Here is a 45,374-nt window from a genome sequence, read left to right as displayed (position 1 = left end):
TTTGCTTATACCGGAAGCCCGCCACCTGCAAAACAGGTTATAATACTCGTCGTTGCTTATCTTTTTCATGATGCAACTATACGATGTTTGCACCAGCTATGAAATATGGGGTTTATCGGACGGATACTTTTGATTTTCTCTTGTGTCTCTGTCCAAATTTCATTCATTATCTGCACAGGTCTATAAAACCAAACAATAGGAATAAACCAAGTCCAAACCGCCATCGATTCTTTGTGTTTTATATAAGTAATTCCAGCTCTATGTAAGTTTCCATACGCTCTTCTGAACCAGTTCAAAAAGACAACAACCGAACCTATATAAAGTCCGAATTGAACAAGTCCAATTATTCCTTGTAATAAATCACTTATATTTGCTTCTTCTTCGGAAACGTATTCCCCAATTTGAGCATTTTTTAGTATTTGCAGTTCATTATAGCCTGACAATAGACCAATTAATGTTAGTCCAGTCAGAACCCAAAATACAGTCAATAGAGTTTTTGCTCTTTTGGAATTGTCTTTAATTTCAATTTTCTTTTCTTCTTGTTGATTGATTTCGGTTTCGTTCATTTGTTTCAAATTTGGTGGTAACACTTGTATATACCCAACTCCCCTTTTACGCTATTGCGTCTATATCTTCTTTGTCCACAGGGGTATCGGGGGGTTCAGGTACCAAATTAAGGATTTCGTCGATCGAATCCAGTGGACTCTCGATATTTTTGTTCGATATGGAAAGAACATGCGTATAGATTTCCGTGGTCTTACTGCTTTCATGACCCAACAGTGTCTGCACATACCGCAGGTTTGTCCCCTGCTGTAGTAAATGCGTCGCAAACGAGTGCCTAAGTGTATGTACCGTTGCCCAGGGGTTGGAATTGCTCTTTTCCACCGCCCTCCGGAATACGGCCTGTATGCTGGTGGCCGAATATTGGCCACCGTCCTGTCTTTCAAACAGCCAGTAGCTGGGCAGCGATAAACCGTGCCGGAAATATGATTCTATTAAAAACAGCATTCATAATTTCCACCATGACTCCGCACCCGCAAGTCCCGATAACCAGACTGCTGACTACAACGAACCGGATAATCATTAACACATCAGACGGGATCCGGGAGCAGGAAATGCATGGCCTGTTTTCCCGCTTATGAAAATCCCGTCAAATAAATGACCCAAGCAATTCAAACGCTGCTCAAGCATGGCCACAAACCCTTTATCCAAAAACAGTCTACAACCGGCCTCTCAAAATCCCCAAGCCCCACCTTATACCCACTAAAACTAAAAAACATTTTTCAATTTAAAAATCCCCTGTTCACGGTATTTTTTCTGCATAAGGCATTAAAAATCATTATTATATATTTAAATAACCATACAAAAAAGATAAACCTACCGGTACCGCCCATCTAAAAATCCCCTGCTGCCTATTTTTTTTGCCATTGATCAAGGGTGAAATTTTTGATAAACATGGGCGCCAAAGAAACCCTTTGATGACCACTTAAAGCAAGAGACTAAAATTTCCTATTTCGCAGTGACGAATTTTCCCGTCATCGCATGAAGCGGAAACCTATCGGTATAATTGACAAAGACGTTGTCCGTGCTGACGGGGCAGGTAGGTTACTTTTTGACCTGCAGCAAAAAGTAACAAACGAAATGGGGAGGAGCCAAGCAGCACTAAAAACCGGCATTGCAAATGCCTGGGATAGGTGGATGACCGATACAATCTTCAACCAGTAGGGGTAATTAAAAATCTTTGGGTAAATCGGGATCCTTGGCTACTGAATCCACAATGTCGGAAGCAGTGTCGAAACGTTTTTTCTGGAAACTATAAATAAGATAAAATAATGCCGGAAGAATCAAAATACTGCCCGCCAATAAAGCGATGCCAAGCGCAGTTAGCGTGGAATCCCCTGCTGTATGGGCGTCCAAAGAAAAGGTTTGGCCTTTCATGATGACAAATGCAGGAAAATACGCATAAAATAAGGCAAAAAGAATCATGGTCACCTGAAACCCCGCCACCACCCGGGCAAAGACATCATGCTTTTTCCGGATCATAAACCATAATACCGGCAACGAGATCGTGGCCAAAACCAGAGAAAGGATACTTAAGGGATGTTGAAGAAAAGTTTCCAATAACCTCATCCCTTCCCATTCAGAAGCTACAAAAACCAAAGCTCCTGCCAATACGGTAGAGAAATTGAAGTATATGGCGGTTTGCCGGAAGTATTTCCTGTCCAGCTCATTCTCTGCTTCTCCGATCAGGTAGACACAGGCTAAAAACCCTGCAATACCCACTGTAAACAACCCGACACTCAATGGAAAATACGATAACCACGGCCGGATATAGCCGTCCAGAAACCCTTCTGCTTCAGGGTCTATGTTTCCTGAAATCACCGTCCCCGCAATGATTCCCAAAAATAGGGGAGTCAAAAAAGAGGAATAGATATAAATGGCATTATAAAGCCTTTGCAGATTGTCGGATTCAGGGTCGTAATGTCTGAATATAAAAGCAGTTCCCCGGGCGATAATCCCCAGGAGCATGAGAGAAAGTGGGATGTGGAGATAGATCGACAGTGTGGAATAAATTTCAGGAAAACCTACAAAAAGGATGACAATGGCAATAATCAGCCACATATGGTTGGCTTCCCAGATGGGACCAATAGCCCTATAAGTTAAAAGCCGGCTTTTTTCTTTAAAGCTTTTAGGGCTGAAGAGTTCAATTATTCCCGCACCGAAATCCGCCCCTCCAAAGAGGATGTAAAACAACAGGGAAACATATAAAAAGGCGATAACTACATAAGTCATGGGATCAGGGATAAGTGGGCAAATTGTGCTCTTTTTTATCCAATTGACGGACCTGCCGGATCAACAAAACCGTGACAATAGCACATAGAGACAAATAAACAAAAGCATAAACCCAAAAAGAATAAACGATGCCACGCATAGGTGTTAACCCGTCCCTGGTCTTCATAACTTCATAAATGATCCAGGGCTGCCTCCCAACCTCCGTGACCACCCAGCCTGCTTCTACGGCAACAAATCCTAAAGGGGTCATCATCACCAGAAGGGTCAAAAACCACTTGCTTTGAAGATAGGCTTTCTTTTTCCACAAACCGAAAATCCCAATAATCCCTACCACCAATAAAAGCATGCCTATTCCCACCATTAACTGAAATGCAATATGTGTAATCAAGACAGGAGGACGGTTCTCCTCGGGGAATTGATCCAGACCGGTCACTTCAGCATTTGTGTCCCCATGAGCCAGAAAGCTTAGTCCACCAGGAATCCTGATGGCATAAGAGACGGTTTGTTTTTTTTCGTTCGGCCATCCGCCGATGACCAATGGTGCAGCTTTCTCCGTGTGGAAATGAGCTTCCATGGCAGCCAATTTTGCCGGTTGCCGGGTAGCCACATCCTTGGCTGAAATGTCTCCGCTTACAGGCTGAAGAATGGCAGCGATTGCACCAAATGCCAATGCTATTTTTACCGCTGTCCAATGCAGTTCCTGGTTTTTGCCTTTTAACAGCAATAAAGCATGGATTCCAGCCACAGCAAATCCCGTAGCCACAAATGCTGCCAGCGTCATGTGCAAGGATTGTGTAAACCAGGCATCATTGAACATAGCGGCTATAGGGTCAACATTTAAAAATTCCCCATCTATGTAATCAAACCCAGAGGGAGAATTCATCCACCCATTTGCAGCCACGACCAATATACCAGATAATAACCCGCTGACGCCCACTACTACCCCTGTCCACCAATGGAACCAGGGATTGAATTTTCCCCATCCATATAGGAAAAAGCCAATAGCAATCGCTTCAATGAAAAAAGCCGTGCCCTCCAAAGAAAAAGGCATTCCGAAAATAGGCCCAGCATGGAGCATGAATTGAGGCCAAAGTAGTCCCAGTTCAAAAGAAAGCATGGTTCCGGACACAGCTCCTGTGACGAAGAAGATCGCCACTCCTTTGCTCCAGGCAACCGTGAGTTTTCGATAATGTTCCTTTTGGCTTTTCAGGTATTTGTAGTGGGAAAAGGCCATGAAAAAAGGCATAATCATGCCAATACAGGCAAAAATAATATGAAATCCCAGGGAAAGGGCCATCTGTGATCTGGCTGCAAAAAAATCATCCATAGTCTGAGGCATTAAACGGATATTTCTGTTATTAAAATTAATGAATTTTTATTGCGGATCATGTTCCCGCAGAAAAAATATTCCAAGGCCGCTATTCCCTCCCTACCGGAGGCAACATGCCTGCGGTAAAAATACCCGGATGCTCCTACCACTTATACAAAGCCGATAACCGATAATGCAGCCTGATGGAGATTTCGAAGCAATCCCCTGTGGACCGTGTAGAGGAAGAGACTGCTTCCCCGGCTGGATAACCTCCTCATCGTGACAAATTTTTTCGTCATCGCGAGAAGCGGCAACTTTTCTGTGTAATTGACGAAGACGTTACCCGCACCGAAGCGATCCCCTGACATGAGCGTATACCTAAGGGATTGCTTCTCCGCCACGGGCGGATCGCAATGACGGGCAGTCATCATCGTAAGAAGCAATACCATATCGCCCGGTTTACCAAGGTTGGCCGGGATTTTCTTCTCCCAGTACCGAAGACGGCTTTCCCCGGCTCGGAAAAACGCCCTTCCCGCCTTGCAGATTTAGCGCGTTAAGAAATTTAAGCAGCGGGGGCAAGGGCACAGGCATCCCCGATAGTTATCGGGAGACGAGGTTTTTTGGCAGCAGGCACAGCAAATTTGGTTGTGATCTCATCCAAAAAAACCGAGGAGTTTGCCTGTGTGCGGGTGGCCTTAAATTTTAGCGCAAAAGATGCACACGTGTGCGCCGCGGCGTAGCGGCGGGGTTTTCCCCGTCCTGGCGGGGCAGGTCGGTTACTTTTTTGACCTGCAGCAAAAAAGTAACAAACGGAATATGGAGGAACTAAACATTCCATTTTTTAACAAACGTGTACAAGAAGGGACTGCTTCCCCGGTTGGCCGGGATAACCTCCCCGAAATGACGAACCTTTCCGTTATAGTGGGAAGCGACAACCCGTCCCCGGCACTTCCGTGTCCCGTAGACCTCCCGGTGATGTCCCCATGATGTCCCGTACATTCGTTAGTCTTTCGCTAAAATCCAAGAAACCCTTGTACTTTTCCGGGAACCATCCATGGCAGCCGGGAGAAGCCGGCAGGAGAAGGCGAAAAAATCCGCTTTATGCCCTGACCATGATGCGGTCCCGGCCCTTATCTAAGGGGCCTGCCGGGCACGCCTTCAAAAGTCATTTGTACGGGAAGTATCTTACCCTCTTCATCAAACTCCATTTTATCTATACAGGTCACCCTATGGTTATGGTGGGTTTCCTCCAATGGCCTTCTGTGGTAGACGATATAATATGCCTCTTCTCCAGGGATCTTCAATACGGAATGGTGCCCGGCTCCCCTGCCTATTTGATCGTCCTGCTCCAAAATAACACCCTCCCGCTCAAAGGGGCCGAAGGGGCTGTCCGAAACCGCATACGCCACCCGGTAATCCGGCCCGGTCCATCCTCCTTCTGACCACATAAAATAATACTGGTCATCTTTGATAAACATAAAAGGTCCCTCCACATAATCCCGGGGCGTGACCTCCTTGTAGATTTCCCCATCATCAAAAGGTACAAGTTCTTTAAAATCGTCGCTCAACTTCACCACGTTACAGTGACCCCAGCCGCCGTAGTACATATAAAAGGTGCCGTCTTTGTCCTTAAAAATGTACTGGTCTATGGGCTGTGCCCCGTTCACGATCTCATTGATCAGGGGTTTGCCCAACAGATCCTTGAAAGGCCCTTCCGGGCGGTCCGCCACGGCGACGCCGATGCCCCCAACTTCGCCCTCATGCACATCATTGGCGGCAAAGAACAGATAATATTGGCCTGATTTTGAGATGACACCCGGGGCCCACATGGCCGTTTTTGCCCATTTTACCTCGGCGGTATCGATTATCCTTTCATGCTTGGTCCAGTTGACAAGATCCGGTGAGGAAAAAGCATCCATAAACACCTGCTTTTCGAAAGCATCCGAGTAAGTCGGATAAATCCAATAAGTATCCTCATATACGATGGCCTCAGGATCAGCATACCAGCCCTCAAAAACCGGATTTCCTGAAAATCCGGTTTCCTTTTTTTTACCGTCTTTTCCTGTATGGCTTGTACAAGAAGCAATCATTGTGAAAGCGCAAAAGTAAAGTAACTTCATTTTTAATATAATGTGTCAATTCAATGTCCGGGGCAATATAAACCCTTTTGGTTTTATAAAAAACCATTGAAATCATAAAAAGACTTTACATCAGGGTAAAGGATTTTAAGCCGGAATGGATTTGAAAAAAAACAACAATGCATCCCAACCTCTTCTGCCAAAACCTTGGCCTGGTACAGGTCTTTTCCGGATCTTTCGGTATAAACATGGTCAATTGCCATTTGTTCACCTTTTCCCATTCAATGCTCCCCGAATACCGCGTGAATGAAAAAAAGGGAGCGGGGGCTTTGAGTGCTCCCGTCCCCTTCACCTTTTTCTTACGACCATGCCCGTCTTTGGCCTCCACTAAAACAGCATTCTGTCACTAGGCTCCCTTGATCATTGTAAAACCAATACGAGAAGTCAGTAGATCTTCGTCTATGATTCAGTTAAGGAGACAAACTATTAAATGGAAAAAACGTTTTCAAGCTAATACTGCTTTATTCAATTAACATTTTTTACTATTTTTGCTATATACAAAAAACATATATGGAGCATTTATTTGAGAAATCATATCAAAAGTTTTCACGGGTACCCACGCAATTTAGAAGATACCTGATTAGGCAAATAGACTGGAACAGTCGCCTGATCGGTATAAAGGGTGCCCGCGGTGCAGGAAAAACAACGCTATTGCTTCAATATGCAAAGGAGCATTTGCCCGTGGGCAAACAAACCCTCTACGTAAGCCTGGACGACCTGTACTTTACAGCCAATAATCTGGTGGATTTGGCAGACACTTTTGTAAAGCAAGGAGGAAAATTTCTATTGTTGGACGAGGTACACCGTTATTCCAACTGGTCACAGGAAATCAAAAACATATATGACGACCAACCCGACCTGAAGGTTGTTTTTACCGGATCTTCGATGATGCACCTTGACCAAGCTACGGGTGATTTGAGCCGCAGGGCGGTTATGTACGAACTCATGGGACTTTCTTTTAGAGAATATCTTAGTTTTACAAGGAAAGACGAGTTCAACGCCATATCTTTTGGAGACCTGTTAGCTTCGCACACCACTATAGCAATGGAAATAACGGGGCGATTACATCCTTTGGAGCATTTTACCGATTACCTGCGTTATGGCTATTATCCTTATTTTGTGGATTCTCCGAAGCTATACTGGCAAAAACTTTCAGAAACCATATCTCTTGCCTTGAGCATAGACCTGCCTTCCTCTCAGGATATCAGTTATGCCAGTGTGGAAAAAATCCGTTTGTTATTACACATTATAGCTGAATCGGTGCCCTTTAAACCGAACATCAGCAAACTCAGTGAACGCATTGGTATAAGCCGCAACAGTCTTGTTCATTTCCTAAGGCATCTGGAAGCACTCCGCATCATAAAAAGTCTATATGCCGATACAAAAGGTATAGGTAGCTTACAAAAACCTGAAAAGGTCTATTTGCACCATCCAAACCTTCAATATGCCCTGGCCAGGGAAAATAGCAACATTGGAAATGTCAGAGAAAGTTTTTTTATCAATCAGGTCGGGACTGTTTCACCGTTGCATTACACCAAAGAAGGCGATTTTTTCATAGACGGTTATACGTTTGAAATCGGAGGCAGCAAAAAGACTCAAAAACAAATCAAGCACCTCGAAAATGCCTTTGTCGCGGCAGATGGAATTGAAATAGGACATGCCCACAAGATTCCCCTGTGGCTTTTTGGCTTTTTGTATTAGCAAAGCTGTTCAAGGGTATCTCATTTCAGGGATACACAAATTGTGAACAACAAATCCCTGCTCCTTATTCACCACTACCCTCTTCACCGGATAATAAATCAAGCAGCAGCTTGTCAATTACCTCTCCAGCTCCGCATACACCGGCAGGTGATCTGAGGCGTAGGTTTCCTCTATGGTGTGATGGGTTTTTACCTGAAAATAATCCTGGGGAGAAAACATAATAAAATCGATGGTCCTGCGCGGATTCACTACCGGGATGGTGGGAGGACAATCTGCACGGCAGGTACGGGTGAAATGCTGATCAAGGTGGTTGATCGTCTCACTGCCGGGTGTGGTATTAAAGTCTCCTGCCATGATCACCGGCAGCCGCTCGTCTTCAAAAATTTCCGTGATCTTACGGGCCTGCATCAAAGCATTCGAATCACTGCTGAAGTCCAGATGCGTACTCGCAAACTTGATCCTTTCCCCACCCGGCAGGCTTACCGTCACCACAATCACGGCGCGGGGTTCCGTACCCTCTTCATAGGGCAAAGGATAGCCCTGGCTTTCTTCTATGGGGTATTTGGACAATATGGCGTTTCCATACTCGCCGCCCTGATGGTCTATGGATTTGAAAAAATAATAATGCATGCCGGTCTCCTCCGCCAAAGCCTTAGCCTGGTGCAGGTCTTTTCCGGATCTTTCGGTATGAACATCCACCTCCTGTAACGCCACCAGCTCCGCGCCGCTTTCAGTGATCACCCTTGCAATAGCAGGAATATCTATGAATCCGGGACGGGAAGGTGGATTGGCATGATGGATATTGTAGGCCAAAACTTTCAAGGTATGTTTTTCTCCTTCTGTCTCTTCATGGGATTGAACAGGTCTTTCCGAGGCCGCTCCACAAGCCCACAAGCCGAAAAGTGTGCCAAAGAAGATAGAAATCCCCAAAAATATTTTCGCGGTATATGTTATCATGTCTGTTTGTTGGATGAGATTCCTAAACTACTGATTTTAATTTTTTTTTGTATATCAAAAAGACAAACTTTATTAAAAGACGTTCGTCCTATCCGGAAACAGGCAGCCGGAAATCTGCCGGCTGCCTATGGATTCCCTACCAACCCTGATTTTGGGTAAGATTCGGATTTCTGTCACGCTGCTGCAACGGAATCGGCCACAGATAATGCTTCGGATCCTCAAAGGTTCTTCCCGACTGGAAGATGATATAACCCTCCTCATCGGTCCTCACACTCTCCACATCCTGCTGACGGATGATAAAGTCCTTTTTCACCCCTTTGATATCCTGCGCCAGGATTTCTCCTTCCTTTCTTCTTAAAATATCAAAATACCGCTGTCCCTCCAATACGAGCTCTATTCTCCGCTCTCTTTTTACCTCTTCTTCCAGATCCAACCCCCACGCTTGGATCTCTTGGATATCCATCGGGTGCATGCCTACCCGTTCACGGATTTTATTGATGGTGATATCTAGATCTCCCTGCGTCAACGTTCCTTGAGCCAGTTTGGCTTCCGCGTAATTGAGCAATATTTCGGCATATCGCAACAGGATAATATCGTTTTGGTCCCTGTTATAGGTCGGAACAGCGCTTAGCGCACAATATTTTTTAAAGTAATAACCGGTGACCGTTACCGATCCCTGTCTGTCGTTGTTGAATTTGGGTGCAGTGAAGATGTCATTGTTGGTATTGTCGGGGTTACCGTCTTCCCTGCCGCCCCACTCGTCTCCCGGCAACAAAATGGTCATCGCCATTCTGGGGTCCCGGTTTTCAAAGATAGCTTCATAGCTGGTATCATCATATAACGGCGATTGTTCTATGGGTCTGCCATCCACGCACAGATAAGCATCAATTAAGGATTTTGTCGGATTCCACCTGGATGGTTGGTCAGGCACATGTATTTCCCTGCTCAGGTTATGCATGCTGATGTCGGTTGTATAAATCCTCGTAAGCATGGTTTCCTTGTTGCTTGGGTTTTGCGAAGCCTGGCCTTCTGGCTGGAACAGCTCAAAATAATCCGGATACAATTCATAAACCCCCAAATCCATCACCGCCTTAGCGGACTCCTCTGCCACGTCATACCTATTGTAAAACAAGGCGACATTGGATTTCCATCCCAAAGCCGCTCCCTTGGTAATCCTTCCGTATTCCGCACTGGAATAGGAGGTGGGCAGATCGGCAGCCGCAGCCTCCAATTCGTCCAGGATCCAATTCACGATTTCCATCCGGGAATGCCGCTCACCATACAATTCCTCATCGCCCACATTCAGCGCATTGGTAATGAACTGGACATCACCATAAAAATAAGTCAGATAGCTGTAGAGGTAAGCCCGCATAAACCTCACCTCGGCGGCATACCTTCTTTTTAATTCCTCATTGGTCATACTGGCTCTTTCGTAGTTTTCCAGAAAGTGATTGCACCTTCTGATCCCCGCATAGGCATCAGACCACTCGGTATTCAAGGTAGATAAATCATTGTTATAGTTACCGGATCCGATCAATTGATACTGGGTGAGCGTAGGCCATACGGTATTGTCCGCAAGGTTTTCCAAATCCACCATATTTTTGCCTTTCAGGTAAGCATAGGTGGCGTTGACCGCCAACTCAAGTTGCTGCTGGTTTTGCCAAAAACCCACATCCGTGATCGCATCCAAAGGTTCACGGTCCAAAAAATCATCATTACAAGCCCAGCCACAAACACACAGGAGCATCAAAATTACTTTATCTATATATTTTATTTTCATGACAATTCAGGTTAACGTTTACTTAAGATTGATATTCACGCCCATTACATAGGTTTTGACCTGTGGATAAAAGCCACCCCGGGTAAGAGGGGATTCCGGATCGTAACCATAGAAAAAATTGGTCCTGGTGAGAAGATTGTCTCCGGAAAAATACACCCGGAGCCTGTTGATCCGGTATTTCTGAAGCAGACTTGGAGGAAGGGTGTAACCTATTTGAAGATTTTTTAACCTAAGGTAGGACGCATCTTCGAGCCAGTAGGAAGACACCCGCATATTGTAGGTTTCACCGTAATTGAACCTGGGATAGCTTGCTCCGGGATTATCCGGGGTGTACCTGTCCAAATGTATCTCCTGGGGATACATGGAGTTGTTCATAAATGCATGTCTGGCATTTTCATACACATATCCCACAGCTTTGCCCACTCCTTGAAAGAAAATGGCCAGGTCAAAACCTTTCCAGGTAAAGTCTCCCCTGAAGGAATAAGTATACCTGGGAAAGGGATTACCGAGGACTTGCCTGTCGTCTTCCATCGTGACACGGCCATCACCGTTAAGGTCTTCATAGACCAGGTCGCCGGGGGCATACCGGTTTCTCTCACTGTCAAAGACAGGAATTGTGGGATTTCCGGCCTCATCAAAATCCGAAGGCTGTGCCAGTCTGTTGGCCACCAGCCCATAAAATGAGCCGATCGGGTAGCCCACTATATTTACCTGCGTGCCAAAAGCCGGTGGCGTGTCTCCCATACTCAGTACTTTGTTTTTCACATCGGAAACCTGCGCATTTAGCCGGTAAGTAAAATCCCTTATCTGGTCACTCCAATTGACGTTCAGCTCCCAACCCTTATTTTCAACTGCCCCGGCATTGATGTCACTTTCTGTGATTCCCAGTACGGAAGGCTGGGGGACTCTCAGAATGATGTCTTTCGTTTGCTTGTTGAACCAATCGGCCGTTACGGACAATTTTCCTTCCAGAAAATAAAGGTCCAAACCCAGGTTCAACATCTGGACGGTTTCCCAGGAAAGGTTGGGGCTGGAGGACACGGTCTGCGCAAACCCCGCTGTGCGGTCGTTCCCGATGGGCATGGTGCCGACGCTGTTGAGTACCGGTACATAGGCGTAGTACTGAGAATAAGCGGGCATGGAGCTTCTCAGAAATTGATTCCCCAATCCCCCGTAAGAGGCTCTGAATTTACCGTCGTAGATCACCTGTTGTATGCCTTGTAAAAAATCCTCGTCGGTAAACCTCCAACCCGCGGATGCAGAAGGAAAAAATCCGAACCTGTTGTCTTTTGCAAACCGGGAAGAGCCATCATACCGGCTATTGATTTCCAGAAGGTATTTTCCTTTATAATCATAGTTAATCCTTGCTATACCGGACCTCAGAGCCCAGTGGTAGGCATCCCCGCCGCTTGTCTGAAGGGGGTTGGTACCCAGGTTGAGGGCGGGAATATCGATGTTGATGAAATCCCTTCTGCCACCGATATGGGTTTCATATTCCTGCCATTCCTGCTGAAAAGCCAACAAGCCCCGGAGGCTATGGTCTCCCCATTGGTTGGAATAGTCCATTTGGGCCAACACATTCTGGTACCGTGTCACATGGTCTCTCATGCTCATGGAATTTTCCTCCACGTTCGCCCATAAGAAGGCATCTGTATCCGGATGCCGGTGTTCCACCCTTTTTACGAATATGCTTCGCTTGGAATTGGTCATCACCATGCCGTATTGCCCCTTCACATTGAGGTTTTTGTGCAGCTTGATGTTACCGGTAAAATTTCCGGTGAATTCCTGTGACGTCAGGATGTTGCTGCCCCCGTCGGTAGCTATGGCCACAGGGTTATTGGCGCCCCCTCCATAGCCCCATTCTCCGTTGGTGTACCTCACGGGTACCAAAGGACTGATTTGCAAAGCCCCTTGTATTACCCCGCCTGTGGCAGAGGTGCTCCATTGGGGTTCTACCGTGTTCCTATCAATGTAGCCTATATTCGCAACCACATCCACCACATCCAAAAACGTGGTATTTAACTTAAGCCGGATGTTGTTCCGTTTGGCACTGAAGGCATCACCTACTACCAGCCCTTCCTGATCCAGGTAACCGTAAGAAAGGAGATAGCCAAGGTTATCCCCCCCTCCGGTTATCGAAACCATGTGGCTTTGTTGTGGGGCATAATCCTTGAATATGGCATCTATCCAATTGGTATTGGCAGAAAAATTAGGATCGGTGCCATCAATTACCCGCTGAATGTCCTCCTCTGTATAAGTATCAGACCGTCCGCTGTTGCGCATGGCCTCATTCTGGAGATGCATGTAATCCACCGACCCGAGGAACCGGGGCATGGCTGTGGGCTGTTGGACGCCATAATAGGAATTAATGCTGATACTGGGAGATTCGGCCCTTTTACCTGATTTGGTGGTGATAAGGATGACCCCATTGGCGCCTCTGGAGCCGTATATTGAAGCCGATGCCGCGTCTTTCAATACCGAAATGCTCTCAATATCATCGGGATTGAGGATGTTCATGTCTCCTTCTATCCCATCGATGATCACCAGAGGGTTTTGATTGTTGATGGTACTTAGCCCCCGGATCCTTACCGACCCCGGTGTTTGTCCCGGCATGCCGGAATGGCTTTGGACGGTGACCCCGGGCATCATGCCCTGCATCAGGTTGGCTATGGAAGTCACCGGCCGGTTTTCCAGGTCCTCGGAAGTCACCATTTCCACCGCTCCCGTGAGGTTAACCTTCTTTTGCTCACCAAACCCGACGACCACAAATTCATCCAATTCCCTTGCATCAGTCAACAAATAAATGGAAAGCGCAGTGGTATTTCCCAAAACCACTTCCTGCTCAGCAAAACCTATCGAACTGAATACCAGTGTCTGCCCAGGCTCGGCTTCCAGTGAAAAATTCCCGTTCTCATCGGTAATGGTTCCCGAGGAGGTGCCTTTGACCAAAACCGTCACGCCGGGCAGCGATTCGTTGGTCTCTCTATCATATACCACCCCGCCATATCTCTCCAGAAGGTTTTCATCCAAAACCGGTTTTTGGTTTTTCATCCTGACGGCGATCATATTGTTGATTTGAAGAAATTTAAGCGAACTGCCTTTGGAAATCATTTCCAATACTTCCTCCAGGTCATTATCCGGGGCATCGATATTCAACCTGATTTTTCCTGGCCTGATGTCGTTTTTATAAGTAAACATGAACCCCGTTTGATCCTCGAGTTCTTTGATAACGGTCTTCAGACTACTGTTTTTCACCTGAAGAGAGACCCTTGCTTCTTTCATGTTTTGGCCGGTGGCCGGTTCGGCCATCATCATGCCTGAAGCAAAACATAAGAGCATTACACTGTAGCATAGTCTCATAAGCCAATGACTTACTTTTTTTAGTAAACTAGTTTGCATACTTTTGTAGAAGTTGTTTAAGAATAATTAGACAATAGAAAGCCCGGCCGATTGAAAAACCGGTGATGCAAGGGGTTTCGTGAATCCATGCAGAAGTGCCGCCACACTTCTGCATTTTTTCAACAATGGCCGGAGATCATAATGATGTTTTCCTTATAGCGATAGTTTAGGTTTATGGAATATTTTAGTATTTCAAGAATGTTCTTTAAAGACTCTCCTTTTTGCTTTAGGGTAATTTGACAGCCGTCAAAATCTTCCGGACGCCACTCAAAGCTTACGCCGAACCATTTTTCCAGCTCCACAAGCAACTCATTGAATGCGACATCTTCAAAAAAGAGATAACCTTCTGTCCAAAAGGCAATGGTTTCAGGATCAACATTTGCTAAATGCCAAGCTTCATTTACACGGTCCCAACTGACCTGCTGCCCTGCCACCAGACTAACCGGCGACTCATTCTCTTCAACCAATTCCACAGCAACCTCCCCTGACTTTACACTGACTACCTGCTGGTTTTCATCCGGTCGGTATTTGATATTAAAAGAAGTCCCTACCACAGAGGTTTTGATAGTTCCACTGATCACTTGAAAGGGGCGTCCATGATCCGGGATGACGTCGAAGAATGCTTCACCGGTAATTTCCACCCGCCGGGTCTTTTCGTCAAAATATTCCGGATAAACAATCGTGCTTCCCGAATTGAGCCTCACTGTGGTTTCGTCCGGTAGGACAATGGTGGATTTCTGTCCAAAAGCGGTGGTCTTGGTGATCATGGAAACTGGATGATCGGTCATCTTAGAATAAAAAGTGTTTTTAAGTAAGATGGCAGCCACCGTGACCAACAAAAAAGTGGCTGCGATCCTGAAGAAACCTATCAACGGCCTTTTTGAGCCGGATTCCATCGCCAATCCCTGATGAACCTGCCCCTTTATTTTTTCCCAGGATTGCTCCTTATCAAAAGACGGATAAGCCTGGCTTGGATACAATTCCCTTTTATAGCTTTCAAACGCTTTTCTGAATTCAGGGTCCTCTTCCAGTCTCAGACGGAACCGGGTGATTTCTTCATCCTTTAGCTCATCAAGGAGATATTTGTTGAAATAAGCTACAAAATCCTGATCCATTTTTATGTGTTTACCTGTTGATGACACATAAAATCCCTCCCGGTACTATCCGCAATTAAAAAAAATCAAATTTTCAGTTTATCTTTTAAACCCTTGATGGCAGCGCCTAGTTGGTTTTTTACGGTATTGGGGGAGATGTTGAGGGCATCGGCGATTTGCTGATTGGAAAAACCTGCATGAAGTCTTAACTCCAATATGATTTTTCTCCTCTCGGGCAGCCCATGGGTATACTCGTCCATACGCTCCTGAAATTCCCTAAACTCCATCTGCTCCTGTGGGCTCAGCTCAGTACTGATTAAAATTTCTTTGTAATCCTCCATGTCTGCTTTCAGGTTTTTATGATCGCGGATATAATTCAGGGTGGCATTTCGGATACTTCGATAAAAATACGCCTTAACGGAAATTTGAATCAAAAGACTATGTCTTTTCTTCCACAACTTGACAAAAAAATCCGACACAATTTCCTCCGCGGCCTGACGGGACGGATAGTGTAAGAACACAAACCGGCAAAGGGGATCATAATATTTTTGAAAGAGGAACTCCAAGCCTTTTTCCTTATCCTTCTTTAATAACTCCAATGCCTTTTTGTCCTCCATATTGTTTATTTTCACCAAAGGTAACCTGACATCTTTGGCATCCTTTTGCTTTCCGGTTAAGAAATCATTAAAATTCCGCAAACAATGATTTAAATCAAAACGAGGTTAAAAATATATAAACAATACGATTTATGGAAAAAATAAAATTTTTTTCTACGTAGAACTATAATTGCCAATGAATCAAACCCACCATCTTTTCACTATGATCAATTATAATAACAGGAAATTCAGAATAGTCCACAATTCTGTAAATGGCCAACTCGACCATGATTTCACCTTTCACTATTACCAAAAGGACAATATCGTCTATTCGGATTACAGCGGGGGAAACATAAAAAAGGGACATTTGTTGGGTACGGTAGAGGCCAACGGCAGGATCAATATGAGTTATCATCAGATTGATGTTAATGACCATATCAAAACAGGAAGATGTACCTCTGTTCCCGAAATACAGGATAACGGCAAAATAAAGCTCACTGAAAACTGGCAGTGGACTTCCGGGGAGGGGACGGCAGGGACTTCAATCCTGGAGGAACTTTAGGCACGTGGAAAGCATTAATGGGAAAAAAACAAGGAGGCTGACCTTTTCAAGCCAGCCTCCTTCGAGTTAAGTCTTATTTCTCTGGAACGGTCCACAGATAAATGGTAGCACCATCCACCCGCCGGGTTTCCTCGGGTTCCCAATCCCCCATATCAAAGGCATGTGAAACCACCCTGGTACCTGGTTTAAGTTGCTCTAACAAAATAGGCCTCAATTTTAGATTAAGGGAATTTAAAAGATAAAGCGTCACCACTGAAGCTTCGCTGATATCAGATGAAAACAGGTTGGCTTCGATAAACTTCACCTTGTCCGTGACACCTGCCTGCTCTGCATTCTTATTGGCTTCACGGATGCGCTCGGGGTCAATGTCGATCCCCCTGCCGGTAGCTCCGTATTTCTTGGCGGCGGTGACGACAATTCTGCCATCCCCACAGCCCAGGTCATAGACCACATCATCCCCGTTCACTTTAGCCATTTCCAGCATGGCTTCCACTACGGATTGTTTGGTGGGAACATAATGGACATCTTGGGCCATGGACCCAAAGGAGACACCAAAGACTATCAGCAGCGTCCCACATAAAATTTTAATGGTTTTCATTGATTGTTAAGGTTAATTGGTTAGCATATAAAATTTAAAATTCATTCACTTTTAATCCGGTATTTTCCACAAATATAGGACATGTTTTCTACCGTCCGGTCCCATAATTTCTTTGGTGAGGTCCGGCTCCCAGTCACCCATGTCGTAATTATGAGAGACAATCTTTGTTCCCGGTGCCATCTTTTGTATACGCGGGCGGAGCTTGAGATTTACCTCCGGAAACAGGTACAGGGTGAGCACACTCGCCTCGCTGAAATCCACTTCAAATACATCCCCCTCATAAAAGCTTACTTTGTCTGTGACCTCGGCTTCTTTGGCATTCTTAATGGCTTCTCTCACCCTTTCCGGATTCAGATCAATTCCTATTCCTCTGGCACCTACCGTTATGGCCGCTCTGATAGGGATACGCCCATCTCCGGACCCCAAGTCATATAGCACATCCTTTGCGCTGACACCGGCCATGTCCAGCATCTCATCCACGATGTTTTCCGGAGTGGCCACATAAGGCACATCCAATACAAAAGAGGGCCTGTCTTCCTGGGCCTTGAGCGGTGTACAAAATACCAGAAATATCCAGAGCGATAAATATGTATACTTTTCGTTATTCACGGTCAATCCCTTTTTTATTGAAATAAAGTATCATCACACCGACCAAAAGGACCCCTATACCTACCATGGCCCCCCATCCGGTATAAACTATACTGGAATATAACAAATAAAGACAGGTTAAACAGAACAACACGGGCAAAAAAGGATACAAAGGTACGCGAAAAGGCCGCTCTGCCGCCGGTGCTATTTTACGCAGCCTGAAAAGGGCCAGACCCACCAAAAGAAAAAAGAACCAAAAAACCGGAGCTGTATATTCCACCATGGTCTCAAAACCATCTCTGGAAAACAAACCCAAACTCACCAAGAGCAGGGCGATCAAACCCTGTGCAAGCAGGCTGTTGACAGGACCCAAAGAGGGGGACTTCCATTTTCCCAAAATGGAGAAAATAGCAAAATCCCTTCCCAGCGCATAATTGGAACGTGCTCCCGTAAAGATGGTCGCATTGGCCGAAGTGAGTGCGGCGATAGCCACCAATATGGAAATCAGCACCATCCCCCCTTCCCCAAAACTCAATCTCATCAGGTCACCGGCAATGGCATCAGATGAAGCCATCCCCTGCATGCCCAACCCTCTTAGATAGGCCAAATTAATGATCAAATAAATTACCGTGATAATCACAATACTGATAATGAGGGACGAGGCTATGAGTTTTCTCCCTGAACGCAGTTCCGCTGAAACATAGGCAGCTTCATTCCAACCGCCAAAAGTCAACAATACGAATACCATGGCAAGCCCCGTGGATCCGCCTCCGCCCGGCGCGGCATCCGCCACCTCAATAGATGACGAGGGAGCAAAGAAGAAACCGGCCAACACCACCACCAATATGCCCAAAACTTCCAGAGAAGTCAGTATTTTTTGGGTGTAGGCCCCCGCTTTGACCCCGAGAATATTGATACCTGTCAGTACCAGGACAGTAAAAGCCGCGTAGATAACGGAACTGTAATCACCCAGCGAAAATACCTGACTGGCATAGTCGCCAAAAATAAAAGCCAGTAACGCTACGGATCCGGTCTGGATAATGCTGATTCTTGCCCATGCAAATAAAAAAGCCAACCGCCGTCCGAAAGCCCTCAGGATAAAATAATAATCACCCCCTGTGTTGGGAAAAGTGGTGGCCAATTCCGCATAGCACAATGCGCCGATAAGAGAAACCGCTCCTCCCATTATCCAGTAAAGGATAAAATGAAAACCACTGGCTGAATTGGCCGCTACCAGCGAAGGGATCCTGAAAATACCGGCACCGATTACAATGCCCACTATCAGCGCTATCACGTCTATGGCTTGAAGATTGGGCTTGGGCGTATGGGTTCTCTCCGCTACATTTTTTTTGACAGTGGTCATGGGCTAATTGGGAGTTGGCTAGGTCAGAAGCATAAATTTAAATCATTCTTTCTAAAAATCAGGCTCTCCTCACGACTCAACACATGCTTTTAGTAAACGTGCTGATCAATAATTAGTTATAAAAAATCAGGTTTTTATTAAAAATTCTTTTTTATACGGAGAATATTTTTTACAAAGAGCAGGATATTGGGAAAGGCCATCTTCATCATGAACCTAAGCACACCGCTGACAATTAGGCCGGTAGTAAATCAAAAAAAATTACCTGCTTTGATGCTAAACAAAAGTTTATTGTCTTTCTTTAAATGTTAAGAAAGCCGAAAAATGTCTTTCAAATTTATTTTTTTGTTTTTTTGATACAAACCCGATATCTGCGGCGGAAAAATAGCGGAAATTAAGTATTTCTAAATAGGATATTCCTCAATTTTTAGCTAAAATCAACCTCTCAAAATCAATGACCTTGTTTACCAAAATGAGCAAAATTTTCCGGCCTGAAAATGAACCCAAAAGACTAAAAGCACTTAAGGAAAGTCTCCTTTTGGATTCCATGCGGGACTTGTCTTTTGATAATTTAACGGAACTGGCATCCGCCATCTGCGAAGTTCCTATTGCCACGGTATCGCTTGTTGATGAAAACAGGCAATGGTTCAAATCAAAGTTGGGAATAGATTTTTGCGAAACCACCCGGGATGATTCTTTTTGCCAATATACCATTTTACAGGACGGAGTTATGGAAGTAACGGATGCCAGCAAGGATCCCCGTTTTGAAAAAAGCCTGTTGGTAACCCAAGCTCCAAAAATCCGGTTCTATGCGGGCAAGACAATTTATGATCCGCAGGGCTATGCCTTGGGTTCATTATGCGTAATGGACACCCAACCAAAAAAACTCAACAATAAGCAGAAAAAAGCACTGGAGGTACTTGCCCACTCAGTCAACAACCTCATCGCATTACAGGTTAAAAAAAACAAGCTGGAAAACCTCAACCGTGAATTACACACTGCCAACAAAAACCTAGAAAATACCGCTAAAGAGCTCAAAGAGGAGCGTACCTTACTCGAGACCATCATTGACAACATTCCCATCAATGTCTATGTAAAAAACACAAGGTTTGAAAAGACGCTTCTCAATAAAGCCGAACTGCATTATCTTGGCTTGGAGGACAAACAAATGGCTTTGGGAAAAAGGGATGAGGATCTGTATGATGCCGCCACAGCCGCCTTTGCCAAGGAGGAAGACAGCAGGGTTTTAGAACACGGTGAGGAAATTCTCAACAAAGAGGTGATTCAGGAACAGAAAAGCGGAACCAAAAGATATTGTTTGATTTCCAAAATCCCCTTAAAAAATGAAAACAACGAGATCATCGGGATGGTGGGCATCTCCAATGACATCAGTGACAGAAAAAAAGCCGAGACTGCCCTGGAAGAAAAAAGTAACCGCTTAGACTACATCATCAAGGCAACAAATGCCGGAACCTGGGAATGGGACCTTCTGAATGGAAAAAAAACCTATGACAAAAGATGGGGGGAAATGGTAGGATATTCGCTGGAGGAACTGGCTGAACTTGGAGACGATATCTGGAAAAAACTATGCCACCCTGAAGACCACTTAAGAAGTCTCCAACTTCTAAAAGATCATCATGAAGGCAAAACCGAATTTTATGAAAATGAACTAAGACTCAGGCACCGGGATGGCCGTTGGATATGGGTGCAGGACAAGGGGAAGGTTTATTCCTGGGATAAAAAAGGCCAACCTCTAAAAATGTATGGTACCCATCAGGACATTTCTGAAAAAAAACAACTGGAGCTTGAATTACAGTTGAACCTGGAAAAATTCAAGAATCTTTTTGATCTCTCACCCATTGGCATATGCTTGACGGACCGGGTATCAGGCAGGTTTCTGGAAGTAAACCCTGCTTTTCTGGCCCCCTCGGGATATAGCAAAGAAGAATTATTCCGTATGCCTTATTCAGAAATAGTCCCACCGACATATGAGCAAAAAGTCCGTAAAGCGGTTCATGAATTGGAGAAAACCGGTAAATATGGTCCTTTCGAAATAAATCACATCAGAAAAGATGGAAGCCTTTATCCGGTACTGGCCCGGGGTGTCAAATTCCTTTATGAAGACAATAAATGGGCTACTTTATCGGTGGTTCAGAATATTTCTGCCCAGAAAGCCCACGAACGGGAACTGAAAGAGGCGAAGGAAGCCGCTGAAAATGCCAACAGAGCAAAATCCGATTTTCTGGCCAACATGAGCCACGAAATAAGGACACCGCTTAACGGGGTAATTGGTTTCACTGATCTTCTAATGAAAACCCCATTGTCGGAAATCCAGCTTCAATACATGAGAACCGTTTCCAATTCTGCGCATTCGCTTCTTGACCTGATCAATGATATCCTGGATTTTTCCAAAATAGAGGCTGGCAAAATGGAACTTTCAATCGATAAAACCGACCTTTTTGATTTGGGAAACCAGGTAGCAGACATTACCAAATACCAAGCCCATTCAAAGGGGCTGGAACTTTTGGTCAACCTTCCATTAAGCCTGCCACGTTATATTTATACAGATGATGTCAGGCTTCGGCAAATTCTGGTCAACCTCCTGACCAATGCCATCAAGTTTACGGAAAAAGGTGAGGTAGAATTAAAAGTCGAGTTATTGGAGACTGGTGTTGCAGCAGATGACCAGACAGCGTTCCGCTTTTCCGTAAAAGATACGGGAATAGGAATTCCCCATGATAAACAGCAAAAGATTTTTGAGGCATTTTCACAAGAAGATGCCAGCACTTCCCGGAAATTCGGAGGCACCGGCCTGGGATTGACCATATCCAACCGATTGTTGGAATTAATGGACAGCAAACTTCAGTTAAAAAGCGAACCGGATAAAGGAAGCCTTTTCTTTTTTGACATCAGCTTAAAGACAGAAAAAGGTCCGGTGGAAAAATGGCCGGAAGAAGACAAAATCAAACATGTGTTGGTGGTGGACGACAACCGCGCCAACAGAGAACTTCTGGAGGAGATCCTTTCGTCCAAAAACATTCAATGCAGCCATGCAAAAAACGGGTATGAGGGTGTTCAGAAAATTGAAGAAGACAGCAGTATCGACCTGATTTTGATGGATCTACGGATGCCATTTCTGGATGGAATAGAGACAACGGAAAAAATCAGAAAACTGAAAGACAACATCGGGGCACGTGTCCCGGTCGTATTGCTTTCGAGCTCCGGTGATGACTATCAAAATGCCCAAAAGCTGAATGACCTGGGGATTTATAACAAACTGACAAAGCCTCTCCGGGTCAATCAACTGCTGTCCGTTTTTGCCCGGATCGGCAACCCCCAGCAACAACCGGATTTGCCGGTATTGGAAGAGGAAGTTGATAATAGGAATATTTTGGCAGAGAAGGATTACACCATTTTAGTGGCTGAAGACAATCCGATCAACATGAAGCTTACCAAAATCATATTGTCCAAAGTAAGCCCCGCCTTCAGGATAGTGGAAGCTGACAACGGCCTTACCGCCTATGAATACGTGATCCGGAAAAGACCAGATCTGATTTTGATGGATGTGCAAATGCCGATTATGAATGGCTATGAGGCGGCCAAAGCGATCCGAAATCTCGAAAATGGGAAAGACATCCCGATCATCGCTTTAACGGCAGGCACCTTACTGGGAGAACGGGAACGGTGTCTCGAGGCCGGAATGAACGAATACATGACAAAGCCGCTTGTTCAGCAAAATCTGACCGAAACGATTACCAGATGGCTACTTCCTGAAATACTTGCGGAAAAAAAGGGGGTTTTAGAAGAAATCCTGTCAGATTTTGACAGAAAGCATTTCGACAAAAACCACCTTCTCAGTTTGTTTGACGGGGACAAAATGATCTGTAACGAACTGATGAAGCTGGCCCAAACCACATTTTCAGAAAGCAGGGACAAACTCCTTGCAGCCATACAAAATAAAGATAAACAGTCTATACTGAATATCAGCCACCGCCTTAAAGGTTCGGCAGCCACTGCCGGCTTCTTCATATTGCTGCCTCTTACAGATCAGATGGAAAGCCTGGATAAAGAAAAAGAAGAAGAATTATATAAGCTTGCCGGCAAAATCAAAGAGGAATTGGATTATCTACTTGATAATTTCCAAAACCTTCTGGAATGAAGGCGACAGCGGTGACAAGACATGGCAATGGATAGGAAACTTCACCAAAACGACGGCATGCTATCGGATAAAAACTGCCTTTTCTTTCCTGCTACCACAGTCGGACCGCAGCGCCCCCGGCCCCCCTTTTCCGGTCTTATTACAAAAAACTTCGGTCCAGCGTTTCTTTTTTTAATTTTTTACATAAATCCTGAGTTAATGCATTTTTTGTTACCTTTGTTTCTCAAATTCTATGACAAACCACCAATAAAAAACGAGATATCCATTATGCCCGAGACCAAAATTTTCTCAGGTTCAAGCACACCTATTCTTGCTGAAAAAATAGCAAAAAGTTATGGTCAATCATTAGGCAAGCTTACCATCACCAAATTCAGTGACGGGGAAATATCGCCGAGTTTTGATGAATCCATAAGGGGCTGCAACGTTTTTCTTATCCAGAGTACCAATCCCACAGCAGACAATCTATTGGAGCTATGCCTGATGATAGATGCCGCCAAAAGGGCCAGTGCCTACAAGGTCTGTGCGGTCATCCCTTATTTCGGTTATGCGCGCCAGGACAGAAAAGACCGCCCCAGGGTCAGCATTGCCGCCAAACTGGTGGCCAATATCCTGACTTCTGCCGGTGCGGACAGGATCATGACCTGCGACCTGCATGCCGGCCAGATACAGGGATTTTTCGATATTCCTTTGGATCATTTAAACGGTTCGGCTATCTTTGTGCCCTATTTGAAAAGCTTGGAACTGGGTGACCTGCTGTTTGCTTCCCCGGATGTGGGGGGAGTGGGAAGAGCGAGGGCTTATGCCAAGTATTTTGAAGCAGATATGGTGGTCTGTGATAAGCACAGAAAAAGGGCCAATGAAGTGGCTTCCATGCAGGTAATCGGCGAAGTGGGGGACAAGGATGTTGTGCTGGTGGATGACCTTGTAGACACCGCCGGGACCATCTGTAAGGCAGCCCAGATTATCCTGGAAAAAGGGGCCAATTCAGTGAGAGCCATTTCCACTCATGGGGTGTTGTCCGGAAAAGCCTATGAAAACATTGAAAATTCAGTATTGTCGGAATTGGTTATCACCGATACCATTCCCTTAAAGCAGGAATCTTCAAAAATCAAGGTGTTGTCAGTAGCCGATCTTTTCGGCAAAGCCATCCATGCGGTGACTGAAAATGACTCCATCAGTGCCTTGTTTATTTAAGAAATTCAATCTAAACAAATTATAAACACATGAAATCATTAGAGATTATAGGGTTTAAAAGAGCAAATCTCGACAAAAGAGAATTGGATGAAATCCGGGACAATGGCAATGTGCCTTGCGTGGTCTACGGACCCGGCATAAAAGAACAAATCCATTTCCATTCACCGGCCATCCTGTTCAGGGACTTGATTTATACGCCGGACGTTCACATGGTCGAACTCAATGTTGAAGGCACGATAGTCAAAGCCATCCTGAGAGAGGCCCAGTTTCACCCAGTGAGTGAAGTGCTTCTACATGCTGATTTCCTCGCATTCAGCGAAGACAAACCTATCAAAATGGAAATTCCGGTGAAAATCCAAGGATCTTCTCCAGGCATGATGAAAGGTGGTAAACTTGAAATCAAATCCAGAACACTGTTGGTAAAAGGTTTGGCCAAAGACCTGCCTGATTTTATCCCGGTAGACATTTCCAAACTTGACCTGGGAAAATCCATAAAGGTAAGCGAGCTGAATGTGAAGGATTTTGAAATCCTCAATAGTCCTAATGTGACCATTGCTACGATTGGTATTCCAAGGGCATTGAGAGGTAAAAAAGCAGGTGAAGATGAAGAGGTTTGATTTTAACCGACACTTTATAATATGAAATCCTATCCTGCCCCGGAATTGCCGTGGCAGGATTTTTTCTTTACTGACATGCCGATTAACCCATTGCTTGAAAAATGAAATTTCTGATAGCCGGATTAGGAAACATTGGTCCTGAATATGAACTTACCAGGCACAATGCGGGCTTCCTGACGCTCGACCGACTGGCGGACAACAAAGGGCTTCAGTGGGAAAGTAACCGACTGGCCTTTATCTCAGCATATAAACACAAAGGAAGACAGCTCCATCTGATCAAACCTACCACTTACATGAACCTGAGTGGGAAAGCCGTTAATTACTGGTTGAAGGAACTGAAAATTCCAAAGGAAAACCTGCTGGTCATCACGGATGATATCGCCCTGCCCTTCGGAAAACTCAGGATGAGAGGCAAAGGCTCCTCAGCGGGCCACAATGGGCTCAAAAGTATTGAGGATATGACAGGCGGCCAAAACTATGCGAGGCTGCGTTTTGGAATTGGGGACCATTTTCCCAAAGGCCGACAGGTGGAATATGTCTTGGGCCGTTGGTCACAGCCTGAAATCGATGGTTTGCCCGAAGTGATGGACCGTGCTATAGAAATGACCGAGGCTTTTTGCACCATCGGATTACAGCAAACCATGAACCATTATAATCAATAACACCATGCCTGATATCAACCTGGGCCTACAGATTGTGCCCAAAAGCAAGACACTGGATGCGTATGCATTGGTAGACAAAGCCATTGAAGTGATTGCCTCCTCAGGGGTAAAATTCACAGTTACACCCTTCGAAACGGTAATGGAAGGTCCCGAAGATAAGTTGATGTCCATTGCCAAAAGAGCCCAGCAAGCCGTGCTGGATGCAGGAGCAGAGGAAATCCTGGTGTATTACCGCTTGCATATACGCAACAACCGGGACGTAACCATGGAAGAGAAAACCTCCAAATACCGATAGGTCAGGGACCCTTATTATTAACCCGCTACATAGTTCATTTTTTTTGTTATTTTTTACATATTTAGTACATTAATTGCTTACATGACTTTTCTTTAATACCAATGAAATAACCAACTGCCGCCATGACCACTTCAACAGGTATAAAATCGCTCTTAAGATGGTTTGGTGGATTGATTTGTTTTTTTGCGACTTTTTCCCCTGCAATATCCCAAAATATACCTGTGAGCTTTCCAATGATCAATGAATACCTGAGACGCGAGCAGGTGATCGGTGAGAAGGGAACGGATCTTAGTTTCAATTACCGCCCCATCACGCTCAACAAGGCTTTGGATTCGCTGGCATTTATCAAAGAGGACGGTATATTGGAACGTTTTGGCAAACCGCTGACTAAAAAGAACAGCCTCCTTCAATTCAATCTGCTTCCCCTCCAGGCCACGCAGGTATATAATGCAGCTTATCCCTACGGATGGGGTGACGGCCCTGTCTTACCCGCCAGAGGATTCCAACATCTTCTGGAAGTGGGCTTGCATGCTTCAGTGGGCATATTGAGTGTCCAGTTGTATCCTCAGTTTTTCCATGCCCAAAATCTTCCCTTTCAGGAATATGATGAAAGTCTGCCGACCGACTATTTTTGGGCGATCAGTCTGTTTGTGACACAGATCGACAGGCCTATCAGACACGGCACCCGTTCCATCACCCAAGTTCTGCCCGGAAATTCACATGTAAAATTGAATTTCGGGTCGTTTGCTGCCGGTATTTCCACAGAAAACATATGGTGGGGGCCGGGACAAAATCATGCCTTGGTTCTTAGCGATAATGCAGCCGGTTTTCCCCATGTCACCCTGAATACCACCCGGCCTGCGAAAACTTTCATAGGCAATTGGGAGGGGCAATATTTTATGGGAAGGCTTGATGGATCGGGCTACCCCTTTTTCAGTGATGGAGCCTATCAGCATCTATTCTCCCCATACAGGGATGATTGGAGATATATTACCGGCATTTCGATAAGTTACGCGCCAAAATGGCTGGTGGGCCTCTCCTTAGGCTTTACGAGAAGCTTTATGATGTACAGCGAAACACTGAGAGACGGCGGTTTTTATACTTGGTTTCCGCTGCTAGAAGGCCTGCGGAAAGAAAAAATCGGGTTAATGGAATCCCACCTCAGTGAAACGGATCAGCATTTGTCAGTTTTTGCCAGATGGGTTATTCCTGAAGCCAAAGCCGAAATTTACGGGGAACTCATGCGCACCGATCATCCCCTGAACTGGCGGGATCTTTTTCTGAATCCCGAGCATGCCAGGGGATACATTCTGGGTTTCAGTAAGTACTTCCCGCTTTCTGAAAAAGACCTGTTATCAGTCAAAATGGAAATGACACAAACGGAAAACAGCATCGGCAGTCTGGTGAGATGGGGCGAGAAAGGGGGCAGTTACCATAGCGGATTGGGACTGTATGAAAATTTTCAGGTCAGACACGGGCTCACCCATCGGGGGCAGGTTCTCGGATCCGGTCTGGGACACAGCGGCAACTTGACCCTAATGGAGATCAGCAAAATCAACGGATTGAACAAGCTGGGCCTCACATTGGAACGCTGGGCACGGGACACCCACTTCCACAACTTCCCCAAAGCCAATGGATTGGACGTACTCCGTTGGGTAGACCTCGGCCTTGGAGCCGTATTTGACCGGCAGTTTCACCACTTGCTTCTCTCCGCAAACGCCAAATTCATCCAAGGACATAACTACAATTATGCCGTCCAGGAAAGCAACAGTTTAGGGGATTTTGGAAAAAGAAAAGCCAATTTTCACTCCAGGGTCAAAATCGCTTATCTGTTTTAACCAAAGCCGCTTTTTAGAATATCAGGTCCTGCTGGGTTTTAATCTTTCAGCCGGATGAAAACCGTTTTGTCTTTATTTCCCAACACAATGGCTGCTTTCTCAAAAGAAGGGGGTCCCATCGTCCCCATGACGTTATTGGAAAAGCCATACCTATCCCTTGGAATGCCAAAAAGCCCTTTTCTCATTTTTCCGTCTCCATCATGATCATGGAATACCGCAACGGCATAACTTCCCGGAAGCAGCTTTTCCACGCTTACCCGTGCCCTACCCTCTTTAATAGGCAAAGAAAAAGCAGACCGTGCCCATTCAGGTTGGTCAGGGAAACCTTTTTCATTATCAAAAAGAAGCACCCTGATCACCCCCTCATCCGATACGGCATCCGTCACCACGATATCCAATGTAGAATACCCCGAATACCCTACCATAACCATCACTATTAAAGCCAGCCAGTTCATCTTAAATTCTTCTTGGTCTCCAACCTGTTTATTTTTTGGGAAGGCGTCATGGAAAATTTTCTTACGAAAAATACCTGCTTAGGCACATGAAACCTTCCCAACATTTCGGCGGATTTTTCCAGAAAATGCCCTGCATTGGTGATATCCTCCTCCCCTTCTACAACCAGCACCAGGGCCTCACCAAGCAATTCATCCTGCATCCCGGTCAGGAAGTACCTTCTTTCAGGAAAATATTCGTGCATCAAAGGCCGAATGACGGACTCCGTTTCTTCCGGATGTATCTTGATTCCCCCTGAATTAACCACGAAATCCACCCTCCCTTTCCACACAAAGCTGTTATGGGACAACAGGTCCACCACATCCTGTGTCTGCAAGGTCCGGTTGCCTGCCATAGGGGCCTGAATGACCAGCCTGTTTTCCCCATCTACTTCCAGGTTAACCCCCGGCAACGCCCTGTAAACCAAAGGCCCCTCTGCTTTGAGGTTGGCCAAAGCCACATGGGAAACCGTTTCAGTCATTCCATACGTCTGATATACTTCTCCTTTCAATGACTTCGCCTTTTCCCTCAACACATCGGATAAAGGTGCCCCTCCTATGATCAATACCCGGATATTATCAAGCAAATGACGGGATTTTTGTTTATCCATACTGGCCTGCAACTGCATAGGCACCATGGCCACAAAATCAAAATACGGATTATCCAGGTTTTCCAAAGGCAGAGATGTCGGCGTCACCAGTAATAATTCGGCTTCCCATTCCATGGCCCTGACCAGCATCATGCGACCGGCAATCATCTCTGTATTCAGACAGCAAAGCATTCGGCAACCATGTTGTAAATTGAAAAAACCCCTTGTGGCGTTGGCACTCAGCCGCATCTGCTCTCTGCTCACCGTGATCTCCTGAGGTCTACCCGTGGATCCGGAGGTTCTTAGCACAAATTCACCTTCTCCCCTCAACCAGTCCCTGCAAAAAGCAAACACCTTTTCAAACTCACTGTCAAGGCCTTTCCAGTCACCGCCCCGGATAGCTTCAAATGAATAATTTTGTTGACCGACTTTAATTGATCCCATAATCAACAGCAAATAAAACAGAAAAATAGGCAAGGCCGCATTATCGGCGTGCTAAAATCAAAAAAATCCGACCAAGGCTGTATCTTGCAAAAAAAAAGAGTACCATGATCAATTGGAAAACTGTCAAAGAATACGAAGACATCACCTACAAAAAATGTGACGGCGTAGCCCGGATAGCGTTTAACCGTCCAAACGTCCGGAATGCGTTCCGCCCGAAAACCACCAGTGAGCTGTATGATGCATTCCTGGATGCAAGGGAAGATACCTCCATCGGTGTGGTCTTGCTGTCCGGTGAGGGTCCTTCCACAAAAGACGGTGTATACGCGTTTTGCAGCGGGGGAGACCAAAAGGCAAGAGGGCATCAGGGGTATGTTGGAGATGACGGCATGCACCGGCTAAACATCCTGGAAGTCCAGCGGCTGATCCGCTTTATGCCAAAGGTAGTGATTGCGGTGGTGCCTGGGTGGGCAGTCGGCGGAGGCCACAGCCTGCATGTGGTATGCGATCTCACTCTTGCCAGTAAAGAACATGCGGTCTTCAAACAAACCGATGCCGATGTGACCAGTTTTGATGGGGGCTATGGCTCCGCCTATCTTGCCAAAATGGTAGGTCAGAAGCGGGCAAGGGAAATTTTCTTCCTGGGAAGAAACTACTCGGCCCAGGATGCTTACGAAATGGGAATGGTCAATGCAGTTATCCCCCATGCCGAACTGGAAGGCACGGCCTATCAATGGGCACAGGAAATCCTGGAAAAATCCCCAACTTCCATCAAAATGCTGAAATTTGCTTTTAACCTTACCGATGATGGCATGGTGGGACAGCAGGTATTTGCCGGAGAAGCTACCAGATTGGCCTATATGACCGAGGAGGCAAAAGAGGGAAGAGATGCTTTTCTGGAAAAAAGAAAGCCAAACTTCAAAAACATCAAGTGGATCCCATAAAAAACCAACCCCAACCCATGGGGCTTTCCCAGGGGTTGGAGTTTCAGGCATCTTCCTTTTATTTTAAACTTGAGTTTCTAAGAACCTCCCAAAAAGCCGTCTATCGTCACTGCGAAGCCTTTTTAGGGGGTTGGAGGGCTGGAAAAAGGGTGCGGCAGTCTCCTTCCGTAAGGGAATTCCCAGGGCTCCACCACACAAACCACCCTTAGCGCCTCGGAATAGCTTGTCCTGGACACCTTCGGGAACGGCTTTTCTACAAAAACGTCCCCGAACCCACGTTAGTTTAAGCGGTACCTGTCTAGTATCGACCGGGTGACTGGCTTTAGCCCTTTGCTAACAGCACCTCCTCCATCGTAGAAATAGGTTGGACCGGTGATGTGCATATCCTTTCCTTCCAAAACCTCCAATGCTCCAGCGGTTTTGTCACAGACGGACAACGGCTGATTATTCACCTATTAAATGTTTTTGGGATTCCCAATCAGCGGCACTGTCTACATCCGGGAGTTCCGGCAGACAGCCATATTCAAGTTGATTGTTTTTTAATTTCTCCACCGTCAATGCAAATACCTGGTCAGTACTCCAAGGAATGTCCTCAAACAGTCCGTCAATGACCTTTTTCATCCCGATAAGATAATACCCCCCATCTATTGCAGGACCTATTACTACATCATTCACATCCAGCAGGGTATACGCATCTTCAATGATACTGTCTGTCAATGCCGCACAATCTGTCCCGATGATGATGGTCTTTTTGTACCCCTTGGCAAAACTGTGATCAAAGGCATTTTTCATCCTGTAACCAAGATCTCCCTCAGCCTGGACATAACAATGATAACCAGCATAGCCAACCTTCTCCTGTGTCGAAACCTGATCTGAGAGAAACAATAATTTGTCTGCTTTTACTTTGGAAGACTGCACATGGGTATGTTTTACCAGCTTCCGGTAAATTTCAAGCGCGGCCTCTTCCCCCATCGTTTCCGCAAGTCTGGTTTTCACCGTTCCTTTGATCAGGTTTTTCTGAAAGATAATCAAAGCTTTACTCTCCGGCCTCTTCATGGGGCAGTGGCTCCCCCACAGCTGCTTCCTCCCCCCGCCGTGCATCCAAAACAGTGCTGTTTGACCATGATATTCCTGTTGGACAAAGTCTCCTGGTTCCATTCTGAAATATGCCGGTTTCCCGGGACATCGACCTTCATCTCCAACATCTGGTTAAAATCACAGTCATACAGATAGCCGTCCCATCCCACGGAAACCGTATTCCTGCACATGACATTTTCTGCCGCCGTGGGATTGAAAGCACCGATCAGTTTTTCCATGTATTCATCAAAATTGCCGCTTCGCAGCAGATAATCCAAAAACCTGCTGATGGGGAGATTGGTAATCGCAAAGAGCGAATTAAAGGTTATGCCATATAATTTGGCTAATTTCTTTTTGAACTCCGCTTCCAGCGCCGCCTGGGACGGCGGCAGAAAGGCCCCAGAAGCATTATACACAAGATTCAATACCAAGCCGGAGCCCTCCACACCATATCCCACCTCATTGAGCATTTTTAAGGCCTCGATGGATTTGCTGAAAACCCCTTCCCCTCTTTGAGAGTCTGTCTTCATCGCTGTATAATAGGGCAAAGAGCTCACCACTTCCACATCATGTTCTTTATAGAACCGGGGAAGATCTTTGTATTTTGGATTGGCCAAAATAATGGTAAGGTTACACCTGACTATGATTTTTATGCGCCTATCGATTTTTCTTATGGCTGCAACGAACCACCGGAAATCAGGATTCATCTCAGGGGCGCCGCCGGTGAGATCTACACAGTTGATGCGGTATTTTTGGATCACATGAAGGCATTGCGTCATCGTTTCCCGGCTCATAATTTCCTGCCGGTCAGGCCCCGCATCCACATGACAATGCTTACATACCTGGTTACACATCTTACCCAAATTGATCTGTAGAATCTCAATCCGGATAGGTTTTAAGGGAAACAGCCCGCATGTGTCCAGCTTTTTGGCAAAGGCAATTCCCTCCGTACCGGTAGGGGTTCGGGCTTCCAGTACTTCAAGTTCGTATTGCGAATCCGCTAATCTGCTTTTTTGGGCTTTAAGTGATTTCATTACATGGATAGTTCTTTTGCTCTGTTCATCATCTGGGTGGCATGCACCAAAGATGCGCCGCCTCTAATGGCAGCAGCCACGTGCACAGCCTCCATCATTTGCTCTTCATCACAACCTTTTTCCATCGTGTCGGTAGTATAGGCATCTATGCAGTAGGGACATTGAATGGCATGGGCTACGGCCAAAGCTATCAAGGATTTTTCCCGGGCCGTGAGGGCCCCCTCCTGAAAAACCTCTCCGTAATAATCAAAAAATTTGTCCGCCAGCGGCTTTTGGAATTCTTCAATTTTTCCGAATTTCTTTAAATCTTCCGCGTTATAGTAAGTTTTCATATCGTAAGGGTTTAGTATGGTAACGGTTTATAAATCAAAGTCATCTACAGGAAACAACCTTTCCCCTTCACAAAGGTATGACTGGGGAATTCCAACTTAACAATTTTTTCCTGCCTGAAAGGTATGATAGGATAAGTTAATTTAAAAAATATCATCAGTGGACGGTCTCCTCCATCAAATCACTGGAAGATACGTTCCCCTTCTTTTTGGGAGGATCATTGGGTTTTTGCGAAGGCTTTTGTCTGATAAAAGGATATGTCACCTGTTGCCAGAAACCTTTGGGAAAATCCTCCACGCCGTCAAAGCCCAATGGCTCGTCCCTGCCTTCATGGGGGATGTAGGCGGTACCAAAAAGGTAATCCCATATGCTTAAGGTGAGTCCGTAATTCACCCCATAACTGCCCTCCGGTAATTTTTTGGCATGATGCCATATGTGCATGATAGGATTGTTCAACACATATTTTAACGGCCCATAAGTGATTCTCAAATTGGCATGGTTAAGATGGCCGATGGCCGTGGTGAAAATGTGGACCAGGAAAAAATCTTCCAATCCAAAGCCGATCATGGCCAATGGGACATACTGGGCACTTTTATACAGGATGGTTTCCATCCAATGAAATCTCAAATGGGCCGCGAAGCCCATTTGCTCCACAGAGTGGTGTACCTTATGGTATTCCCATAGCGCCGGCACCCGGTGCAGCAGCCGATGAACATTCCATTGTATAAAATCAGCCAAAACAAAAAGCAGCAGGAGTTGCCCCCACTTGGGCCAGGAATTCACTTCAATTGCCACCAAGTTGGTGATACCGAACAGGGCAAGAAAATCATTGAAAGCCTCCACCGCCACGTTGGATATGGCGTTATAGGCAATAAGGGAAAAAAGAAAAAAATTGAAAAACATATAAAAACCATCCAGCCAGAAATCCTTGCGGAATATGGGTTGTTTTTTTCTCCAGGGAAAAACAAGTTCCAGCAGCCAAACGGTTAAAGACAAGCCCAGGAGCCACCAAAAGTAGTTTTTCCATGAAGGATACATGATCTCGTTGACCAAATAATGGAAATATCCATAATAAGCGTTGCCAATGATCTCAATATATTTTTCCATTATACTGAAAAGACGGAATTTGAATTTATCCCCAATTTAACAATTAATCCATATAATCTTTAATGGCTTCCCCCATATCCATCACTTGCTGGCCATTTAAGGCACCTTCCACAATGCTGCTTCCTACAGCTGACCGATAGCCTCCCGAACAATGGACCACTACAGGTTTATCCGCCGGAATCTCATCCACCCTTTCCCTCAATTCCGGCAAGGGTATGTTAATGGCGCCTTTAAATATGCCGTTGTCTTTAAGTTCGCTTACATTTCTTACGTCCAACACGGTGTAGGCCTGCTTTTCAGATTCAAACGCTTTCTTATCGAATTTATCCATTTGCTCCCCGCCTTGCCGGGTATAGACGAAAGTCCCCTTGATGTTTAATTCATACCCGATCTTGGCGGCCTTTTGAATCAAACGCGCTAAGTCTTGTTCATTTTGGGCTACCAGATAATAGGCCTCATCTGGCCCCACTATACTGCCCAACCAGGTCTCAAATTTGTTATCCAGCATGATGTTGATCGCCCCCTTGATATGGGATTTTTTAAAAAAATGATCCGGTCTGCCATCCACTACAAGGGCTCCCTCTTCTGGCTGAAAGTTTTCATCGAACTTTCTCACCTTATTGACACTGTCCCGATAAGCCGGCGCACCCTGTTTGTTCAGGTCTACGTCATAAGGAAAATATTTGGGAATAAAGGGCTGGTCTTCCAGCAAAAGATCCACAAAATCGTCTTCGTCCATAGGCTGTAAGGCATAATTCCCCACCTTTTCCGCTCCTATAGTACTTTGCTTGGCGTCACTCATCGCTTTGCCGCAGAGTGAACCGGAGCCATGTGCAGGATAAACCACCACATCGTCATCAAGTTCCATCAATTTACTGCGTAGCGTATTGTACATCATTCTTGCCAGTTCCTCCCTCTTGGCCTGCATTTTACCTGTCTTTTCCCTGAGATCGGGCCTCCCCACATCGCCGATAAAAAGGGTATCCCCTGTAAAGACCGCCTTATCTTTTCCCTTCTCCGACAATACTATGCTGATACTGTCAGGAGAGTGCCCTGGGGTATGCACCGCCCTTAGACGCACATCATTTCCAAATACTATTTCATCCCCTTCATCAAATGATTGGTAAGGGTAGTCAGCCCCTACCAATTCACTTGTGTAGATCAACACGCCTTTTTGCCGGTGGATCTCTAGATGGGAGCTCACGAAATCTGCATGGGGATGGGTCTCTATTACCCCCTTGATCTCAGCACCGTGGTCTCCGGCAAAATCATAATATGGCTGTGGGTCCCTTGCCGGATCTATCAAAATGACCTCGCTGCCTGATAAAACGGCATAAGAAAAATGGGCAAGCCCCTTGTCCTCGAATTGTTTGATGCTATAATTTCTCATTTCAAATCAGTTAGTTTTTTCTTGGGTCTACTTGGATCTATGAACCATCCGCTCAATTCATACACAAAACTAATATGCCGTCCGGTCCCAGTCTGTGAGAATGGTTACAGAAGATAGGTTTCATTATTCAAAATTCTATAAAAGACGGGGTTTCGCACCTACTTTTATTTTTTTTTATTATAATTATAAAGATATGGTTTCAAACTTCACTTTTTATCATGTATTTCAATATTGATCCAAATACCGTACCTGGTCTCCACATTCCTGAAGGTGCCTGTTTTGAGAAGTGGTCATTCTTTACGACAGTGTCCGAGTCAGTCCTAACAAGGTTTACTTAAAATCATCAAAACCCCATGAATTTAGCTGCAATTGATATCGGAACCAACTCCATCCACATGATCATCGTAAAGGTGCTTGCCAAAGATAATTTTGAGATTCTTATGCAGGAAAAGACCATGGTCAAATTGGGTTCCGGAGTGTTTGCCACCAAAGAACTGAGTCCAACAGCCTTCGAGTCCGGCATAGAAACCATCAAACGCTATGTTCAACTCGCCGACCAGTATGGGGTGGATGACATCATCACCTCAGCCACCAGTGCCACCAGGGAGGCAAAAAACGGCAGGGAATTTCTGGATCGGCTAATAGCAGAAACAGGGATTTCCCCTCAGCTTATCCCGGGAAAGGAAGAAGCAAGGCTAATTTTTATGGCCGTCAGAAGGGCCATCGCATTGAAAAAAGAAAAAGTATTGGTATTGGATATAGGCGGAGGCAGTACAGAAGCGGTAACAGGCGATGATAGCAGTATTGACTATGCCAGTAGCATCAAGCTGGGTGTATTGAGACTGTTGGACTGGGTGGGACATGAAGGTGCATTGGACAAAAAATCTCAGGATGAATTGGTAAATCACATCAGACAGACCGCGGAAAAGAACATGACGAAAGCCCGGGAAGCAGGTTTCAACCGCGTTATCGGTACTTCAGGAACCATAAGGACCCTTGCGGAAGCCTGTCTGTCCAAAACCAAAAACCCCTCTCCTGAGGCCGTCAATGCCGAAGTCGTCTCATTAAAGGACCTCGAAAAACTCAGGGAAAAACTGGTCAGGCTTTCTCCGGAGAAAAGGGCTGAAATCACAGGCATCAGTAGCAACAGAACGGATGCCATACACTTAGGCGCTATATTGTTGGTAGAACTGCTCCATTTGGCTGGCACCAAGGAAATCACCATATCGGATGCATCTCTCCGGGAAGGGATGATCATCAACCATATCGAAAAACATGGTGTTCAGGTAACTGAATCTGTTTTGGGAAAAAACGTCAGGGAGCGGAGCACCTTTTTGTTGGCCATGAGGTATGAGGCAAACCTGGAAGAAAAAAAACATATAGCCAGATTAGCACTCCAGCTGTTCGATCAACTCAAACACCTTCACCATGCGGGGGATTATGAAAGGGAACTGCTCTATCATGCCTGTCTGGTATTTGATGTAGGACTTTACGTCAAATTTCAAAATTACCACAAGCATTCCAGATACATTATTGAAAACAGCTTGCTGAGAGGTTTCACCAATGAAGAGGTACTCCTCCTAGGATACCTTGCCCGGTATCACAGAAAAAGTGGCCCAAAGAAAAAACATAAAAAATTCAGGAAACTCAGCCAACAGCAACGTAGCCAGTTATCCTTACTATCGGGAATATTAAGGATAGCCGTAGGTTTGGACAAAACAAAAAACCAATGGGCCCAAAATGTTTATTGCCTCCCGGAGGACGGAAAACTGACCATCAAGGTATTCGGACAGGAAAATCTGGATTTGGAAATCTGGGAGGCCCAACGTTATTCGAATACGCTGGCAAAATACCTACACAAGGAGATCCATCTAGAAAACGGCTAAGAAAAACCATGCCCTGATGTGATATTTATCACTTTTTATGTGCATGTTTTTATTGAATTTTGCAAGAAGAAAAACCATAGATGCAGATGCTCACCAATATCAAATCAAATATGATATTTAGGGTTATTTGTTGGTGAAACTGCCGGTTCCCAAGAGTGCCTGGTTGCTTAACCCGAAAATTGACCCTTGACTCAAGGTGATCCGCTTCAATCAGATGAGGTTAGATAATGAAAACAGATAAGCTATTCCCATTCCTGCAATGGCTTCCTTCTTATGGCAAAGATCAGTTGAAAGGAGATCTTTCAGCCGGGCTTACTGTCGGTATCATGCTTATCCCCCAAGGCATGGCGTATGCCATGCTGGCCGGACTGGAGCCGATACACGGCCTTTACGCCGTCACCATACCCCTGATGCTTTATGCCCTGTTCGGTTCCTCCCGCCAGCTCGCGGTGGGTCCGGTGGCCATGGTTTCATTATTGACCGCTGCGGGAATCAGCGGTATGGGAGCGGACGGCCCCGGGGAATACCTGTTGTACGCCCTGACGCTGGCTTTTCTGGTGGGCTTGATCCAGTTTTCCATGGGCATTTTCCGGTTAGGGTTTGTGGTCAATTTCCTCTCCCACCCTGTCATCAATGGGTTTACTTCGGCCGCAGCCATTATCATTGGACTAAGCCAGATAAAACATCTTTTGGGAATCAGTCTTCCAAACAGTGAACACCTTGATATCATGGTGCTGGCTATTTTGGAAAACATCTCGGGAATACATTGGGCCACAGTGGCGCTGGGAATCATGGGGATTGTTATTATAAAGTATGGCAAAAGAATCCATCCGGCTTTTCCCGCCCCTTTGGCTGCCGTGGCGGTCGGGATATTAATGGTCTGGGGATTGGGGCTGGATACCCTTGGGGTCAAAACGGTAGGAAATGTCCCTTCCGGACTCCCTTCCTTTTCCGCTCCTTCGTTTGACTTATCCGGCTGGGGTACCTTGTTTCCCATTGCCTTGACCATATCCCTGGTAGGCTTTGCAGAAAGCTATGCCATCGCCAAAACCGTCCATGCCCGGCACAAAAACTACCGGTTAGATGCCAACCAGGAACTCCTCGCTCTGGGCATAGCCAATCTAGGCGCGGCCTTTTTTAAGGGTTATCCGATCACCGGCGGATTTTCCCGCACCGCTGTCAACAACCAGGCAGGCGCCAAAACCACCCTGGCTTCTGTCTTCAGCGCCATTTTGGTGATGCTCACCCTGCTCTTTTTCACCGGATTATTTTACCACCTGCCCAATGCCATCCTTGCGGCTGTTGTATTGGTTGCCGTTTCCGGGTTGATCGATTATAAAGAACCCCTTAATTTATGGCACAAGGATAAGGCTGACTTTTCGATGTTATTGACAACGTTTCTTATCACCCTGACCTTGGGGATTGAAACCGGCATCCTTGCCGGAATGGCGCTTTCACTGCTTATGGTGATATACAGGGCTTCACGGCCCCACATGGCCCAGCTGGGAAGGGTGCCGGGCACAAATGTTTTCAGAAACATCAAACGCTTTAAAAACCTGGAAGTCAAGGAGGATTTGTTGATGGTAAGAATAGACGGTCCGATATACTTTGCCAATGTGGAATATATACGGGAAAAGATGGAAAAATGGATACGTGATCGCAACGGAAAAACCAAAATGATCATCCTTAATCTCGAAAGTGTCACCAGCATTGACAGCACAGGAGCCCACGAACTGTCGGAATGGATAAGCAACTGGAGGGAGTTTGAAATGGACATCTGCATTTCGGGAACCAAAGGCCCGGTCCGTGATGTGCTCAATAGGTGGAATCTCATTTCCTGTATTGGAAGTGACCACGTATTTATGGATGACCAGACAGCCGTGGCCTTTTTTGACCAAAAATTGGATCAGGAAAGCATTCAGAAATACGCGCCGTATGCGCTGCAAAGTAATTCGGATAAAAAAATCGATAAATCGCGGATATAGTGGGAACGTGATGAAGAGTGGCGGTTTTGTCCGCTGATTATACTAATTTTCGTGGATATTTTGTCTTTAGAAATTCTCAAAATGCAGTTTACGCCAAATCCCCGGTAATGAAATTGGCCCCAAAAAAATTTGGGGCCAATTTGCTTTAATCAAAAATCAATCTTAAACCCTACAAAAATTTCAATTCCTGAAAATCTCAGGAAGACTTTCCCTGACCGAAAACTTGGTCAAAAATTTCCTCACTGTTTTGTAATTGGCTACTTTGTCGTAGTCCATCTCATCCACAGATCCGCTCAAAATATAAACCTCCGAATTGATGTTGGCTTCGCCCAGTCTTTCCAAAAAATCCCAACCCGTCATTTGAGGCATGACAAGGTCGACAAAAAGATAATTAGGTTTGATCTTACCCACTTCTTTCAGCGCTTCGGTGGCGCTCGAAAATTTAAAAACCCTGCAGGGGCCCTTAAAACTTTTGTAAATAAATTTTTCAGTTACAAAATTACTGACATCATCATCGTCAACCAAAACTATATTTACCATTTACCTACAATTTTATAGTTTTAAAAAACATTATAAGCTATACAAAATTAACAAAAGTTCGCATACGCACAAACAATTTGCTTATTTTTTTACCATTTTTTTTGCTTTTCATATCTATATTTTTGTATTTTAAAAATAAACCAAGAAATTGCTTTTTTGCCGATGCTTACTGAAAAGAATGCAACAAAAGCTTTTATAAATACCGAAACCCTCTAAAAAGGATCCCAAAAGCTCCATTATACCTTAGTTTATCCCCATGGCTTACACCAGTCGTTTCAAATAATCACCATAACCGCTCTTTCCCAAAGAACCGGCCAGCTCCAACAAGCGGGTTTTGCTAATGAATCCGTTTCTATAGGCGATTTCCTCAATACATCCGATTTTTAGTCCCTGTCTCTCTTCAATCACCTCCACAAATTGCGCTGCCTGAAGCAGTGACTGGTGGGTACCTGTATCAAGCCAGGCCGTGCCGCGGTTAAGGATGCCTACGTTTAATTTCCCCTTCTTCAAATAGACGTTGTTTACATCGGTAATCTCCAGTTCCCCCCTGTCGCTGGGCCTGATGTTCTTAGCAATCTCCACCACCTGATTATCATAAAAATACAACCCAGGGACCGCAAAATTTGATTTTGGCATGGAAGGCTTTTCTTCAATACTGATCACTTTATTGTTTTCATCAAATTCCACCACCCCATAGCGCTGGGGATCGTTGACATGGTAAGCAAAAACCACGCCCCCATCAGGATCTGTATGGGCTTTCAGGGTCTGGTGAAGCCCGCTGCCATAAAATATATTGTCGCCCAGAATCAGGGCCACTTTGTCAGAACCGATAAAATCCTCACCGATGATAAAAGCCTGAGCCAGGCCTTCGGGTTTCGGCTGAATGGCAAAAGAAAAACGACAGCCCAGTTGGCTGCCATCCCCCAGTAATTTCTGAAAAGACGCATTGTCTTCGGGGGTGGTTATAATTAAAATATCCCTGATCCCCGCCATCATCAGTACAGATAAGGGATAGTATATCATGGGTTTGTCATATACGGGCATCAATTGCTTGCTCACAGCGATAGTAAGGGGATACAGTCTGGTGCCAGACCCTCCCGCCAGGATAATTCCTTTCATCAATGTCAGGTTTTTAGAAGAATACTATTAAACAACAACTTAAAACGGCTTTCAAAAATGATTCATCAGACTCAGATTAATTTTGGTCCAATCATTGTAATAATGACCAAAGCATAATTAGAGATTAATTTAGCCAAAGTTATAAACAATAACTCATGTCTAAACAATGAACGTCAAAAAAGTGTGTTTTTTGATCCCACGTCGGTCAAAAAACATATAGGTTTATCCGATTTGCCGTTTTATAATACCCTACGACTACCAAATACCCTTCCAAAATTCCCCTGCAATGAAATCCCTGTTCTCATATATCGGCCTTACTATCACCCTGTTCCTTGTTTCCTATCAACTGTCTGCCCAAGATTTTTACAAAGAAAAGATACCCAGAAACTATTATTACCAGGGAGGCATTGGATTGGGCACTATGTATGCTGATAATGGAGGGAGCATACGGATGTTTAACGTTAAAGTCAGGCCCTCTTTATCAGGTGCTGTGGGCAGAAAAATAAGCAGACTGGTAGATCTGAAGACCTATATGGGATATCAGAATTTTCAAAGCCAGGATATAGATTATTTCAACCCGAATGTCGTCAACCTTTGGAAAGAGTGGGGCCAAGCTGTGGAAAGCAGGGGCAATGTGTTCTATATGGACCTCATGCCGACCGTCAATTTATTCAAAAGCAACAGCCATACCGATAGGAAAGATTTCAACTTGTACATGGGCACAGGGTTGGGAGTCCTGATAAACTTCAGCAATGAGACCAGACTGGAAAACGAAAACCGGGTGACTACCTCGCACGATCATTTTGCAGCCTATATCCCCGTAAGAGGCGGTATCAGTTATCGGTTGGACATTTATTCCGATATCGCCATCGAAGGAAGCTTGATGTTCACTTTTTCCGATCATTTGGATGGAAATGAAGGGTTTAACAGGTTCAATGATCATCTGTTAAACGGCCAGATAATTTACAGAAGATATATTTTGTCCAGAAAATCCATGCATTGATCCGCCCCACCCGCCTCAAGGGAACTTTTTGGCAGAAAAACGGCTTAATTGATGTATATACATTTAACTCATTATGAAGACACTTATCAAAACCATAAGGCCCTTGGGTTTTCATTGGCAAACCCAAGACCCGTTTTTATTTTGTGCTTACCACCATGACATCTTCCCAAAAGGAAACGGCGATATGGGCCCGGATGCATCTCTGTCCGGCCGAACTATCGGTCAGGACTTTGTCCAGAAGGACGGCTGGCGGATGTACCATGGCTCTAAAGTTCCCGGTTTCCCCGCCCATCCCCACAAGGGTTTCGAAACAGTGACCTTGGTAGAACGGGGGTTGGTAGACCATTCTGACTCCCTGGGCGCAGCGGGCCGTTTTGGCAACGGTGATGTGCAATGGATGACAGCCGGCGGAGGTGTGATGCATTCTGAAATGTTCCCTCTGCTTAAAGACGACGAAAAGAACGAATTGTTACTTTTCCAAATCTGGCTTAACCTTCCGAAGGCCAAGAAAAACGTCCCCGCCCATTTTAAGATGATGTGGAACGAGGACATCCCCCTTGTAGAGGAAAAGGATGAAAACGGCCGTATCACCAGAATAAAAATAATAAGTGGGAGCCTGGGTAAAAAACATTCTCCGGCTCCGGCCCCGGACTCCTATGCGGCAGATCCTGACCATGAAGTGGCTATCTGGCTCATCCATATGGAACCCGGAAGCAAATTCACTTTGCCCGCTGTTTCCGGCGAGACCAACAGAAGTCTCTTTTTTTATAAAGGAGGCACAATAGCTATAGAAGATCAAATAATAGATGCCGGCCATTCTTTGGATCTGAAACCGGGAGCGCCATTTACCTATACCAATGGTGACACCCCTTCCGCGCTTCTTTTCCTACAGGGAAAACCCTTGAACGAGCCGGTGGTCCAACATGGCCCCTTTGTCATGAACAGCAACCAGGAAATACAGGAGGCTGTTTATCAATACCAAAGGACGCAGTTCGGCGGATGGCCTTGGCCAAGCACTGAACACACCCATCCAAAAGAAAAGGGGCGGTTCGCTGTTCACGCGGATGGAAGAGAGGAAATCAAATAAGTCCAAGGAAAAGAGGCTGTGCAGGGAGTGGATTCCATTTCTCCCCATACAGCCTCTTTTATTATCTTAAGAATGCCTTATTTCACATAGGAAGCCCTGGCCAAAAAGTCAAAGCTTTTTTCCACGCTCACAATGGGTTCATAGTCATACCGCTCCACCTCAACAAAATACCCTTTCATCCCTTGGGCATAAGCCGCCTTGAAAATAGGTTTGAAATCCATATCCCCGCTCTGGCCGATTTCTTTTTCATCTTTAATATGCAAAAGCGGAAAACGCCCCTTATATTTTTTTAGATAGTCAACCGGGTCGTAGCCGCCTTTTTTGGCCCAGTAGACATCCAACTCCATGCAAAAAAGAGCGGGATCAGTGTTTTCAAGCATAAAGTCATACATCACTTTCCCTTCGATTTTCTCAAATTCCCTGGAATGGTTGTGAAACCCAAAGACCAATCCGTTCGACTGCGCTATTTTTCCGATGTGGTTATAGTAGTCACACCACACCCGTAATTCATCCAAAGTGGAAGGGATGGGCATGGAAGGCTTGATCAGATAAGTGGCCCCCACCGCGGCATGGTCTTCAGCGGCCTTTTTCCACCAGTCCATGGCTTCCTCATGGCTGTCTTTTGAATAATCCCGCGGGCCGCCCACATGGGCACTCTGCATGGTCATGCCAAGGTCAGAAACGATTTTTTTCATTTCCGCAGGTGTTTTACCGTAAATCTTACCGTCCTGGTAATTGGCTGCTTCCAGGTTCCGGTAGCCGATCTCTGACACTTTTTGGAGCACAGGTACCACGTTATCATTGATATCCTCTCTTAACGAATACAGTTGTAACCCTATGTTTTTGCCGGGCTTGTCGGCAGCGTCAAGCCAGCTATGGCTCAAAACACCCCCCATCGTCAGTAAGGAAGCTTTTTTAAGGAAATCTCTTCTTTGTTGTAGATTTGTCATGGATTTATTGTTTTTAATAGGTTTTATTAGTTGTCGGGACGCTCCCTGTTGGCATCCGCGTTCGGTATATAAAAATAAGGCCTTTTATATTTAAACTGCTCATTAGGGATAAAAAGCGTAATTTTTTTTAACTTGGAAAGCTGAAAAAATACAGTCACAAATTTAAAAAGCTTTGTTTGATGGAAGTATTAGGGATTGATATTGGAGGATCGGGCATCAAAGGTGCTCCGGTAGATATTGAAACCGGTGAACTGACTGCAGAAAGGTTCAGGGTGCCCACCCCTAAACCTACCAAACCTGATGGTGTAGCCGACGCTGTCCAATCCATCGTTGACCATTTTAACTGGAAAGGCCCAATAGGTTGCGGTTTTCCTACCGTGGTAAACAACGGGATATCGATGACCAAAAGCAACATCCATAAAAGCTGGGTGGGAGTAGCCGTGGACAAACTCTTACAGGAGCGGACAGGACTACCCGTCACTGTCATCAATGATGCGGATGCGGCGGGTTTGGCAGAAATGAGTTTCGGTGCCGGGGTGGGGAAAACAGGGCTTGTCATCACGGTAACCATTGGCACCGGATTGGGTACCGGTGTTTTTTACGATGGCAAATTGATTCCCAACTTTGAATTGGGAAGGATCTTCTACAAAAACGGTGAGATCATTGAATATTTTGCTGCGGATTCTGCGAGAAAAAAAGAGAACCTTAGCTATAAAAGCTGGGGGAAGCGTTTTAATAAATTCCTGAAACATACGGTCCGCATTTTGTCTCCCGATTTATTCATCCTGGGTGGGGGTGCCAGCAAAAAAATGGACAAGTTTATCGATACCATCACCATTGACGTGCCTGTCATTGCTGCGGAAAAAGGAAATGATGCCGGAATCATCGGCGCAGCGGTGGCAGCCAAAGAATGGCCTGTAGTCCAAATTTGATCTTAAAAATGGGCAGGCACTTTTGGGTATTCGGTCTTTTGTTGTTCATCATTCCCCTGAACAAATCCTGGAGCCAGGAAAATATGATCATGACGGTAAAAGGCAGTATTCTCCCGGAACAATTGGGAACTACCTTGATCCATGAGCACATCCTGGTAGACTTTATCGGGGCCAGTGAGATCAAACGGGCCCGCTGGAACTCGTCCGAAGTAGCAGAAGTAACGCTCCCTTATTTAAAGGAGGCTAAGGACCTCTCCATCAATAGCCTGATTGATTGTACCCCCGCTTATCTGGGAAGGGATCCCTTGTTGTTGTATGAGTTATCTGATAAAGCAGGCCTGCATATCCTTACCAATACCGGCTACTATGGGGCGGTAGACAATAAGTACCTTCCGGCGCATGCCTTTTCTGAATCCGTAGAACAGCTGGCGGAAAGATGGGTTTCAGAATGGAAACACGGAATAGAAGGCACAGAAATACGTCCGGGTTTTATCAAAATAGGAGTGAATAATGGCCCTCTGTCTGAAATCCATCAAAAACTCATACGGGCAGCTGCCCTGACTCATCTCCGGACCGGGTTGGTGATCGCATCCCATACAGGTCCCTATTTGCCTGCAAAACAGCAGATTCAGGTTCTTTTGGAAGAAGGAGTGTCTCCCGAGGCTTTTATTTGGGTGCATGCACAGGCGGAAAAAGATTATAGCAAACACACCGAGATGGCGGGGAAAGGCGTGTGGATCAGCCTTGATGGCATCAACGAAGATAACCTGCATGAATATTTGGAAATGGCCCAACACCTTAAGCAGAATGGATTGACCCACAAAATGC

Annotated in this window: 40 protein-coding genes (1 of these 40 only partly in view); 16 read left to right on the top strand and 24 right to left on the bottom strand. The window is 45.4% G+C overall.

What is annotated here, in order from left to right; all coding sequences use genetic code 11:
* Positions 1 to 65 precede the first annotated feature (65 nt).
* Complete coding sequence (locus ACFPFU_RS23400; RefSeq protein WP_377068744.1) at positions 66 to 566, bottom strand: DUF4328 domain-containing protein; 501 nt, start codon at positions 564 to 566, stop codon at positions 66 to 68.
* 46 nt (positions 567 to 612) lie between these two features.
* A complete protein-coding gene (locus ACFPFU_RS23395; protein ID WP_377068742.1) occupies positions 613 to 1,008 on the bottom strand; it encodes a tyrosine-type recombinase/integrase in 396 nt (131 codons plus the stop codon).
* A gap of 534 nt (positions 1,009 to 1,542) precedes the next feature.
* Between ACFPFU_RS23395 and ACFPFU_RS23390 the strand changes: the two genes are divergently transcribed.
* Positions 1,543 to 1,725 carry a hypothetical protein gene (locus ACFPFU_RS23390; protein WP_377068740.1) on the top strand — a complete coding sequence of 61 codons (183 nt, stop codon included), beginning with the start codon at positions 1,543 to 1,545 and terminating at the stop codon, positions 1,723 to 1,725.
* Between the two features lie 6 nt (positions 1,726 to 1,731).
* On the opposite strand, the gene ACFPFU_RS23385 is transcribed toward ACFPFU_RS23390, so the two are convergent.
* From ACFPFU_RS23385 to ACFPFU_RS23375, 3 genes are all read right to left on the bottom strand, one after another.
* Entirely contained in the window at positions 1,732 to 2,793 is a 1,062-nt protein-coding gene (locus ACFPFU_RS23385) for a cytochrome d ubiquinol oxidase subunit II (protein WP_377068738.1), read from the bottom strand.
* Between the two features lie 4 nt (positions 2,794 to 2,797).
* On the bottom strand, positions 2,798 to 4,120 hold the full coding sequence (locus tag ACFPFU_RS23380; protein WP_377068736.1) for a cytochrome ubiquinol oxidase subunit I: 1,323 nt from the start codon (positions 4,118 to 4,120) through the stop codon (positions 2,798 to 2,800).
* Positions 4,121 to 5,232: 1,112 nt separating this feature from the next.
* Positions 5,233 to 6,192 carry a glycoside hydrolase family 43 protein gene (locus ACFPFU_RS23375; protein ID WP_377068748.1) on the bottom strand — a complete coding sequence of 320 codons (960 nt, stop codon included), beginning with the start codon at positions 6,190 to 6,192 and terminating at the stop codon, positions 5,233 to 5,235.
* 558 nt (positions 6,193 to 6,750) lie between these two features.
* Here ACFPFU_RS23375 and ACFPFU_RS23370 point away from each other — a divergent pair.
* Positions 6,751 to 7,941: an ATP-binding protein gene (locus tag ACFPFU_RS23370; RefSeq protein WP_377068734.1), complete on the top strand. Its 1,191-nt coding sequence runs from the start codon at positions 6,751 to 6,753 to the stop codon at positions 7,939 to 7,941.
* 117 nt (positions 7,942 to 8,058) lie between these two features.
* Here the strand turns inward: ACFPFU_RS23370 and ACFPFU_RS23365 are convergent, their stop codons facing one another.
* From ACFPFU_RS23365 to ACFPFU_RS23345, 5 genes are all read right to left on the bottom strand, one after another.
* A complete protein-coding gene (locus tag ACFPFU_RS23365) occupies positions 8,059 to 8,898 on the bottom strand; it encodes an endonuclease/exonuclease/phosphatase family protein (RefSeq protein ID WP_377068732.1) in 840 nt (279 codons plus the stop codon).
* A gap of 136 nt (positions 8,899 to 9,034) precedes the next feature.
* Positions 9,035 to 10,678, bottom strand: a complete 1,644-nt coding sequence (locus ACFPFU_RS23360) for a RagB/SusD family nutrient uptake outer membrane protein (RefSeq protein WP_377068730.1) — start codon at positions 10,676 to 10,678, stop codon at positions 9,035 to 9,037.
* 18 nt (positions 10,679 to 10,696) lie between these two features.
* Positions 10,697 to 14,077: a SusC/RagA family TonB-linked outer membrane protein gene (locus tag ACFPFU_RS23355; protein ID WP_377068728.1), complete on the bottom strand. Its 3,381-nt coding sequence runs from the start codon at positions 14,075 to 14,077 to the stop codon at positions 10,697 to 10,699.
* A gap of 119 nt (positions 14,078 to 14,196) precedes the next feature.
* Entirely contained in the window at positions 14,197 to 15,192 is a 996-nt protein-coding gene (locus ACFPFU_RS23350; protein ID WP_377068726.1) for a FecR domain-containing protein, read from the bottom strand.
* Positions 15,193 to 15,257: 65 nt separating this feature from the next.
* Positions 15,258 to 15,869, bottom strand: a complete 612-nt coding sequence (locus ACFPFU_RS23345) for an RNA polymerase sigma factor (RefSeq protein WP_377068724.1) — start codon at positions 15,867 to 15,869, stop codon at positions 15,258 to 15,260.
* A gap of 121 nt (positions 15,870 to 15,990) precedes the next feature.
* Between ACFPFU_RS23345 and ACFPFU_RS23340 the strand changes: the two genes are divergently transcribed.
* The gene (locus ACFPFU_RS23340) at positions 15,991 to 16,329 is read left to right on the top strand and encodes an avidin-fold protein (protein ID WP_377068722.1); all 339 of its coding nucleotides are present in this window, start codon (positions 15,991 to 15,993) and stop codon (positions 16,327 to 16,329) included.
* A gap of 73 nt (positions 16,330 to 16,402) precedes the next feature.
* Here ACFPFU_RS23340 and ACFPFU_RS23335 read toward each other — a convergent pair whose 3' ends face one another.
* The 3 genes from ACFPFU_RS23335 to ACFPFU_RS23325 are packed head-to-tail and all read right to left on the bottom strand — an operon-like array spanning position 16,403 to position 18,878.
* On the bottom strand, positions 16,403 to 16,927 hold the full coding sequence (locus tag ACFPFU_RS23335) for an SAM-dependent methyltransferase (protein ID WP_377068720.1): 525 nt from the start codon (positions 16,925 to 16,927) through the stop codon (positions 16,403 to 16,405).
* A gap of 51 nt (positions 16,928 to 16,978) precedes the next feature.
* Positions 16,979 to 17,536, bottom strand: coding sequence for an SAM-dependent methyltransferase (locus tag ACFPFU_RS23330; protein WP_377068718.1), 558 nt, complete (start codon positions 17,534 to 17,536; stop codon positions 16,979 to 16,981).
* Positions 17,529 to 18,878 (bottom strand): APC family permease, encoded by a 1,350-nt coding sequence (locus ACFPFU_RS23325; protein WP_377068716.1) that lies wholly within the window; start codon positions 18,876 to 18,878, stop codon positions 17,529 to 17,531. Before ACFPFU_RS23325 ends, ACFPFU_RS23330 begins: the two co-directional genes overlap by 8 nt.
* A gap of 469 nt (positions 18,879 to 19,347) precedes the next feature.
* Between ACFPFU_RS23325 and ACFPFU_RS23320 the strand changes: the two genes are divergently transcribed.
* From ACFPFU_RS23320 to ACFPFU_RS23295, 6 genes are all read left to right on the top strand, one after another.
* Positions 19,348 to 23,034 (top strand): response regulator, encoded by a 3,687-nt coding sequence (locus ACFPFU_RS23320; protein ID WP_377068714.1) that lies wholly within the window; start codon positions 19,348 to 19,350, stop codon positions 23,032 to 23,034.
* 267 nt (positions 23,035 to 23,301) lie between these two features.
* Positions 23,302 to 24,228 (top strand): ribose-phosphate pyrophosphokinase, encoded by a 927-nt coding sequence (locus ACFPFU_RS23315; protein WP_377068712.1) that lies wholly within the window; start codon positions 23,302 to 23,304, stop codon positions 24,226 to 24,228.
* Between the two features lie 29 nt (positions 24,229 to 24,257).
* Positions 24,258 to 24,845 (top strand): 50S ribosomal protein L25/general stress protein Ctc, encoded by a 588-nt coding sequence (locus ACFPFU_RS23310; RefSeq protein ID WP_377068710.1) that lies wholly within the window; start codon positions 24,258 to 24,260, stop codon positions 24,843 to 24,845.
* 101 nt (positions 24,846 to 24,946) lie between these two features.
* Positions 24,947 to 25,507 (top strand): aminoacyl-tRNA hydrolase, encoded by a 561-nt coding sequence (gene pth, locus ACFPFU_RS23305; protein ID WP_377068708.1) that lies wholly within the window; start codon positions 24,947 to 24,949, stop codon positions 25,505 to 25,507.
* A 4-nt stretch (positions 25,508 to 25,511) separates the two neighbouring features.
* Positions 25,512 to 25,802, top strand: a complete 291-nt coding sequence (locus tag ACFPFU_RS23300) for a thiamine-binding protein (RefSeq protein WP_377068706.1) — start codon at positions 25,512 to 25,514, stop codon at positions 25,800 to 25,802.
* A 122-nt stretch (positions 25,803 to 25,924) separates the two neighbouring features.
* Entirely contained in the window at positions 25,925 to 27,640 is a 1,716-nt protein-coding gene (locus ACFPFU_RS23295; protein WP_377068704.1) for a capsule assembly Wzi family protein, read from the top strand.
* A gap of 38 nt (positions 27,641 to 27,678) precedes the next feature.
* Here the strand turns inward: ACFPFU_RS23295 and ACFPFU_RS23290 are convergent, their stop codons facing one another.
* Complete coding sequence (locus ACFPFU_RS23290) at positions 27,679 to 28,095, bottom strand: DUF2141 domain-containing protein (protein ID WP_377068702.1); 417 nt, start codon at positions 28,093 to 28,095, stop codon at positions 27,679 to 27,681.
* Positions 28,092 to 29,165 carry an AMP-binding protein gene (locus tag ACFPFU_RS23285; protein WP_377068700.1) on the bottom strand — a complete coding sequence of 358 codons (1,074 nt, stop codon included), beginning with the start codon at positions 29,163 to 29,165 and terminating at the stop codon, positions 28,092 to 28,094. The genes ACFPFU_RS23290 and ACFPFU_RS23285 overlap by 4 nt, the downstream gene beginning before the upstream one ends.
* A 104-nt stretch (positions 29,166 to 29,269) precedes the next feature.
* On the opposite strand from ACFPFU_RS23285, the gene ACFPFU_RS23280 reads away from it, so the two are divergent.
* Entirely contained in the window at positions 29,270 to 30,106 is an 837-nt protein-coding gene (locus ACFPFU_RS23280) for a 1,4-dihydroxy-2-naphthoyl-CoA synthase (protein WP_377068698.1), read from the top strand.
* A gap of 278 nt (positions 30,107 to 30,384) precedes the next feature.
* On the opposite strand, the gene ACFPFU_RS23275 is transcribed toward ACFPFU_RS23280, so the two are convergent.
* From ACFPFU_RS23275 to ACFPFU_RS23250, 6 genes are all read right to left on the bottom strand, one after another.
* Positions 30,385 to 30,558: a hypothetical protein gene (locus ACFPFU_RS23275; protein WP_377068696.1), complete on the bottom strand. Its 174-nt coding sequence runs from the start codon at positions 30,556 to 30,558 to the stop codon at positions 30,385 to 30,387.
* Positions 30,551 to 31,162 (bottom strand): TIGR04282 family arsenosugar biosynthesis glycosyltransferase, encoded by a 612-nt coding sequence (locus ACFPFU_RS23270; protein ID WP_377068694.1) that lies wholly within the window; start codon positions 31,160 to 31,162, stop codon positions 30,551 to 30,553. Before ACFPFU_RS23270 ends, ACFPFU_RS23275 begins: the two co-directional genes overlap by 8 nt.
* Positions 31,159 to 32,217: an arsenosugar biosynthesis radical SAM (seleno)protein ArsS gene (gene arsS, locus ACFPFU_RS23265; RefSeq protein WP_377068692.1), complete on the bottom strand. Its 1,059-nt coding sequence runs from the start codon at positions 32,215 to 32,217 to the stop codon at positions 31,159 to 31,161. Before arsS ends, ACFPFU_RS23270 begins: the two co-directional genes overlap by 4 nt.
* Positions 32,217 to 32,549 carry an arsenosugar biosynthesis-associated peroxidase-like protein gene (locus ACFPFU_RS23260; protein ID WP_377068690.1) on the bottom strand — a complete coding sequence of 111 codons (333 nt, stop codon included), beginning with the start codon at positions 32,547 to 32,549 and terminating at the stop codon, positions 32,217 to 32,219. The genes arsS and ACFPFU_RS23260 overlap by 1 nt, the downstream gene beginning before the upstream one ends.
* Before the next feature lie 154 nt (positions 32,550 to 32,703).
* The gene (locus tag ACFPFU_RS23255; RefSeq protein ID WP_377068688.1) at positions 32,704 to 33,654 is read right to left on the bottom strand and encodes a sterol desaturase family protein; all 951 of its coding nucleotides are present in this window, start codon (positions 33,652 to 33,654) and stop codon (positions 32,704 to 32,706) included.
* 43 nt (positions 33,655 to 33,697) lie between these two features.
* Positions 33,698 to 35,044 (bottom strand): MBL fold metallo-hydrolase, encoded by a 1,347-nt coding sequence (locus tag ACFPFU_RS23250; RefSeq protein WP_377068686.1) that lies wholly within the window; start codon positions 35,042 to 35,044, stop codon positions 33,698 to 33,700.
* Between the two features lie 353 nt (positions 35,045 to 35,397).
* Here ACFPFU_RS23250 and ACFPFU_RS23245 point away from each other — a divergent pair, with 353 nt between their 5' ends.
* Together ACFPFU_RS23245 and ACFPFU_RS23240 are read left to right on the top strand one after the other, a co-directional pair.
* A complete protein-coding gene (locus ACFPFU_RS23245) occupies positions 35,398 to 36,930 on the top strand; it encodes a Ppx/GppA phosphatase family protein (protein WP_377068684.1) in 1,533 nt (510 codons plus the stop codon).
* Positions 36,931 to 37,157: 227 nt separating this feature from the next.
* Positions 37,158 to 38,915 carry a SulP family inorganic anion transporter gene (locus ACFPFU_RS23240; RefSeq protein WP_377068682.1) on the top strand — a complete coding sequence of 586 codons (1,758 nt, stop codon included), beginning with the start codon at positions 37,158 to 37,160 and terminating at the stop codon, positions 38,913 to 38,915.
* 180 nt (positions 38,916 to 39,095) lie between these two features.
* On the opposite strand, the gene ACFPFU_RS23235 is transcribed toward ACFPFU_RS23240, so the two are convergent.
* Positions 39,096 to 39,455, bottom strand: a complete 360-nt coding sequence (locus tag ACFPFU_RS23235; RefSeq protein ID WP_377068680.1) for a response regulator — start codon at positions 39,453 to 39,455, stop codon at positions 39,096 to 39,098.
* 261 nt (positions 39,456 to 39,716) lie between these two features.
* A complete protein-coding gene (gene rfbA / locus ACFPFU_RS23230; RefSeq protein ID WP_377068678.1) occupies positions 39,717 to 40,574 on the bottom strand; it encodes a glucose-1-phosphate thymidylyltransferase RfbA in 858 nt (285 codons plus the stop codon).
* 286 nt (positions 40,575 to 40,860) lie between these two features.
* Here rfbA and ACFPFU_RS23225 point away from each other — a divergent pair, with 286 nt between their 5' ends.
* Both ACFPFU_RS23225 and ACFPFU_RS23220 read left to right on the top strand, forming a co-directional pair.
* A complete protein-coding gene (locus ACFPFU_RS23225) occupies positions 40,861 to 41,577 on the top strand; it encodes a hypothetical protein (RefSeq protein WP_377068676.1) in 717 nt (238 codons plus the stop codon).
* 73 nt (positions 41,578 to 41,650) lie between these two features.
* Complete coding sequence (locus ACFPFU_RS23220; protein ID WP_377068674.1) at positions 41,651 to 42,664, top strand: pirin family protein; 1,014 nt, start codon at positions 41,651 to 41,653, stop codon at positions 42,662 to 42,664.
* A gap of 77 nt (positions 42,665 to 42,741) precedes the next feature.
* Here the strand turns inward: ACFPFU_RS23220 and ACFPFU_RS23215 are convergent, their stop codons facing one another.
* Entirely contained in the window at positions 42,742 to 43,614 is an 873-nt protein-coding gene (locus ACFPFU_RS23215; RefSeq protein WP_377068672.1) for a sugar phosphate isomerase/epimerase family protein, read from the bottom strand.
* Between the two features lie 179 nt (positions 43,615 to 43,793).
* On the opposite strand from ACFPFU_RS23215, the gene ppgK reads away from it, so the two are divergent.
* Both ppgK and ACFPFU_RS23205 read left to right on the top strand, forming a co-directional pair.
* The gene (gene ppgK, locus ACFPFU_RS23210; RefSeq protein WP_377068670.1) at positions 43,794 to 44,546 is read left to right on the top strand and encodes a polyphosphate--glucose phosphotransferase; all 753 of its coding nucleotides are present in this window, start codon (positions 43,794 to 43,796) and stop codon (positions 44,544 to 44,546) included.
* Between the two features lie 8 nt (positions 44,547 to 44,554).
* On the top strand, positions 44,555 to 45,374 hold the 5' portion of the coding sequence (locus tag ACFPFU_RS23205; RefSeq protein WP_377068668.1) for a phosphotriesterase family protein. Its footprint extends 191 nt past the window's final position; 820 of the gene's 1,011 nt are visible here — the first part of the coding sequence; its start codon is at positions 44,555 to 44,557; its stop codon lies off the right edge, out of view.

It is taken from the genome of Negadavirga shengliensis (assembly GCF_042652345.1).
GTDB classification, from domain to species: Bacteria; Bacteroidota; Bacteroidia; order Cytophagales; family Cyclobacteriaceae; genus Negadavirga; species Negadavirga shengliensis.
This window is presented reverse-complemented; position numbering and strand designations above follow the sequence as displayed.

Bases quoted from the DNA above. Each gene is read 5' to 3' on its own strand.
- ACFPFU_RS23255 (WP_377068688.1), bottom strand. From the start codon at position 33,654: ATGGAAAAATATATTGAGATCATTGGCAACGCTTATTATGGATATTTC.
- ACFPFU_RS23290 (WP_377068702.1), bottom strand. From the start codon at position 28,095: ATGAACTGGCTGGCTTTAATAGTGATGGTTATGGTAGGGTATTCGGGG.
- ACFPFU_RS23320 (WP_377068714.1), top strand. From the start codon at position 19,348: ATGAGCAAAATTTTCCGGCCTGAAAATGAACCCAAAAGACTAAAAGCA.
- ACFPFU_RS23375 (WP_377068748.1), bottom strand. From the start codon at position 6,192: ATGATTGCTTCTTGTACAAGCCATACAGGAAAAGACGGTAAAAAAAAG.
- ACFPFU_RS23395 (WP_377068742.1), bottom strand. From the start codon at position 1,008: ATGCTGTTTTTAATAGAATCATATTTCCGGCACGGTTTATCGCTGCCC.
- ACFPFU_RS23335 (WP_377068720.1), bottom strand. From the start codon at position 16,927: ATGAAAACCATTAAAATTTTATGTGGGACGCTGCTGATAGTCTTTGGT.
- ACFPFU_RS23400 (WP_377068744.1), bottom strand. From the start codon at position 566: ATGAACGAAACCGAAATCAATCAACAAGAAGAAAAGAAAATTGAAATT.
- ACFPFU_RS23295 (WP_377068704.1), top strand. From the start codon at position 25,925: ATGACCACTTCAACAGGTATAAAATCGCTCTTAAGATGGTTTGGTGGA.
- ACFPFU_RS23390 (WP_377068740.1), top strand. From the start codon at position 1,543: ATGAAGCGGAAACCTATCGGTATAATTGACAAAGACGTTGTCCGTGCT.
- ACFPFU_RS23385 (WP_377068738.1), bottom strand. From the start codon at position 2,793: ATGACTTATGTAGTTATCGCCTTTTTATATGTTTCCCTGTTGTTTTAC.
- ACFPFU_RS23280 (WP_377068698.1), top strand. From the start codon at position 29,270: ATGATCAATTGGAAAACTGTCAAAGAATACGAAGACATCACCTACAAA.
- ACFPFU_RS23260 (WP_377068690.1), bottom strand. From the start codon at position 32,549: ATGAAAACTTACTATAACGCGGAAGATTTAAAGAAATTCGGAAAAATT.
- ACFPFU_RS23350 (WP_377068726.1), bottom strand. From the start codon at position 15,192: ATGGATCAGGATTTTGTAGCTTATTTCAACAAATATCTCCTTGATGAG.
- ACFPFU_RS23250 (WP_377068686.1), bottom strand. From the start codon at position 35,044: ATGAGAAATTATAGCATCAAACAATTCGAGGACAAGGGGCTTGCCCAT.
- ACFPFU_RS23315 (WP_377068712.1), top strand. From the start codon at position 23,302: ATGCCCGAGACCAAAATTTTCTCAGGTTCAAGCACACCTATTCTTGCT.
- ACFPFU_RS23235 (WP_377068680.1), bottom strand. From the start codon at position 39,455: ATGGTAAATATAGTTTTGGTTGACGATGATGATGTCAGTAATTTTGTA.
- ACFPFU_RS23285 (WP_377068700.1), bottom strand. From the start codon at position 29,165: ATGGGATCAATTAAAGTCGGTCAACAAAATTATTCATTTGAAGCTATC.
- ACFPFU_RS23245 (WP_377068684.1), top strand. From the start codon at position 35,398: ATGAATTTAGCTGCAATTGATATCGGAACCAACTCCATCCACATGATC.
- ACFPFU_RS23310 (WP_377068710.1), top strand. From the start codon at position 24,258: ATGAAATCATTAGAGATTATAGGGTTTAAAAGAGCAAATCTCGACAAA.
- ACFPFU_RS23220 (WP_377068674.1), top strand. From the start codon at position 41,651: ATGAAGACACTTATCAAAACCATAAGGCCCTTGGGTTTTCATTGGCAA.
- ACFPFU_RS23240 (WP_377068682.1), top strand. From the start codon at position 37,158: ATGAAAACAGATAAGCTATTCCCATTCCTGCAATGGCTTCCTTCTTAT.
- ppgK (WP_377068670.1), top strand. From the start codon at position 43,794: ATGGAAGTATTAGGGATTGATATTGGAGGATCGGGCATCAAAGGTGCT.
- ACFPFU_RS23340 (WP_377068722.1), top strand. From the start codon at position 15,991: ATGATCAATTATAATAACAGGAAATTCAGAATAGTCCACAATTCTGTA.
- ACFPFU_RS23355 (WP_377068728.1), bottom strand. From the start codon at position 14,077: ATGCAAACTAGTTTACTAAAAAAAGTAAGTCATTGGCTTATGAGACTA.
- ACFPFU_RS23370 (WP_377068734.1), top strand. From the start codon at position 6,751: ATGGAGCATTTATTTGAGAAATCATATCAAAAGTTTTCACGGGTACCC.
- ACFPFU_RS23215 (WP_377068672.1), bottom strand. From the start codon at position 43,614: ATGACAAATCTACAACAAAGAAGAGATTTCCTTAAAAAAGCTTCCTTA.
- pth (WP_377068708.1), top strand. From the start codon at position 24,947: ATGAAATTTCTGATAGCCGGATTAGGAAACATTGGTCCTGAATATGAA.
- rfbA (WP_377068678.1), bottom strand. From the start codon at position 40,574: ATGAAAGGAATTATCCTGGCGGGAGGGTCTGGCACCAGACTGTATCCC.
- ACFPFU_RS23325 (WP_377068716.1), bottom strand. From the start codon at position 18,878: ATGACCACTGTCAAAAAAAATGTAGCGGAGAGAACCCATACGCCCAAG.
- ACFPFU_RS23360 (WP_377068730.1), bottom strand. From the start codon at position 10,678: ATGAAAATAAAATATATAGATAAAGTAATTTTGATGCTCCTGTGTGTT.
- ACFPFU_RS23300 (WP_377068706.1), top strand. From the start codon at position 25,512: ATGCCTGATATCAACCTGGGCCTACAGATTGTGCCCAAAAGCAAGACA.
- ACFPFU_RS23380 (WP_377068736.1), bottom strand. From the start codon at position 4,120: ATGGATGATTTTTTTGCAGCCAGATCACAGATGGCCCTTTCCCTGGGA.
- ACFPFU_RS23225 (WP_377068676.1), top strand. From the start codon at position 40,861: ATGAAATCCCTGTTCTCATATATCGGCCTTACTATCACCCTGTTCCTT.
- ACFPFU_RS23270 (WP_377068694.1), bottom strand. From the start codon at position 31,162: ATGAAGAGGCCGGAGAGTAAAGCTTTGATTATCTTTCAGAAAAACCTG.
- ACFPFU_RS23365 (WP_377068732.1), bottom strand. From the start codon at position 8,898: ATGATAACATATACCGCGAAAATATTTTTGGGGATTTCTATCTTCTTT.
- arsS (WP_377068692.1), bottom strand. From the start codon at position 32,217: ATGAAATCACTTAAAGCCCAAAAAAGCAGATTAGCGGATTCGCAATAC.